The 44,251-nt window shown below is 62.8% G+C and carries 40 protein-coding genes; 14 read left to right on the top strand and 26 right to left on the bottom strand.

Annotated features, from left to right (window positions below; all coding sequences use genetic code 11):
- Window positions 1–176: 176 nt before the first annotated feature.
- From FHK92_RS12760 to FHK92_RS12695, 14 genes are all read right to left on the bottom strand, one after another.
- On the bottom strand, window positions 177–1,094 hold the full coding sequence (locus FHK92_RS12760; protein WP_181288388.1) for a dihydrodipicolinate synthase family protein: 918 nt from the start codon (window positions 1,092–1,094) through the stop codon (window positions 177–179).
- 191 nt (window positions 1,095–1,285) lie between these two features.
- Window positions 1,286–2,314 (bottom strand): trans-3-hydroxy-L-proline dehydratase, encoded by a 1,029-nt coding sequence (locus tag FHK92_RS12755; protein ID WP_181288387.1) that lies wholly within the window; start codon window positions 2,312–2,314, stop codon window positions 1,286–1,288.
- A 138-nt stretch (window positions 2,315–2,452) separates the two neighbouring features.
- Window positions 2,453–3,175 (bottom strand): amino acid ABC transporter ATP-binding protein, encoded by a 723-nt coding sequence (locus FHK92_RS12750; RefSeq protein ID WP_181288386.1) that lies wholly within the window; start codon window positions 3,173–3,175, stop codon window positions 2,453–2,455.
- Entirely contained in the window at window positions 3,168–3,818 is a 651-nt protein-coding gene (locus FHK92_RS12745) for an amino acid ABC transporter permease (protein ID WP_181288385.1), read from the bottom strand. Before FHK92_RS12745 ends, FHK92_RS12750 begins: the two co-directional genes overlap by 8 nt.
- Window positions 3,819–3,830: 12 nt before the next feature.
- Window positions 3,831–4,496: an amino acid ABC transporter permease gene (locus FHK92_RS12740; protein WP_181288384.1), complete on the bottom strand. Its 666-nt coding sequence runs from the start codon at window positions 4,494–4,496 to the stop codon at window positions 3,831–3,833.
- Window positions 4,489–6,267, bottom strand: coding sequence for a cis-3-hydroxy-L-proline dehydratase (gene lhpI / locus FHK92_RS12735; RefSeq protein WP_181288383.1), 1,779 nt, complete (start codon window positions 6,265–6,267; stop codon window positions 4,489–4,491). Before lhpI ends, FHK92_RS12740 begins: the two co-directional genes overlap by 8 nt.
- Before the next feature lie 10 nt (window positions 6,268–6,277).
- The gene (locus FHK92_RS12730) at window positions 6,278–7,096 is read right to left on the bottom strand and encodes an ABC transporter substrate-binding protein (RefSeq protein ID WP_181288382.1); all 819 of its coding nucleotides are present in this window, start codon (window positions 7,094–7,096) and stop codon (window positions 6,278–6,280) included.
- Between the two features lie 229 nt (window positions 7,097–7,325).
- A complete protein-coding gene (locus FHK92_RS12725) occupies window positions 7,326–8,075 on the bottom strand; it encodes an AraC family transcriptional regulator (protein ID WP_181288381.1) in 750 nt (249 codons plus the stop codon).
- A gap of 306 nt (window positions 8,076–8,381) precedes the next feature.
- Window positions 8,382–9,638: an NAD(P)/FAD-dependent oxidoreductase gene (locus tag FHK92_RS12720; protein ID WP_181288380.1), complete on the bottom strand. Its 1,257-nt coding sequence runs from the start codon at window positions 9,636–9,638 to the stop codon at window positions 8,382–8,384.
- Window positions 9,635–9,871, bottom strand: coding sequence for a 2Fe-2S iron-sulfur cluster-binding protein (locus tag FHK92_RS12715; protein ID WP_181288379.1), 237 nt, complete (start codon window positions 9,869–9,871; stop codon window positions 9,635–9,637). The genes FHK92_RS12720 and FHK92_RS12715 overlap by 4 nt, the downstream gene beginning before the upstream one ends.
- A gap of 158 nt (window positions 9,872–10,029) precedes the next feature.
- Window positions 10,030–11,145 carry an NAD(P)/FAD-dependent oxidoreductase gene (locus FHK92_RS12710; protein ID WP_181288378.1) on the bottom strand — a complete coding sequence of 372 codons (1,116 nt, stop codon included), beginning with the start codon at window positions 11,143–11,145 and terminating at the stop codon, window positions 10,030–10,032.
- The gene (locus FHK92_RS12705; protein WP_181288377.1) at window positions 11,142–12,074 is read right to left on the bottom strand and encodes a 4-hydroxyproline epimerase; all 933 of its coding nucleotides are present in this window, start codon (window positions 12,072–12,074) and stop codon (window positions 11,142–11,144) included. Before FHK92_RS12705 ends, FHK92_RS12710 begins: the two co-directional genes overlap by 4 nt.
- Window positions 12,075–12,182: 108 nt before the next feature.
- Complete coding sequence (locus tag FHK92_RS12700; RefSeq protein ID WP_181288376.1) at window positions 12,183–12,854, bottom strand: GntR family transcriptional regulator; 672 nt, start codon at window positions 12,852–12,854, stop codon at window positions 12,183–12,185.
- A 207-nt stretch (window positions 12,855–13,061) separates the two neighbouring features.
- On the bottom strand, window positions 13,062–14,228 hold the full coding sequence (locus FHK92_RS12695) for an MFS transporter (RefSeq protein ID WP_181288375.1): 1,167 nt from the start codon (window positions 14,226–14,228) through the stop codon (window positions 13,062–13,064).
- Between the two features lie 128 nt (window positions 14,229–14,356).
- On the opposite strand from FHK92_RS12695, the gene FHK92_RS12690 reads away from it, so the two are divergent.
- A complete protein-coding gene (locus FHK92_RS12690; RefSeq protein ID WP_181288374.1) occupies window positions 14,357–15,769 on the top strand; it encodes an aminotransferase-like domain-containing protein in 1,413 nt (470 codons plus the stop codon).
- Window positions 15,770–15,851: 82 nt separating this feature from the next.
- The gene (locus FHK92_RS12685; RefSeq protein ID WP_181288373.1) at window positions 15,852–17,981 is read left to right on the top strand and encodes a TonB-dependent siderophore receptor; all 2,130 of its coding nucleotides are present in this window, start codon (window positions 15,852–15,854) and stop codon (window positions 17,979–17,981) included.
- A 51-nt stretch (window positions 17,982–18,032) separates the two neighbouring features.
- Here the strand turns inward: FHK92_RS12685 and FHK92_RS12680 are convergent, their stop codons facing one another.
- Both FHK92_RS12680 and FHK92_RS12675 read right to left on the bottom strand, forming a co-directional pair.
- Window positions 18,033–18,767, bottom strand: a complete 735-nt coding sequence (locus tag FHK92_RS12680) for an SDR family NAD(P)-dependent oxidoreductase (protein WP_181288372.1) — start codon at window positions 18,765–18,767, stop codon at window positions 18,033–18,035.
- Window positions 18,768–19,070: 303 nt separating this feature from the next.
- Entirely contained in the window at window positions 19,071–19,277 is a 207-nt protein-coding gene (locus tag FHK92_RS12675; protein ID WP_030140737.1) for a tautomerase family protein, read from the bottom strand.
- Between the two features lie 125 nt (window positions 19,278–19,402).
- Between FHK92_RS12675 and FHK92_RS12670 the strand changes: the two genes are divergently transcribed.
- Window positions 19,403–20,326 carry a LysR family transcriptional regulator gene (locus FHK92_RS12670; RefSeq protein ID WP_181288371.1) on the top strand — a complete coding sequence of 308 codons (924 nt, stop codon included), beginning with the start codon at window positions 19,403–19,405 and terminating at the stop codon, window positions 20,324–20,326.
- 139 nt (window positions 20,327–20,465) lie between these two features.
- Here FHK92_RS12670 and FHK92_RS12665 read toward each other — a convergent pair whose 3' ends face one another.
- Both FHK92_RS12665 and FHK92_RS12660 read right to left on the bottom strand, forming a co-directional pair.
- On the bottom strand, window positions 20,466–20,900 hold the full coding sequence (locus FHK92_RS12665) for a nuclear transport factor 2 family protein (RefSeq protein ID WP_030140739.1): 435 nt from the start codon (window positions 20,898–20,900) through the stop codon (window positions 20,466–20,468).
- A 231-nt stretch (window positions 20,901–21,131) separates the two neighbouring features.
- On the bottom strand, window positions 21,132–22,028 hold the full coding sequence (locus FHK92_RS12660) for a LysR substrate-binding domain-containing protein (protein WP_181288370.1): 897 nt from the start codon (window positions 22,026–22,028) through the stop codon (window positions 21,132–21,134).
- 122 nt (window positions 22,029–22,150) lie between these two features.
- Here FHK92_RS12660 and FHK92_RS12655 point away from each other — a divergent pair, with 122 nt between their 5' ends.
- The 5 genes from FHK92_RS12655 to nahK all read left to right on the top strand — a co-directional run bounded on the left by FHK92_RS12655 (window position 22,151) and on the right by nahK (window position 30,402).
- On the top strand, window positions 22,151–23,509 hold the full coding sequence (locus tag FHK92_RS12655; RefSeq protein WP_181288369.1) for an MFS transporter: 1,359 nt from the start codon (window positions 22,151–22,153) through the stop codon (window positions 23,507–23,509).
- The gene (locus tag FHK92_RS12650) at window positions 23,506–24,780 is read left to right on the top strand and encodes a glucarate dehydratase family protein (RefSeq protein WP_181288368.1); all 1,275 of its coding nucleotides are present in this window, start codon (window positions 23,506–23,508) and stop codon (window positions 24,778–24,780) included. The genes FHK92_RS12655 and FHK92_RS12650 overlap by 4 nt, the downstream gene beginning before the upstream one ends.
- Window positions 24,781–25,149: 369 nt before the next feature.
- Window positions 25,150–26,334 carry a porin gene (locus tag FHK92_RS12645; RefSeq protein ID WP_181288367.1) on the top strand — a complete coding sequence of 395 codons (1,185 nt, stop codon included), beginning with the start codon at window positions 25,150–25,152 and terminating at the stop codon, window positions 26,332–26,334.
- A gap of 332 nt (window positions 26,335–26,666) precedes the next feature.
- The gene (gene nosP / locus FHK92_RS12640; RefSeq protein WP_181288366.1) at window positions 26,667–27,830 is read left to right on the top strand and encodes a nitric oxide-sensing protein NosP; all 1,164 of its coding nucleotides are present in this window, start codon (window positions 26,667–26,669) and stop codon (window positions 27,828–27,830) included.
- On the top strand, window positions 27,760–30,402 hold the full coding sequence (gene nahK / locus FHK92_RS12635; RefSeq protein WP_258232660.1) for a hybrid sensor histidine kinase/response regulator NahK/ErcS': 2,643 nt from the start codon (window positions 27,760–27,762) through the stop codon (window positions 30,400–30,402). Before nosP ends, nahK begins: the two co-directional genes overlap by 71 nt.
- Before the next feature lie 173 nt (window positions 30,403–30,575).
- Here nahK and FHK92_RS12630 read toward each other — a convergent pair whose 3' ends face one another.
- The 6 genes from FHK92_RS12630 to FHK92_RS12605 form a co-directional block, all read right to left on the bottom strand.
- Window positions 30,576–31,241 (bottom strand): response regulator transcription factor, encoded by a 666-nt coding sequence (locus tag FHK92_RS12630; RefSeq protein ID WP_039588789.1) that lies wholly within the window; start codon window positions 31,239–31,241, stop codon window positions 30,576–30,578.
- A gap of 54 nt (window positions 31,242–31,295) precedes the next feature.
- Window positions 31,296–31,829 (bottom strand): PQQ-dependent catabolism-associated CXXCW motif protein, encoded by a 534-nt coding sequence (locus FHK92_RS12625; RefSeq protein WP_181288365.1) that lies wholly within the window; start codon window positions 31,827–31,829, stop codon window positions 31,296–31,298.
- 263 nt (window positions 31,830–32,092) lie between these two features.
- Window positions 32,093–32,884: an ABC transporter permease gene (locus FHK92_RS12620; protein ID WP_181288364.1), complete on the bottom strand. Its 792-nt coding sequence runs from the start codon at window positions 32,882–32,884 to the stop codon at window positions 32,093–32,095.
- The gene (locus FHK92_RS12615) at window positions 32,881–33,612 is read right to left on the bottom strand and encodes an ABC transporter ATP-binding protein (protein WP_181288363.1); all 732 of its coding nucleotides are present in this window, start codon (window positions 33,610–33,612) and stop codon (window positions 32,881–32,883) included. Before FHK92_RS12615 ends, FHK92_RS12620 begins: the two co-directional genes overlap by 4 nt.
- Window positions 33,609–34,598: a YVTN family beta-propeller repeat protein gene (locus tag FHK92_RS12610; protein ID WP_181288362.1), complete on the bottom strand. Its 990-nt coding sequence runs from the start codon at window positions 34,596–34,598 to the stop codon at window positions 33,609–33,611. Before FHK92_RS12610 ends, FHK92_RS12615 begins: the two co-directional genes overlap by 4 nt.
- 26 nt (window positions 34,599–34,624) lie before the next feature.
- Complete coding sequence (locus tag FHK92_RS12605) at window positions 34,625–35,791, bottom strand: ABC transporter substrate-binding protein (protein WP_181288361.1); 1,167 nt, start codon at window positions 35,789–35,791, stop codon at window positions 34,625–34,627.
- Window positions 35,792–36,154: 363 nt separating this feature from the next.
- Here FHK92_RS12605 and FHK92_RS12600 point away from each other — a divergent pair, with 363 nt between their 5' ends.
- Window positions 36,155–37,411, top strand: coding sequence for a HAMP domain-containing sensor histidine kinase (locus FHK92_RS12600; RefSeq protein WP_181288360.1), 1,257 nt, complete (start codon window positions 36,155–36,157; stop codon window positions 37,409–37,411).
- Complete coding sequence (locus FHK92_RS12595; RefSeq protein WP_181288359.1) at window positions 37,408–38,046, top strand: response regulator; 639 nt, start codon at window positions 37,408–37,410, stop codon at window positions 38,044–38,046. Before FHK92_RS12600 ends, FHK92_RS12595 begins: the two co-directional genes overlap by 4 nt.
- A gap of 162 nt (window positions 38,047–38,208) precedes the next feature.
- On the opposite strand, the gene FHK92_RS12590 is transcribed toward FHK92_RS12595, so the two are convergent.
- Both FHK92_RS12590 and exaA read right to left on the bottom strand, forming a co-directional pair.
- Complete coding sequence (locus tag FHK92_RS12590) at window positions 38,209–38,847, bottom strand: pentapeptide repeat-containing protein (RefSeq protein WP_181288358.1); 639 nt, start codon at window positions 38,845–38,847, stop codon at window positions 38,209–38,211.
- Window positions 38,848–38,979: 132 nt separating this feature from the next.
- Window positions 38,980–40,836, bottom strand: a complete 1,857-nt coding sequence (exaA, locus tag FHK92_RS12585; protein ID WP_181288357.1) for a quinoprotein ethanol dehydrogenase — start codon at window positions 40,834–40,836, stop codon at window positions 38,980–38,982.
- A gap of 252 nt (window positions 40,837–41,088) precedes the next feature.
- Here exaA and pedF point away from each other — a divergent pair, with 252 nt between their 5' ends.
- From pedF to FHK92_RS12565, 4 genes are read left to right on the top strand one after another with little or no spacing between them, the layout of a single operon-like run.
- Window positions 41,089–41,550 (top strand): cytochrome c-550 PedF, encoded by a 462-nt coding sequence (gene pedF, locus FHK92_RS12580; protein ID WP_181288356.1) that lies wholly within the window; start codon window positions 41,089–41,091, stop codon window positions 41,548–41,550.
- A 5-nt stretch (window positions 41,551–41,555) separates the two neighbouring features.
- Window positions 41,556–42,431 carry a substrate-binding periplasmic protein gene (locus FHK92_RS12575; protein WP_181288355.1) on the top strand — a complete coding sequence of 292 codons (876 nt, stop codon included), beginning with the start codon at window positions 41,556–41,558 and terminating at the stop codon, window positions 42,429–42,431.
- A gap of 9 nt (window positions 42,432–42,440) precedes the next feature.
- Complete coding sequence (locus FHK92_RS12570; protein ID WP_181288354.1) at window positions 42,441–43,196, top strand: quinoprotein dehydrogenase-associated SoxYZ-like carrier; 756 nt, start codon at window positions 42,441–42,443, stop codon at window positions 43,194–43,196.
- 15 nt (window positions 43,197–43,211) lie between these two features.
- Entirely contained in the window at window positions 43,212–44,150 is a 939-nt protein-coding gene (locus tag FHK92_RS12565; protein ID WP_181288353.1) for a quinoprotein relay system zinc metallohydrolase 1, read from the top strand.
- The last annotated feature ends 101 nt before the right edge of the window (window positions 44,151–44,251 follow it).

Genomic DNA, 44,251 nt, shown 5'->3' with positions numbered 1-44,251 from the left:
ACCTCCAAGTTGGCGAAATCATATCGCCCTTAAGAGGTGTCCGGAATTATTAGGCCAGTTCAGCTTGCTCGCGATAGCGGTTGTCCAGCTTGCATCCCTCTTGGATGTGCCGACGCTATCGCGAGCAAGCTCGCTCCCACAGGGTTTCCCAAATGCCTGAGCCTCTGCGTGGGTGCTTAAAGCCCCACATCCGGCAGCACGGGCCGGTTAGCCAGCGCCTTGGCCATGATCTGCTCCACATACACCCGGTCTTCTTCCGGCAGGGCCAGGCGCGGTGGGCGGGTGAGGGCGCTGCCGCGGCCGGCGATGGCTTCGCACAGCTTGATGCATTGCACCAGGTCGGCCCGGGCGTCGAGGTGCAGGATCGGCATCAGCCATTCGTAGATCGGCATGGCTTCGGCGAAGCGTCCGGCGCGGGCCAGGCGGAAAATGGTTTCGCCTTCCTTTGGGAACACGTTGGACATGCCCGACACCCAACCTTCGGCGCCTACGGCGAGGCTTTCCAGCACCACGTCGTCGAGGCCGGCGAACAAGACGAAACGATCGCCGACTTCGTTGCGTACGTCGATAAAGCGGCGGGTGTCGCCGGAAGAATCCTTGAAACACACCACGTTATCGCAGTCGGCCAGCGAGATGAGAATGTCCGGGGTGACGTCGTTTTTGTAGATCGGTGGGTTGTTGTAGACCATCAGCGGCACGTCGGCATGCCGGGCCACGTAGCGAAAATGCTCGGCGGTCTCGAACGGCTTGGAGCCGTAGACCAACGCCGGCATCAGCATCACCCCATCGACACCGACCTTGCGCACGGCGTTGGCGACCTTGGCGGCCTGCACGCTGGTGAACTCGGCCACGCCGCAAATCACCGGCACCCGGCCCCGGGAGGCGTCCACCGCGACTTCGGTCACGGCGATTTTTTCCTCGGCGCTCAGTGAGGTGTTTTCCCCCACCGACCCGCAGACCACCAGGCCCGACACGCCATCGCGGATGACGTTGGAGATGACCTGATGGGTTTTTTCCAGGTTGATGGAAAAGTCATCGTTGAATTGGGTGGTGACGGCGGGGAATACGCCGCTCCAGTTGATGCGTTTGCTCATGGGTGTCTCCTTTTGGTATTTCGTATACGGATCTAGGTGGTTGCTTTTGTGGCGAGGGAGCTTGCTCCCGCTGGACTGCGAAGCAGTCCCAAAACCTGCATGCTCGGTGTGTCAGTCAGAATCTGGGGGCCGCTTCGCGACCCAGCGGGAGCAAGCTCCCTCGCCACAGGGGGGTTGGGTGAATCTGAAAGTCATGCGCCGGGCCAGGTATCGGAGAGCCGGTAGCCCTGCGGCCATGGATCGGCCGGGTCGAGCAGCAATTGGTGCGTGCCGGTGATCCACGCTCGTCCGGCGATGCATGGGTAGATCGCCGAGCGTCCGGCGACGTCGGTCAGTGAGTCGATCCGGCAGTGGAATTCGGAGCCGATGATCGAGCGGCCGATAAAACGCTCGCCCACCTGCATCTGGCCCTTGGCGTGCAGCACCGCCATGCGTGCCGAGCAACCGGTGCCGGTGGGCGAACGGTCGATCTTGCCGGGTTGGATGACGACGGCATTGGCACCGGTGGCGATGCCGTTTTCCCGTTCAATGGGCGCGGCAATCTGGCAGAACGAGATGTGCGACCAGTCGGGATTCAACGGGTGTACGAAGCCCAGTTGCTCATTGGCGGCCCGGGTGATTTTCAAGCCCACGGCCACCAGATCGGCCGCTTCGTCAGGGCGGATGGCGAAACCCAGGCGTTGGGCATCGACGATGGCAAAACTGTCGCCGCCATAGGCGGTGTCCACCTGCATAGAGCCCAGGCCCTCGACTTCGATCCAGGCATCGAGGCGGTCGGCAAACGACGGTACGTTCTTAATCTCGACCCGTTGCACCTTGCCGTCGCGGCAATCAGCCACGGCTTCGATCAAGCCGCCCGGCGCTTCCAGCACCAATCGCGTCTGGGGTTCGGTCATCGGCAGGATGCCGCTGTCCAGCAGCACGGTGGCGACGCACAGCGAGTTGGAGCCGGACATCGGTGGGGTGTCGGCCGGCTCCATGATGATCCAGGCCATTTGTGCCCGAGGGTCCTTGGCCGGTACCAGCAGGTTGACGTGGCGGAACACTCCGCCACGGGGCTCGTTGAGGACGAAGTTGCGCAGGGTCTGGTCCTGGGCGATCCAGCGTGATTGTTCCCAGACCGTGGCGCCGGGTGGCGGGGCGACGCCGCCGACGATGACATCGCCGACTTCGCCTTCGGCGTGGCAGCTGACTATGTGGATGATTTTTGATGAGCGCATCAGTCAAATCCTTGTGTTGTCTAGTCGGGCCTCATCGCGAGCAAGCTCGCTCCCACAGGGTTCTGTGGTGACTGGCAGGTCATTGCGACCTACACAAAACCAGTGTGGGAGCGAGCTTGCTCGCGAAGAGGCCATCCGCTATTTCACCGATTTCAGGAACGCCGCCGTCTCCGGCTGCACCGGATTGCCGATCACCTGGTCCGGCGGCCCGATCTCATGGACCCGCCCGTTGCAGAAGAACGCCACCCGGTCGGACACGTCCCGGGCGAAGCGGATCTCGTGGGTCACCAGCACCATGGTCATGCCGTCTTCGGCGAGCATGCGCATGGTGTCCAGCACTTCGCCGACCAGTTGCGGGTCGAGGGCCGAGGTGGCCTCGTCGAACAGCATGTAGTCCGGCGACATTGCCAGGGCGCGGGCGATCGCCATGCGCTGCTGCTGTCCGCCGGAGAGCTTGCCGGGAAAGGCCTTGAGCTTGTCCCCCAGGCCCACGTGTTCAAGTTGCCGCACCGCCAGCGCTTCGGCGTCCTGCTTGCTCTTGCCCAGCACCTTGCGCGGCGCCAGCATCACGTTTTCCAGCACGGTCAGGTGGGGAAAGGCGTTCCATTGCTGGAAGACGATGCCGATCTTCTGCCGCAGCCGGTTGAGGTCGGTGGCGCTGTCGTGAACCTCCACGCCGTCCACGCGAATACTGCCTTTCTGGATCGGCTCCAGGCCGTTGATGCACATCAGCAACGTCGATTTTCCGGAGCCGGAGCCACCGATGATCGACACGACTTCGCCCTTGTCCACCGTCAGGCTGACGCCCTTGACCACCTCCAGGTTGCCAAAGGATTTGTGCACGTTTTCGATCTCAATCATTTTCCTGCCACCTTCTTTCCAGGCGTGCGCCGAGGCGGGCGACCACCAGGCTCATGACGTAGTAGATGAGGCCCGCGATGCACAGCACCAGCAGGGGTTCCTGAATCCGCGTGACGATGGTTTGCGAAGCCCGCAGCAGCTCGACGATGCCGATCCACATCACCAGTGCAGTGTCTTTCATGACCCCGAGGACCAGGTTCAGCCAACCGGGGAACGCCACGCGAGTGGCAATCGGCAGGACGATGAAACGCAGGTCCTGCAAATAGCTCAGGCCCAATGACCGGCTGGCCCGCCGGGTACTCAGCGGCACCGCCAGCACGCCACCCCGGACGATCTCGGTGAAATACGCAGCGGCATAGACCCCGAGCACGATGCAACCGACGGCAAAGGCGCTGAGGTCCAGGCCGACGATGCTCTTGAGCGAGTTGAACAGAACGAACTGGATCAGCAGCGGCACGCTGCGAAACGCATCCAGCACCCAGGCGAGTGGCAGGCTCACCCGAGGCAACAGCGCTCGCAGCAAACCGAACAGTAGCCCGGCCAAGGTGCCGAGCAGGATCGACCAGGCGGTCAATTGCACCGTGACCCAGGCACCCTCGAGCAGATACAACAGGTCGTTGACGGTAAGGCTTGTAGAAAACATGACCAGCCCTCCTCAATAACGAAACAGGCGCCAGGACAACAGTCGGGCCAGCCCGACGATCAACTTGGCGATCAGGTAATAGAGCAGCGCCGCAAGGGCGAAATATTCGAAGGTGCGGAACGTCTTGACGTTGTATTCCTGTGTGACTCCGGTGAGGTCGTTGTTCAGGCCGACCACCACGCCCAGGGACGTCATCAGCACCGCCCAGACCATTTGGTTGGTCAGCGGGTAGAAAACGATGCGCAGCAGTTGCGGGACGATGATCATCCGGTAGGCCTGGAACGCGCTCATGCCCAGGGAACGAGCGGCGCGCATCTGCGTGCCTGGCACGGCCTTGAGGCCGCCGCGAAAGTTCTCCGCCAGGTAGCCGGCGTTGTTGAAGGTAATGCCCGCCAGCAGGGCGAACCACGAACTGACGTGCAACCCGAGGGAGCCGAGGCCGAAGTAGAGGATGTAGATCTGGAACAACGACGGCGTGTTGCGGGCGATCGATACCCAGCCGTTGCCGACACCCCGCAGCAGGGGATGACGCGCCTGGCGCATCACCGTCAGGACCAGGGCGATCAGCACGCCGAAGATCATCGACAGCGCGGCGGTCTCGAAGGTCACCCAGGCGCCGGCGAGCATATCGGGCAGGGCGCGCAACGCCGGGCGCCATTGGAAGCTGTAGTCAAACATGGCTTGGATTCCCCTTGGGGCCGGAGGGTTGCAGCCAGTTCGGCGGCTCGCCGCTGGCCGTGGCGGAGCAGGCGGCCTCGACGCACTCGGCCAAACTGGCGAAATGCACGCCACGTCCCACCAGGCCCGGTGCGTAGTGCGCGTATTTGCCGGAGTTGGTCATCAGCGTGGTGGCGGCCGGCGGGATCACCGGTTCGCCCAGCATGCACCAGCACGTGTCGGTCACCAGCGTTGCGCCGAAGGCCTGGATCGCCTCCAGATAACCGGCTTGGCGCGCCTGCTCCAGCACGGCCCGGCCGCAGGTGATCGCCAGGACCACGTCGGGGTGTTTGCACCGCCCCGCACAAAGGCGTGCCAACGCGGCGAATTCACTAAGAGAAAAATGCGGATTGCCCAGGGAAACCACGTCCACGTGCCTGTGCCGTGCGCTGTTGAGTTCGCGCCAACTGGCGAGCAATCCCGCAGCGTCCAAGGTTTCCACCGGTAATTGCGCCTGGCGGTCCTGAACCTGGGCCGGGTCCATGGCCTCTGGCGTCACCCCGGCGATGTGGAACAGCGGCGCCGCGCTGGTGGTGGCGAACGCGGCGCCAAAAGCCTTCAGGTCGTCGAGGTTGGGCGCGGCGTTTTCCAGCCCTCGAATCAGCGGAATACGTCGGCCCGTCAGACTGCCGATGTGATAACCCAACAGCGGGTAGAAGCTGTCATCCGTTGAGTCGAGCTTGGGGACTTCGATGATCAGCCCGGCCTTGCGCTGGTCATCGAGATGACAGCCGGCCAACGGCGCGCGGCCGCACAGTGCGATGCAGATATCGAGGAAGTCCGGGTATTTCTGCGTGCGAGCGCCGAGCACGCTGTTGGCATAGACCACCGCATTCGATTCGGCCCAAACGATTTGCTCGCCGACAACGGGCGCGGTGTCGAGCAGGTAGGGCGCGCAAGTGAAGCTCAACTGTGCGCCCATGGCCATATAAGCGTCGCCCAAGGCGCTGGCCGGTTCGCCCAACGCCGGGTCGACGCCCAGCTCGCGCCAGCGGCGTTGGTCCACGGAAATCGAGTTGAGTGTCGTGGGCACGCTCACTTTCGCTCCCCACTGCACCAACTGTTCGGCAAAACGCAGGCTGGCCGGGCCGGTATAGATGCAGCCGTCGATGTGCGCCTGGGTGATGTCCAGCAGCTCATCGGCGCCCTGGATCTCGGCCATGCGCAGGACAATTTGCATCGCCACTTGCGCAGCCTTGCCGTGTGCGCCGTCAAGCAACGCCTGGTCCCGCTCGGTCAAACGGACGGTGGAAGACACCAGCGGCTGCGAGGGAATATCCGCCGCGTACCATTGATCATTGGGCCGGCGCCCGGACAACGTCAGGGAACTGCCCTCGAGGCGCGCGAATCCTTGCCCCCGTAAACCCACGAACGCCTCGTGACCGATGCACAACACGGGAAGCGAGCGTTGGAAAATCACCTCGGCCACCCGCACACCCAAGACCAGGATTTCGTCGGCCTCGGCCAGCACCAGGGCGGCTGGCGCGTGGCCGTTGCTGATGAGTTCCATCAGCACGCTGCTGCCGGTGCAGGATCCACGTCCACTGGGAATCGCCAACACCCGACCCGCCAGGCATTCGCCGCTAAGGGGGTGATGCCGGTCGATTACCTCGCCGGTGGCGGCATCGACTCCGCCCCAGAAGCTCAAGCCAACGTCGGCGAACAGCAGGGTGCCCTGGGCGGCACCCTCCACCAGGCTGCGACCTTGCAAGCAGATAGGCGTGCTTGGCATGCCGCGCTCCTCAATAATAGACCTGAGGCACGGTCAGGTTGGCCGGCGGGATTTCCGTGCCGACCCATTTGACGAACAGCTCGTTGTACCGACCGGTGCGCACTTGCTGGTTGACGAACAGGTTGAGGTAGTTGATGAGCCCGTACTCGCTGCGCTTGGCGCCGAGGGACACGTAGTCGATGACGTAGGGCGCATTACCGGCGATTTTCAGACCCTTGTACTTGCCCGATTTGATGGTGGCGGCGGCCACGGTGTTGGTGACGACGGTGGCATCGATGTGTCCTTGGGCCACGGCCAGCAATGTGTCGTTCTGCGACTGATAGGCACGGAAACTGCCGCTGCCCCAACTCTTCTGGTCTTTCTCCAGGGCGATGGCTTCATAGGTGCTGCTGGTGTTGCCGAGTTTCTTGCCCTTGAGGTCGGCATAGCTGTTGATGCCAGTGTCGTCGCGGGTCAGCACGACCATTTGGAAGGCGAAGTAGGGCACGGTCAGGCCAACGGTCTTGGCCCGCTCCAGGGTATCGGACGTGGAGGCGACGATGACATCCGCGCGGCCTGAAATCAGTGCCGGGATTCGATCGGAGAACGGGGTTTCGACCACCTCGGCGTCTACGCCAAGGACTTTTGCCAGGTCGTTGCAATAGTCCACGTCGAATCCGGCCGGCTTGTTGCTTTCATCGCGAAAGCCCATCGGTGGAAAATCCAGTGTCACGGCGCAACGCAGCTTGCCCGAGCCGATGATGTCATCGAGCTTGTCGGCGTGGGCGGGAAGTGCAATCAGTGGAAAGAGGACAACGCTGAGGGCTGCGGCTAATGCACGGTTTTTCATAAAGGCCTCGCTGTCGAATAAATGCGGTGAGATATCGTATTGAGGATTTCGTATACGATATTAGATAAGCAATCGACGTGCCTGTTTTGCGTTGCCAGCTCGATTTTTATAAGCCTTTGATTATCCGTCGATTATTTGATCGGTAAGGATGGCAGCCGGTGGGAGAGAACGTTAGGCGGTGTTACAGATGGGAGCAGTGGATGGGAATACGCCCCGGAAAGGAACAATGTCAGCGCTGGTTTTCTCGGTACTGGCTGGGGGAAAGGCTTGTCAGCGCACGGAATTGACGGCTGAACGCACTGTGATCGGTGTAGCCACAGCGCAGGGCAATTTCGGTGATGGGCAAATCCTGTTCCAGTAACAGTCGCGAGGCCTCCTCCAGGCGCGCCTTGTGAATCATCTGCCGGGGCGTGAGTTGGAAGATGCGCTTGCAGTGTCGCTCCAATTGCGCCACCGACAAGCCGGCAATGGCGGTGAGTTCGGCCAGGCTGATGGGACGGGCGAAGTGCAGCTTGATATGCGCATCCACCGCCGCCAGTTTCTGAAAGGCCGGATGGCTTGATTGCGGCGATTGCAAATCACGGGAGATCCCCGCCAGGCCAACGATCCGGCCTGAGGGTTCGCGCAAGGCGAGCTTGTGGGTCAGGCACCACACCGGCTGGTTGCCGTAATAAAGGTGCAATTCGAGCTGGTCGGCCAGCTCGCGTCCGCTGGCGAGCACGCGTCGATCCTGTTCGGTGTACAGCGGGCCGAAGCGCTCCGGGAATACCTGTTCTGCGGTGAGGCCGAGCAGGCCATCGCATTGCTTGAAGCCGCAACGCCGGGCGAGGGTCTGGTTGACGAAGGCGTAGCGGGCCTGGTCGTCCTTAATGAAAAACACCGTGTCCGTGAGGGTATCGAGCAACGGCGCGATGGGTTGCAGGCTGCGTAGCAGGGTGTCCAGGTCGCACGGAGTGAAGGTGGTCAGCGAGGGATACATGGCGCTGCTTCGTCTTTATGTTCAGAGGTGGAGTCTTGATTGAAATGCGGTATTTGTCACGGCTTGTCGTGAGCGAGGCTTTCCAGACGTATATCCGTTTCTTCGGAAGCGCTTTTGCCCCAACCACTGCATGAATTTTGTGGCTGCTGAATAGATCCGTGTGGGAGCGAGCCTGCTCGCGAAGGCGGAGGCTCAGCCGATGAAAATTCTGGATGTAGCGGCCTCTTCGCGAGCAGGCTCGCTCCCACAGGGGAAGCGCGGTGCCTACCAGGGAGAGGTCGATGGAGCAATCGCAGACAACCGTTCTCAGCCAGACGACGCATCTTCCAGCCTGATCAACGTCTCAACCAGTGCCGGACTAAATGGAGGACGAGGAACCGGCGACTTCCAGCCAAACAAATGTTCCAGCGCCGCACCGCAAACCCGGCCCTGACAAGCCCCCATCCCGCAACGGCTGGCCAGCTTCGCTTCGCGCCAATCGGTATGGCCGCTCAGCGCCTCATAGGGGACATCCTCACAGCGACAGACCAACGTATCGCCCCGCGCCAAGCTTTTCAAACGGCCATCCAGAGCAAACGCCTGGTTCAATGCCCGGGCGAAACCCTGCCAGCGCACGCGCCGTGGCCATAGTTGCTGGGCGGCAGCGCTATTGCCGACCGCGGCGTAGCCGGCGATGGCTCCTTCGACCAGCGCCAGTTCGCTGCCGCCGAAACCAGTGCATTCGCCAGCGGCGTAATGGTCGTCGCGTGTGGTGGCCTGGAACTCATCAACCGCAAGCGCCTGTCCATCGAGCGCGCAACACAGCGCCTGGCCCAGCTGGGTATTGGGAATCAGCCCGAAGCCACAGGCCAAACGGTCGCAGGCCAACTCTACCGTCTTGCCTTGTTGCAGCAGACGCACGCCTTCGAGCTTGTCCCGCCCCAGGGCTTCCAGCACATGAGTGCCGGTGCGGTAGTGAGCATCGAACAGGCTGAACGACTGCCATAGCTTGCCCGGCCAACGGGGCAGTTTTGCGGCGAAACTCGCCACGGCCGCGCGGCTGGCCTGTTCGGCAATTCGAAGCACTTGCGCCCCGTGATGCCGGGCCGTGGCAGCGCTTGCCAACAACAGAGGACCGCTGCCGGCAATGACCAGTCGCTCGCTGCGCACGGGCAGACCGCCCTTGACCAGCGCTTGCAGCCCGCCAGCACCGGTGACACCAGGCAGCGTCCAGCCGGGGAAGGGCAGCAGCAATTCCCGGGCGCCGGTGCACAGGATCAAACGGTCGTAAGCGATCAACCAACCCTGCTCGGCATTTTCCACCAACAGGGTTTTCTCGGCAGCGTTGGCGATTACCCGGGTGTCCACGTGGCAGTGCACGTTGGCGTAGGCGCGCAAGCGCTCTCGCATTTGTCGCGCCTCGGCAGGCAAGTGGGCCTGGGGTCCGTCGCGCCAGATCTGTCCGCCAGGATTCGGGTTGTCGTCCAGCAGCACGATGCGTGCACCGCTACTCTCCGCAGCAAGGGCCGCGGCCATGCCGGCGGGGCCGGCGCCGATGATAAGGATGTCGGCGAATTCGGTCATGGTCGGGTGTCCACGTGCATGCCGTCGCGGCACAAGGTCTGGCAGGCCAGGCGCCGACGGCCGTCGATCATCACCCGGCATTCCTGGCAGATACCCATGCCGCACAAGGGCGCTCTGCGTTGGCCGCTGACCGAGGTGCGACTGCAACCGTCGGCACCCAACGCCAATGCTGCCGCGACGGTGGTGCCGTTGGCGACTGACAGCAGGCGGCCGTCCAGGAATAACTCAGGCATGGGGCCGATACTCCTTGGTGAAGCGGATCTCAAGAGGATGCACCGATCCCGTGGCGAGGGAGCTTGCTCCCGCTGGTCTGCGCAGCAGAGCCAAAACAGGGCCGCTTCGCGCCCCAGCGGGAGCAAGCTCCCTCGCCACAGGGAATATGTGATGGGCTTCAGGCATGGGCCGGTTCTCCCAAAAAGCGCTGCGGCAGGTAAGGTTGCGCGGCCAGCGGCGCGGTTTCGTTGAACAGCTGGGCAACCAGCAGGTCAGCGGTGGCCGGTGCGGTCGTGACACCGAGCCCTTCATGGCCTACCGCAAGCCAAAGGCCTGGGCGCTGCGGATGTTGTCCCACCAGCGGCAAGCCGTCGGGGCTCGCCGCGCGAAAACCGGTCCAGGCGCGGATGCCGTTGAGGTGCGCCAGCCCTGGCATGTAGTCAACGGCGCGTTTGAGCATCTTCGCCAGCATCCAGCCTTCCACCTCGGGATCGACGTTGCCGAACTGCCGCGAAGCGCCGATGAACAATTGTCCCGTCGGGCGCGGTTGGATGTTGCAGGCTACCGACGGTCCGCTGGCGTTGTGTGCGCTGGTGACGTAACCCAGCTCGACCAGGGTGTGGCTGACGGTGGCGGGGTAGCGATCGGTGATCAATAGGTGGCCTTTCTTGGGTTCGATCGGGAGTTCCGGGCACAGGGCGGTGGCCTGGATGCCGTTGGCAAGCACGACGGCTTCGGCGCTGAGCCAACGACCGTCGGCGAGGCGCACACGGTGGCCGTCCACTTCGCTGACCTCGGCGCGCTGCTGGCTGATATTGGCGTGATCGAGCATCCAGCGTGCGGCGGCGGGGGCGTAGAGAATGCCGTCGCCCTTGATCAGCAACCCACCCTCCAGGTCCGCCCGCAGTTCCGGTTCACGCTGGTGCAAGGTGGCGCGGCCAATCAGTTCGCAGGCCTCGCCATGGGCCATCAGGTTCAGGTATTTACGGTGGGCGACGGCCATTTCCTCGGCGTTGGCCGCCAGCCATAAAGTGCCGTTGTTGCGCCAGGCACAAGCGTCGGGCAGCGCAGGCGCCAACTCCCGCCAGCGTCGCAGGGAATATTGACTGAGGGCCAGCTCCGCCGTGTTGTCATCAAGCACCAGCAAGTGGCCCATGCCGGCCGCCGTTGCACCGTGCCAGCCGGCGTCCAGCACCAACACCTGCAAACCCCGCTGAGCCAGGCTTCGGGCGCAGGCCGCGCCGATGATGCCGGCGCCAATGACGATCACGTCTGCGACATGGCCTTCGCTCACGAACGAATGCCCCAGGCGAACGGATCGTCCGGCTCGATGATCAAGGTGCTTTCGGCGCTGATGTAGGCCCGGCCGCGAATGGTCGGCACGATGCGCTCGCCCGAGCGCTCATACGACCCTTCGAATTCGCTGCCGATGACACTGGCCTGGCGCCAGATCTGCCCGGGTTGCAATTTGCCGTCGGCCGCCAGGCACGCCAGTTTGGCGCTGGTGCCGGTGCCGCAGGGCGAGCGGTCGTAGGCTTTGCCAGGGCACAGCACGAAATTGCGACTGTCGGCCTGGGGATCGTCGGCGAACAGCTCGATATGGTCGATCAGGCCGCCGTCCTCACCGCGAAAACCTTGCTGTTCCAAAGCTTGCTGCACGGCGAAGGTGTAGGCGGTGAGTGCGTCGAGGTTGTCACCCGCCACGCGCTGGCCATGGTCGGCGATCAGGAAGAACCAATTGCCGCCCCACGCCACATCGCCGGTCACCGGCCCAATGCCCGGCACTTCGAGACGCAGGCCCTTGCGATAGCGATAGGAAGGCACGTTGCGCACGCTGACCGAGCGATCCTCATGCAAGGTCGCTTGCACCGTGCCCACGGGTGTCTCGATGCTGTGCACGCCGGGGCCGATCCGGCCCAGATGGGCCAATGACGCCACCAGGCCAATGGTGCCGTGGCCACACATGCCCAGGTAGCCGCTGTTGTTGAAGAAAATCACGCCGGCACAGGCGGCCGGGTCCACCGGTTCGCACAGCAACGCACCTACAAGCACATCGCTGCCGCGAGGTTCCAACACGCACGCGGTGCGCCAGGCGTCGTGCTGCTCGGCCAGGCGTTGTCGGCGTTCGGCCATGCTGCCCTGGCCCAGGTCGGGGAATCCGTCGGTCACCAGTCGGGTCGGTTCGCCGCCGGTGTGGGAGTCGATCACGGTGATGCGTTTCATGGCGCCACGTCCATTCAGATGAGTGGACACAAGCGTGGCGCGTGCCGGGGATAGCGGCTTGATGGTTTTAGTTGTCGGTGATGACGAAATCAGCACAGTGCCGAGAAATCATCGGCTCGACGGCAAGAACTCGAACAGGGTCTTGCAGACGCCGGCAATGTGCTCGTCCAGCAATTTCACCGCGCGCTCCACATCCCTGGCGCGGCAGGCGTCGAGAATCTCGCGGTGTTCATGGTCGGCGCGCTCCTTGCCGGCGGACAGGCTCATCTGCATGCGCAGGTAACGCTCGAGTTTGTCGTGGACCGAGCGGATCAGGCTCACCATGAACGGCCGTTGCGCCGGCTCATAGAGGCAGGCATGCAATTGCCAGTTCAGCTCGGCCCAGCGACCGACGTCATCCTCGCCGATGAACTCCTGGCAGATGCTTTCGGCGCGGGCGAACGTCGCTTCGGTCATGTTGGGAATCGCCAGGCGCAGTACCTTGTCCTCCAGCAGCATCCGCACCTCGAACATCTGCGCCAGTTCCGCCTCGGAAATCCGCGTGACCATCGCCCCGCGATTGCGCTGGAACATCACCAGGCCCTCGGCTTCAAGGCGCTTGAGCGCTTCGCGCACGGGGATCTTGCTGACGTTGAATTGGCGGGCGATGTCATCCTGGCGGATCGGCTCGTCCTCGGCGAAATGCCCGGCCACAATGGCGTCGCGCAGATGACGGGTAATGATTTCCGAAGTGGACGGGGTGTTGCCCAGGTCGGGCAGGTTGAACTTGGATAAGGTCACGGCGGCGGGTCGTTCGGCTTAGGTGGGGGATATGGTATACGACTTTGCTGGGTGCGGTGTCGAGGCTGCCCCAGGCTTCCCCCAATTCTTCAGCCAGACTCCTGTGGCGAGGGAGCTTGCTCCCGCTCGATTGCGCAGCAATCGCAGAATGTTGGGGTCGCTGCGCAACCCAGCGGGAGCAAGCTCCCTCGCCACAGGTTAGTGTGCTCAGCCTTGGGACAGCTGGCTCACACAAGCCTCTGTCCGGACGATGCGCCATCCGGTAACAGACGCCCCCGCCAGCAGCGCCAGGCCGAACACGATCAACGCCACGTCGGCGCCGAAATGGTCGACCAGCCACCCGGTCACCACGACCGGGAGACTGAACCCGACATACGCAAACAGGAAGAATCCCGCGCTGACCCGGGCTTTTTGCGCACCGGCCATGGCGGTGATGGCCGACAACCCGCCCAGGTAAAGAAAACCGTAACAGGCACTGCTGGCACCCAGCGCACCGAGCAACACGGCGGCCAGCGAACCCTGGCTAGCGCCCCAGGCAAGCAACGCGTAGCTCAACGGCAGGACCAACAGCCCCAATCCCGTGGCCCTGGCCGGTTGCATGCGTTTCACCCAAGGCTGGAAGATCAGCCCACAACTGATGACGGTAAAGGTCGACAGGCCGGACCAGCGCTGCAAGTCATGGGCGGCGAGCACCGAAGGCAGGATGGCGATCACCAGCCCGGACGTCGCCCAGGCCAGCAACATGGAAAAACTGTAGGGCAGGCTGCCAGTGGGAAACAACGGCAGGCGTAACAGCGCTGCGTGCCGGGTGCTCGGGGCGGGGTCCGGCAGCCGCGCAACCACGAAGATCGCCAGCGCCGCCAACACCAACTGCAACCAGAAACTGCCCGGCGTGACGCTGTGGTGGGCGAACAGGAAAAAACTGGTCAACGCCGCGCCCAGGCCAAAACCCAGGGAAGTGCTGGCCGTGACCCGATTGGCCGGCGATCGCGCATCGCTCGTCGGCATCAGCTCCACCATGTAGGCGGTGGACGTCGCCGAGGCCAAGCCGGTGCCGACGCCCATCATCAAGCGCGCCACGCCCAGTGCTATCAGGTTCGGCCAGATCACCGTGATCACCGTCGCCAACATCGACAGGCAAAGCGCCGTCACGATCAAGGGTTTTCGGCCCACCCGGTCGGCCAGTCCGCCGAACGCCAGCAGCACCGGCAACACGCCCAATACATAACCGGAAAATGCCACCGCCGTGGCGCCCGCGCCGTAACCCGAAAGCTGCGCATAGGTGGTATACAGCGGCGCCTGGAGGTTGACCGCGAGGGTGATCAGGCAAAGACCGAACGCCAATCCCCATGAGTGTCGTTGCTGTGTGTCCAAGCGTATTTCCTTGAAGTGTGGAGTCTGGATGGACTATCCCGGCCGGACCGCCCGCAAACAAGGAACAGCCGTGAGGCTTTTATGGTTAACTGTTCGCCGGAAATTCGAGAACACTTGGGGCCCCGCGCATGGACCTGAACATCGATCGCAACGCCACGGGTTCGTTGGTCCGGCAACTGATTGCCAGTCTTACGGAGTGGATAAACACCCATGGCATCCGCCCAGGTGCCCGCATGCCGTCGATCCGCCAATTGGCGACGGAAAACGGCTTGAGCCTGTCGAGCGTGATCAAGGCCTATGACCAATTGGTGGCCAGCGGTGTGTTGGAATCCCGGCATGGTTCGGGATTTTTCGTGGCGCAGCAGATGCCCCAGGCGTCGGCGCCGGATATGGAAGAGGCGGTTGGCTGGCGGCTGTTCGACAACGAATCCACCCAACTCAAGCTAGGGTGTGGCTGGCTACCAGACGCCTGGCGCGACGATACGGACCTCGGCCAGGCGATCCGCCAGGTGGTGCGCAGCGACAATCAGGCACTGTTCAACTACAGCACGCCGCTGGGCTCTGCTCATCTGCGCCTGCACATCCAGAAACGCTTGGGCCTGATCGACATTCACGTCGACCCGCAACAGATCCTCACCACCCAGGGCGCGAGCCACGGCCTGGACTTGTTGGTGCGCACGCTCCTCAAGCCTGGCGATTTGGTGCTGGTGGAAAGCCCCGGTTATTACAATTTGTTCAACCTGCTGAAGCTGCACGGGGTCAAGACCCTGGCGGTGCCCAGAACCGCCCAAGGCCCGGATATCGCCAGCCTGGAACGCTTGCTCGACGTCCATAAGCCTTCGTATTTCTTCATCAATAGCATGTACCAGAACCCCACCGGCACCAGCCTGGCGCCGAGCGTGGCGTATCGTTTGTTGCAGTTAGCGACGCTGCACGACTTTCGCCTCATCGAAGACGACATCTACGCCGATTTCCAGAACGGTCCGACGTCGCGGCTGGCATCCCTCGACGCCTTGGACCGGGTGATTTACCTGGCGAGTTTTTCCAAGACGCTGTCCAGCTCGTTGCGCATCGGCTATGTGGTCGCGCAGCCCGAAGTCATCAAGCGCCTCGCCGAGGTAAAGATGGTGACCGGCATCGGCTGTTCATTGCTGGCGGAAAACGTCGTGGCGACGCTGCTGGCCAACGGTGCTTACCGCAAGCTGCTCCAGCGTTTGCGTGTGCGCTTGAACAAGCAGATGGCGAACACATTGCGCTTGCTTGATCCGGCTCACTGGGAGGTGTTTGCCGAGCCGAGTGGGGGATTGTTCGTCTGGGCCCGGCCCCGGCATGTGCAGGCTGATCGGGTGCGGCAAATTGCCGAGCAGTTGCAAATCCAACTGTCCCAAGGCTCGACGTTCTTGCCGCAAGGGCAGGCGTGTGACTGGCTGCGGCTCAACGTCGCGTTTACCCAGGACGTGCGGGCCCAGGCTTTTTTCAGGCAGATCGGGCAAGAGTCGGTTGTTGGAACGCCAGTGCTAATGGGAATAGATATCAAATAGGAATGAGTTACTGTATCTTTCGCGACACATTTCTTGCCGGCTCTTACGGGGGCCGGCGTTCTTTCGTCAGGATTGTGTGTCGATGCGTCGGATACTCGTTTCATTGTGTGTGCTCCAGGCTTATTCCATTTCCACCTGGGCAGAAGAACCCGGCATGGCGGCCAGGGCGCCGCTGGAGTTGCAGGCCACCGACATCGTCGGCACCTCGGATTTCGAAACTGCACAGGGCCCGGTAAAGGGCTATCACGCCACGCGTTCGGCCAGCGCCACGCGTACCGACACCGCCATCCATGAAACCCCGCAGTCCATATCGGTGGTGTCCCGCGACGTCGTCGAAGACCTCAGCGCCACGCGCCTGCAAGACGCCCTCGATTATGCCGGCGGCGTCGGCCGGGGTAACAATTTCGGCGGCCAGGGCCTGACCACGTTTACCGTGCGCGGCTTTACCACGGGTGAGTTCTACCGCAACGGTTTCCCGATCAACCGGGGTTACCCGAACATGCCCGACGCCAACACCATCGAGCGCCTGGAAGTGCTGCGTGGCCCGGCCACCATGCTTTATGGCCGTGGCGACCCGGGCGGCACGTTCAACGTGGTGTCCAAGCAACCGTTGTCCGAGCGCACGGTCACATTGGGCAGCCAGGTCAGCGACCAGGGCATGCGTCGCGGCACCCTGGATACGTCGGGCCCGCTGGATGACGAAGGTCGCCTGGCGTATCGCCTGAACGTGGTGGGCGAGGGAGGCGACACGTTCCGCGATCACGTCGAGACCGAGCGTTACGGCATTGCGCCGGTGGTGAGTTGGCAGGTCAACGACACCACGCGCCTGACGTTCGAAGGCGATTTCATGCGCAACAATGCGCCGTTGGACCGTGGCTTGACGCATTACGCCGGCCAACGTGGCACCGCGTCGCGGGATACTTTTTTCGGTGAAAAAGACGCCGGCAAGTTGCACAACGACAACAACATGCTGCAGGTGCGTTTCGAGCACATGCTCAACGACGACTGGACCTTGGCCGGCGGTACCCAATGGCTCGACGGCACCTTGCAGGGCAACGCGGTGGAGGGCAACGGCATCGCCGCCGATGGGCGCACCCTTGGGCGTAACTTCAATTATCGCAAGCTGGAATGGACCGACCGTGACACCCAGCTCAACCTCACCGGGCATTTTTCCACGGGTGGGTTTGAACATACGCTGCTGACCGGCGTTGAATACGAGGACTACAACTACGAGTCCATCATCCAGCGTTCTGCCGGCGGCTTCGGCGCCTATCCGATCGACATTTTTGATCCGGTGTATGGCCAGCCGCGTCCGGCATTGACCCGTACGCCGACCGATGACCAGGAAAACCTCAAGACCTTCGGTGTGTTTGTCCAGGATCAGGTGGCGCTGACCGAGCGGCTGAAGGTGCTGGCGGGGGCGCGTTTCGAGCGGTTCGAGCATGAGTACGAGACATTCGTGACCCAGACCGGAAACTGGAATGAAAGCCACAACGCGGTGACGCCACGCCTGGGCGTCATCTACGACCTAACCGACACAGTCGCGGTGTACGCCAATACTGCGCGTTCGTTCAAACCCAACACGGGACGCAGCAGTGCGGGCGCAGGCTTTAAACCGGAAGAGGGCAAGTCCTACGAAATGGGCGTCAAGTGGGAGGCCCTGGATCGTCAGTTGAGCGTCGATGCCGCGGTGTATCAGATCGAAAAACGCAACGTGTTGACCAATGACCCAGCCGATCCCGATTTCAAAGTGGCCGCCGGCGAAGTACGCAGCCGTGGCTTCGACTTGAACGTGGCGGGCAACCTGACGCCGGAATGGCGGATGATTGGTGGCTACGCCTACGTCGATGCCGAGGTGACCAAGGACACCAACATTCCCACCGGCACTCGCTTGCTAAACGTGCCGAAGAACAGCTTCACCCTGTTGAACGTCTATGAATTTCAAAATGGTGGTTTGAAGGGGCTCGGCCTGGGCCTTGGCGCAAGGTATGTCGATGAGCGAGCTGGCAACACGGCGGCGACGACCTTCACCATGGACGACTACACCGTCGTCGACCTGCTCGGTTACTACAAAGTCAACGAGCGTATCCGCCTCAACCTCGACCTGAAGAACCTGTTCGACGCCGATTACGAAGAAGGCGCGTTTGGTGGCGTCTATGCCTACCCGGGCGCACCGCGGACGGTGCAGGCGGGCATCTCCTACACGCTGTAGATCAAGGCTGCATGAAAAACCCCGGAGGTCCTGCCTCCGGGGTTTTGTTTTTTACCACTTGCCGGTGCTCATGCCACCGTCCACCGGCAGGACCGCGCCAGTCGTGAAGTCGGCGCCTGCCAGGTACAACACGGCTTCGGCGATCTCGTCGATGGTGCCTACTCGGCCAGCCGGGGCCAGGTTGTTGAGGAAGTCGCGGTGGGCCGGGTCATGCATCGGCGTGTCGATGATGCCGGGCGCCACGGCGTTGACCTTGATGTTGAACGGTGACAATTCCAGCGCCAGGGCGCGGGTCATCTGGTTGACGCCGCCCTTGATCAGCACGGGCAGCGCTGCCGGCACCTGGATATTCGGTTGCAGGGCCACCGACGCAGAGATGTTGATGATGAAGCCCTGCTGGCGGCTGATCATGTGCGCGGCAGCGGCCTGGCTGGCGTAGACGAGGCCCTTGAGGTTGGTGTCGAGCAGCGACTCCAGGTCCTGGGGGCTGTATTCGATGAAGGGTTTGGGCAGGAAGAAACCGGCGTTATTGACCAGCCCATCCACCGCGCCGAACGCCTCGATGGCTTTGCCGATAAGGGTGCTGGACGTCGCTGGATCGGCGATGTCACCGGCCACGCCGACGAAGCTCGCCGGATGACCGAGCTGGCTGGCCGCATCGTTCAGGCCGGACTGCGAGCGGGCATTGCCCACCACGTTATAACCGCGGGCCAGGAACGCCTTGACCAGGCCAAGGCCGATACCGCTGGAAGCGCCGGTGATGATGACGGTTTTCTGATTGCTCATGATGTTGACTCCTGATCACGTTGAGTTGGAACCGCTGCGCGTGTCTGGGCGTTGGTTGTGATCAGGTTATTGATGCGCTTGGGTTTGATAAATGGGGGTTCTGGTACTTGAGTTGATACTTGGTGTAATCAATCAATCGAACCTGCGCAGTCCCCTGTGGGAGCGAGCTTGCTCGCGATGGCATTTGATCAATCACATGTGAGCTGGCTGATCCGCCGCTTTCGCGAGCAGGCTCGCTCCCACAGGGTTATCAAGCGCAGAAAAAAGCCCGGTCATTCGGACCGGGCTCAGTAACGTGAAGCCTTATTCCTTGGGTTTACTTCGGTACTCGGTCGTCGTCATGCCCGCATACCCCCAGTTATCCGTGTCGACTTCCTCGATCACGATATGAGTCAGGTGCGGGTCCTTGCCCAGCACGCGCTGCAAGGTTTCGGTGATTTCGGAAATGACTTGGGCTTTCTGCTCGCGGGTGACGCCGTCGCGGGTGATACGAACATTGACGAAAGGCATGCTGTACTCCAGTTGATGAAATGTGCGCAGGAAGACCCCGCGCAATCGAGGACCACTGTATTTATACGCCACGGCCTGATAAACAGGCATCGGGAATCTTCAGTTGATACGCGGTGTAATGAATCATGAAGCGTCACTTCGAAGACTTGCAGTTAGGCAGCATAGAACTGTTCTGCCTGGCGGCCGAGGCGGGCAGTTTCACGGCGGCGGCCCAGGTGGCGGGCGTCACTCCGGGGGCGGTGAGCCGTTCGATCTTTCGCCTGGAGGAACGCCTGGGGTCGCGGCTTTTCGTGCGCACCACCCGCAGCATCCGCCTGACCGATGCCGGCAGGACCTTTTTCGAGCAATGCCGCCAGGCATTGACGCAACTGGTCGAAGCGCAGCAGGAAGTCATGGGCGCGCAATCGGTGCCGTCCGGGCAACTGCGCATCAGCGTGCCCACCACCTACGGCCATCACCGGATCCTGCCGTTGCTGCCAGCATTTCGCGCGCTTTATCCGCAGGTCAGCGTGGACGTTCACCTGAGCAACCGTAATATCGATTTCGTTGCCGAGGGCTATGACCTGGCGATTCGGGTGAGGGCCCAGCCGGATTCCTCGATGATCGCCCGTTTGCTGGAAGACGCGAAACTGGCGGTGGTCGCTTCCCCGGACTACCTGCGCAGGGTCGGCACGCCGCAAACGCTGGAAGACCTGGACCTGCACGAGTGCATCCAGTTCGAACTGCCCAGCAGTGGTCGTCGAATTTCCTGGTTGTTCAATGTCGAGGGCAAGGAGAAGGAAGTGTTCGGGCAGGGCGGGTATTGCTGCTCCGACGATGTGCTGGGCGGGGTGACGCTGGCCAAAAATGGCGCCGGGCTGTTCCAGACCTACCGATTTATCGTCGAACAGGAATTGGCGGACGGGCGACTGGTGGAAGTGCTCGCGCCGTTCGCAGGGCGCTCGCGGCCGTTCACATTGCTATATCCCCACGGCCGGTACGTGCCGCAGCGGGTGCGGGCGTTTGTGGATTTCCTGTTGGAGCACCGACAGCAGTGGGCAGCGGATTGAAGTAACGACCTGCCTCGACTGAATCCCCGTGGCGAGGGAGCTTGCTCCCGCTGGCCTGCGCAGCGGGCCCAAGTTTTTGCGGTTGCTGCGCAACCGAGCGGGAGCAAGCTCCCTCGCCACAGAGGTCTATGTCCGACTGTTAGAACCGAAACGCCTGCCGACCAATCAGCAGCCACTTGCCATTCTTCTGCTTCTGCCAGATCTGGAAGTTCTCGATTTCGGTCGGGACCACTTCGGTGCCCTTGAGTGCCTGGGCGGAGAAGTGGTTGCGAACCATGGCTACGTCGCCTGAAACGGTGATTTTCTGGTTCTGCATTTCCAAGGTCTTGAACGCGCTCTTGCCGGTTTCGATGTCGGCGATGAAAGCTTTCTTGTCCTGGATGTTGCCGCTGGAGTGGCCGTAGGTCAGGTTCTCGGCGGCCAAGGCCTGGAGCTGGGGGATGTCCTTGTGCAGCATGGCCTGGGTCAGGTGGTCGACAGCTTCGGCCACTTCCTTCTCAGCCGATGCGGGCGCGGCGGCTACGTAGCCGCTGAACAGGCAAACGAAACCGATCAGCAATGATGCTTTTTTCATGGGTCTTTCCTTGTTTTTGTAAGTATCAGGAGTTCGAGCACCTAGGCTCGTCGGTCATCGTACAACTTGTGGTGAAGGACGGGAATAGGGCTCGATCAATCTGGCGAGGCTGCGATCTTCCCAAGATCAAAAGATCGCAGCCTCGCTTCGCTCGGCAGCTCCTACGGTGCAGTTCAGCGGGCAGCGAGCTTGCTCGCCACAAGGGCAAACGGTGATAGATCCGCACGTTGCCTAAAGTCCCTCCCGAACCGCCCCGCGAATCCCTTCCAGCAACATCGAAAACGCCGGGTTGTCATTGTCCTGACGCCACACCAGGTGCAACTCGCTTTGCACCCCGTCACCCAAGTCGATCTCACGAAACACCACCTGCCTGAACACGACGCTGGTCGCGCAACGCGGCACCAGCGCTAGGCCCATGCCGGCATTGACCAGCGCCAGGATGGTCAGCGAGGAGCCGAGCCATTGCACGAACTGCGGGGCGACCCGGGCCGAGCGCAGCATGCCGGTGAGCAGTTCGTTGAAGGGCGGGTAGGCGGAGTGGGAGTACATCAGGAACGGCTGCCCGTCCAGGTCCTGCACGGTGACGGTCTCGGCGTCGGCCAGTGGATGGTCCGCAGGCACGGCCAGGACAAACGGTTCGCGCACCAGGCATTCGGTGGCGTAGCCGGTTTCCAGCAGGGGCGAGCGGACGATGCCCAGGTCGATGCGCCGGGCGCGCAGGGCTTCGTGTTGCTGGTAGGTGTTCATCTCCGACAGGACGATTTTCACCTGCGGTTGCTTGAGCCGCGCTTCGGCGATGACTTTGGGCAGGAACTCGTACACCGCGCTGCCGACGAAGCTGATGGTCACCGAGCCGATGTCGCCTTGGGCAAAGCGCTTGGCGGCCACGGCGGCCTGCTGCGCCTGTTGCAGCAGGTTCTGCGCCTCGATGAAAAATGCCCGCCCGGCGGCGGTGAGGGCGACGCTGCGGGTGCTGCGGGTGAATAGTTCGACACCCAGGTGATGTTCCAGCAATTGGATCTGCCGGCTCAAGGGTGGCTGGGTCATGTTGAGGCGTTCGGCGGCGCGACGGAAATTCAGTTCTGTCGCCACGGTGGTGAAGCAGCGCAGCTGGGCCAACTCAAACATTGATTCAATCCCGGTATCAATCAAGTGCCAAGTTAGATTAGACGGGAACAATCAGCGGCGTCCATCATCGGGCCGTTCCCTACCGGAACAATTCCCACAAAAACAAGATCGGGAGGCCCGCTGTGAATCACGTACCGGACTCGACCCTGGCCCTCGCGGCGGCCAAGGTCAAACGTCACGTCCTGCCGTTGGTGGTGGTGATGTTCATCGTCAACTACATCGACCGCGTCAACATCGGCTTCGTCCGCAGCCACCTGGAGACCGACTTGGGTATCGGCGCCGCCGCCTATGGCCTGGGTGCCGGGTTGTTCTTCGTCGGCTACGCGCTGTTCGAAGTGCCGTCGAACATGCTCCTGCAGCGCTACGGTGCCCGGGCCTGGCTGACCCGCATCATGTTCACCTGGGGCGCGGCCGCGATGGCCATGGCGTTCGTGCGCGGTGAAACCAGTTTCTACGTGCTGCGCTTCATTCTTGGCGCGGCGGAGGCGGGGTTCTTTCCCGGCGTCATCTACTACTTCACCCAATGGTTGCCGGCTAGCGAGCGCGGCAAGGCGATGGCAATTTTCCTCAGCGGCTCGGCCATCGCCTCGGTGATCTCCGGACCGGTGACCGGCGCCTTGCTGAATGTCAGCGGGCTGGGCCTGCATGGCTGGCAATGGATGTTCCTGATTGAAGGCGGCGCGTCCATCGTGTTGTGCGGGTTCGTCTGGTGCTGGTTGCAATCGCATCCCAGCCAGGCCAAGTGGCTCACAGCGGAAGAAAAAAACGTACTGATTGCGACCATCGCCGAAGAACAGCGAGCGCGCGAAGCCGCCCAGGTGATCAAGCCATCCATGTTCAAGTTGCTGGCCGACCGACAGATCGCGCTGTTCTGCTTCATCTATTTCTCCATCGCCCTGACCATTTATGGCGCCACGTTCTGGCTGCCGAGCATGATCAAGAAGATGGGCAACCTGGGGGATTTCCAGGTCGGCTTGCTCAATTCCATTCCGTGGATCATTTCCATCGTCGCGATGTATGGCTTCGCGGCCCTGGCGAGCAAATGGAAATTCCAGCAGGCCTGGGTCGCGGTCACGCTGGTGATCGCCGCGTTCGGTATGTTCATTTCCACAACGGGTGGGCCGATCTTCGCCTTCGTCGCCATCTGTTTCGCGGCGATCGGTTTCAAGGCCGCGTCGGCGCTGTTCTGGCCAATTCCCCAAGGCTACCTCGACGCCCGCATCGCGGCGGCGGTGATCGCCCTGATCAACTCCATCGGCAACCTCGGCGGTTTCGTCGCGCCGACGGCCTTCGGGTTCCTGGAACAGACCACCGGTTCCATCGAAGGCGGCTTGTATGGGTTGGCAATCACCTCCCTGGTCGCCGCCGTCGTGATCTTTTTTGCCCGCACCCAACCGGGGCGCGGCACACCGGATTCACCTTCCGGCCTGCCGGAAAAAAACCACACCTTGAACCCTGGCCCATCGGGAGCCGCTGCATGAAGATCAAACGCGTCACCGTGACCCCTATCGCTTTTCGCGATCCACCGCTGCTCAACGCCAGCGGCATTCATGAGCCCTTTGCGTTGCGCTCGATCATCGAGATCGAAAGCGACAACGGCTATATCGGCCTCGGCGAGAGCTACGGCGATGCGCCGGCCCTGGCGATCCAGCAGCAGGTTAAGGACCAATTGATCGGCATGGATCCGTTCAACCTCAACCAATTGCGGGCCATCGTCCAGGCTACTGTCGCGGCCCATAAGCCGGCCAGTGTTGCCGGGGCGGAATTGGCGCCGGGCTCACATGCGAGCAAAGCTGTCAGCAATGCCTATTCGGCATTCGAGGTGGCCTGCCTGGACCTGCAAGCGCATTACCTGAACGTGCCGCTGGTGGATCTGCTGGGCGGTGCGATTCGCGATGAGGTGCCGTTCAGTGCCTATCTGTTTTTCAAGTACGCCGAGCACATCGATTCGCCGTACCCGGCGGACAGTTGGGGGGAAGCGCTGAACGAGCAGCAGATCGTTGCCCAGGCGCGGCGGATGATCGAGGAATACGGGTTCAAGAGCATCAAGCTCAAGGCCGGCGCCCTGGAGCCGGAGCATGAAGTCGCCTGCATCAAGGCATTGAAGCGAGCATTCCCCGGGCTGCCACTGCGCATTGATCCCAACGGCAACTGGTCGTTGGAGACTTCGATCCGCATGGCCGAGTTGCTGGGGGATGACTTGCAGTATTACGAAGATCCGACGCCTGGGCTGGAGGGCATGGCCGAGCTGCACAGGCGCACGGGGCTGCCGCTGGCGACCAACATGGTGGTCACCGATTTCGACGAGTTCCGCCGCAGCGTGGCCCAGGACAGTGTGCAGATTGTCCTCGCCGACCACCATTATTGGGGCGGGCTGGGGGACACCCAGGTACTGGCGAAGATGTGCGACACCTTCGGCCTGGGCGTGTCGATGCACTCCAATTCGCACCTGGGCATCAGCCTCATGGCGATGGCCCACGTGGCGGCGTCGGTGCCAAACCTGGATTACGCCTGCGACACTCATTACCCGTGGCAGGAACCGGATGAAGAGGTGATCAAGGGCGGCAAGCTGCCGTTTGTCGACGGCTGCGTGAAGATCACCCGGGCGCCGGGCCTTGGTCTGGAATTGGATCGGGATCAACTGGGCAAGCTGCATGAACAGTTCCTCAGTTGCGGCATTCGCCAGCGTGATGATGTGCGGCAGATGCGGCGCTATCGGCCGGACTGGAAAACCGTCAAGCCGCGGTTCTGACCCCTTAGGCGAGGGGGCCTGCTGCGCAGGCCAGCGGGAGCAAGCTCCCTCGCCACGGGATCACCTCGTATTCGGGAACGAAGTCGTACTCTGCTTTTGTGGCGAGGGAGCTTGCTCCCGCTGGGCTGCGAAGCGGCCCCAAAACCAGACGACCCGGTACCCTTGGCCAACGGGTTGATCCTACCAACCCACCCACCGGCCCACACCCAAAGTACCGCGCCCGGCGGCATCGGGGTCTTACGCCAAAACTGCCGCGCCGGGCCTGCGCTGCCAAAGCAGCCGCCAATCACCTCCAAGGCAGCGTATGACGCGCCCTGGCGCCTTTCGATAATCGCCTCCGACATCCCGTCCCCTGTTGCGGAGCGCGCCATGCACAACAATAAAAATACCTGCCTGCGTTTTTTGCCTGCGGTCATCGCCGGCCTCTCGACCCTCGGCTCGATGCCCTGGGCCCACGCCGAAATCATGCTGTACGACAAGGATCAGACGACCTTTTCCACCGACGGCTATATCAACGCTTTCTACGTCAACAGCGACGTGGACCGCGCCGGGGACCAGTTTGACCGGCGTCAGGCGCGGGTCAAGATGGGCTTCCTGCCCAACTACCTGGGTTTCAACATGGGCAAGCAGGTCGACGACCTGAAGCTCGGCGCACGGGCTTCGTTCTGGGTGACCATCAACGACAGTGAAACCAACGGCACCGACACCGCCATCGACGTGCGGCAGTTCTATGGCACCGTCGCCAACCCGGAGTGGGGCGAGGTATTAATCGGCAAGGACTTTGGCTTGTTCGCCCGTTCCAACATCCTGCTCGACGAGCTCTTGGCTGGCTACGGTCAGGTCAGCGACACCCTGGGCCTGGTGGACGGTGGCGGCGTGTCGTTCGGCAATATCGGCAGCGGCTATCCGTACCCGTTCCCGACGTCACAGATCACCTATCGCACCCCGGTGATGGAAGGGCTGCGCGTGGCGGTGGGCATCATGGACCCGGTGGACACCAACGACAGCAGCGCCACCGGCAAGGCCTACCAGGAAAACCCGCGCACCGAGAGCGAGATCACCTACCAATTCGACTTGGCCGGGGCAAAGATCTACAGCTGGCTCAACGGTAGCTACCAGACCTCCGACAATACCGACTCCAATGTCGAGTCGGTGACGTCCAAGGGCCTGGGTTATGGCGTGCAGGCGAAGATGGGCGGGCTGTCGCTCACCGGTTCCGGGTTCCAGGCCAAGGGCATCAACCCGTTCTTCACCAACAATGCCGGCGAAGCCACGTTGCGCAACGTCGACAGCAAGGGCTATCTGTTGCAGGGCTCCTACAAACTGGGCAAGAACCGCCTGGCGCTGTCCTACGGCAAGACCGATGACGACGGCAACGGCGTGGTCGGTAGCGGCGCCGACTACGAGACGCGCGGTATCGCGTTGTTCCATGACATCAACGACAACCTCAAGCTCGTCGCTGAATACAACCAGTTCGAAATCAACGGTCATGACACCAGCGCGCAGGATGAAGATACCGATACGTTTGCGGTGGGGGCGGTGTTGACCTGGTAAGGACTACTCAACCCCGTGGCGAGGGAGCTTGCTCCCGCTGGGCCGGTCCGACGCTTCGGGCGTAGCAGCCCCTTGAATTAACACTGAGCTGTACGAGGTTCATTCATTCAGAGTTTTGGGGCTGCTTCGCAACCCAGCGGGAGCAAGCTCCCTCGCCACAGAAGCGATCCACGCCAACAAGGTTTTCGTGTCGGCCCCGACCGTGCGCATCGCGGCCGGGGCCGTCACGGTTCTCCTCCCATGGAAGCGTCCACCCGCTACCCAAGTAGCATTCGTGGGCCGGGCGCGGGTTCGTACACTCAAGGCTCTATCACGCACCGTCGGAGGCGCAGATGCAGCAGGCCCAGAGCGAGGGTGTGGTCAGCGCCATGTCCCAGGCAACGGACGTCGAGCAAGTGGCCCAGGAACTGGCGCGCCAGTTGCTGCACCCGTACCTGGGGTTCGTGCTGTTTTTCTGTTCCGCCGAATACGACTTGCCAGCCCTGGCCCAGGCGCTGTCCCGGAGCTTTGGCGGGATTCGCCTGGTGGGCTGCACCAGCGCCGGGGAAATCACCCCGCAGGGCTATGGCCGCAATTGCGTGACAGCGGTGGGGTTCGACCATCGACATTTTTCCATCGCCGCCGAGTTGATCGGCGAGATGGAGCACTTCAGCCTGATCGACGCCCAGCAGATGGTCGAGCGCCTGGCGAGCGGTTGTCGCAGCAACGCCTTGGCGCCGATCAAGGGCCACAGTTTCGCCTTGACCCTGCTGGATGGCCTGTCCAGTCGTGAGGAAATGGTGCTGGCAGCCCTGAGCGCCGCGCTGGGGGACATCCCGCATTTCGGCGGATCGGCCGGCGATGACAACTACCTGACCCACACCCACGTTTACTTCGAAGGCCAGTTTCACAGCGGCGCAGCGGTGGTGGTGCTGATCAACACCTGGCTGGAATTCGAAGTGTTCACCACCCACCACATCCTGCCCCGGCAAGAAAAACTGGTAGTGACCGGTGCCGACAGCGCCTTGCGCCGGGTCTACGAACTCAACGCCGAGCCCGCCGCCGAGGAGTACGCGCGGCACATTGGCGTACCCGTAAGTGCGCTGGACTATCGAGTATTCGCCGCGCACCCATTGGCGGTGCGGATCAACGACCAGTACTACGTCCGAGCGATCCAGCAGGTCCATCCAGACCTGAGCCTGAGTTTTTATTGTGCGGTGGAGAACGGCATCGTCCTGACCGCCATGGATCCGGGGCCTTTGCTGCACAACCTGCAAGACCTGTTCGACGGTTTGCAGGCGCGTCTCGGCGATCTGTTGCTGACCATCGGCTGTGACTGTTTCCTACGGCGCCTGGAGCTGGAAGGGCGCGACGGCCTGGAGCAGATCGGCCAATTTCTGCGTGAACATCGGGTGATGGGGTTCAACACCTATGGAGAACAGTTCAATGGCATGCACATCAACCAGACGTTCACCGGAGTTGCCATTGCCCGCCATCGCGTCCCCGGACATCGCTGAGCCGCAGGCGCAGCTCGCCGCCCTACAGCATGAAAACCACAAGCTGCGACGCATCAACGACGCGCTGATCGAACGGGTGGAATCCGGCGTGACCCGGGGCAGCGACCCGTACGCGGCCTTCCAGCATTCGGTGGTACTGGCCGAGCAGGTACGCGAGCGCACCGATGCCTTGAACCAGGCCATGGCCGAGCTCAAGGCGGGCAACCATTTGCTTGGCGAAGCTCGCTTGCGGGCGGAAACGGCGCATCGGCACTTGATCGATGCGATCGAAAGCATTTCCGATGCGTTCGTGCTGTTCGACGAGCAGCAACGCATCGTGCTGTTCAACAGCCGTTTCAAGGCGTTCTGGGCCCACAGCCGCGTACGGATCATCGCGGGGATGCGCCTTGCCGAGGTCAAGCGCCTGATGACCGCCAATGGTTTGTTCAGCGAAGAAACCCGCGGCCAGCCCGACGAACCGGTGTTGTACCGCTTGCAGAACGGGCGCTGGCTACAGGTCAGCGAGCGGCCGACCCAGGAAGGTGGGCGGGTGATTCTGTTCACCGACATCACCGACGTCAAACTCAGCGAAACCGTGCGCCGCGAACAAGCCGTCGCGCAGAAATCCCATCTGTTGCAGCGCGCCGTGGACAACCTGTCCCAGGGCGTCGCGATGGTCAACGCCCAAGGCGTGCTGGAGTTGTGGAATCGGCGCTTTCTGGAACTCAGTGGCCTGGCGCCGGTGGCGGCCCATCGGCCGTTCAACGAGGTGATCGCCGACAGCGAACTGCAACTGCTGACGCCGGCCAGTCGCGACGGCAATGGCCGGCTCATCCAGGAATGCGAGCAGCGCCTCTCGGATGGGCGGGTTCTGGAGATCCGCACCCATCCGCTGCCCACCGGTGGCTACGTCAACACCTTCACCGACATCACCGAGCGTTACCAGCACGCCGAGGCGTTGAGCGAGAGCGAGCGCTGGATCCGCCTGATCACCGACCAGGTACCGGCGCTGATCGCTTACCTCAATGCCGATCTGGTCTATGAGTTCACCAACAAGGTCTACGAGCAATGGTATTGCTGGCCCCGTGGCGTGATGCTCGGCCAGAGCCTGCGCGAAGCCCATAGCGAACAACATTACCAGCGCCTGGAAGCCTACGTGGCCCGGGCGTTGGCCGGCGAGAGCGTGACGTTCGAATTCGCCGAGACCAACATCAACAACCAGGAGCGCTACATGCTGCGCTCCTATGTGCCGAACCGGCTGGCCAACGGCGAGGTGGTGGGGATCTTTGTGCTGATCCGCGACATCACCGAGCGCCGTCGTACCGCCGAGGCGTTGCACCAGGCCTATCAGAACCTTGAGCAGCGCGTGCAGGAACGCACCGCCGAATTGACCACCCTCAACGACCAGTTGCTGCGCGAGATCGACGAGCGCAGCCGGGTGGAACTGCGTCTTCGGGAAGCCAAGCGCGAGGCCGAGCGGGCCAACCTGTCAAAAACCAAGTTCCTCGCGGCGGTCAGCCATGACCTGCTGCAACCGTTGAACGCAGCGCGGCTGTTCACCAGCGCCTTGCTCGAACGCCGCGAGCCGGTGGCGAACGCGCAATTGGTGCGCAACGTGAGTAATTCGCTGCAGGACGTGGAGAATCTGTTGGGCACCTTGGTGGATATTTCCAAGCTGGATGCCGGCGTGATCAAGGCCGATGTCGCGCCATTCGCCTTGTGTGAACTGCTCGACAACTTGGCGGCCGAGTACCGCCAAGTGGCGCGCAGCGAGGGCCTTGAGTTGCGTTTCGTGCCTTGCTCGGTGCTGGTACGCAGCGACATCCAGCTGTTGGCGCGGATCCTGCGCAACCTGCTGAGCAACGCGCTGCGCTACACCCCTAAGGGACGCGTACTGCTCGGATGCCGCCGCCGGGGCAACCGTGCATCGATTGAGGTATGGGACTCTGGCATTGGTATCGCCCAGGATCGCCTGGAGGAGATTTTCCAGGAGTTCAAGCGTGGTGACGTCCAGCGCCCGGACCAGGACCGTGGCTTGGGCCTGGGGCTGGCGATTGTCGAGAAAATCGCCGGAATCCTCGGGCACCGGATCCACGTGCGTTCATGGCCGGGCAAAGGCTCGGTATTCGCCATCGAAGTGCCCCTCAGCGCCACCGCGCCCAAGCCGCTGCCGTGCCTGGACATGAGCGAGCCGATGCTCGAACGCCTGCGCGGGGCGCGGATCTGGGTTCTGGATAACGATGCGGCAATCTGCGCTGGCATGCGCACGTTGCTGGAAGGTTGGGGCTGCCGGGTGGTGACGGCATTGTCGGAACAGGACTTGGCACGGCAGGTGGACGATTATCGTGCCGACGCGGACCTGTTGATTGCCGACTACCACCTGGACCACGACCAGAACGGCGTCGATGCCGTGGCCCGGATCAACGCCTGCCGCACCTCACCGATCCCCGCGATGATGATCACCGCCAATTACAGCAACGAACTCAAGCAACAGATCCGCGAGCTTGGGCACACGCTGATGCACAAGCCGGTGCGGCCGATGAAGTTGAAGATTGCGATGAGTCATTTGTTGGGGCAGCCAGCCAGCGGTTGAGTCGAACCGCTTTTGTGGCGAGGGAGCTTGCTCCCGCTGGGCTGCGAAGCAGCCCCATCCTGAGCAAGCCTGACACACCGAGGTGCCTGGGTATGGGGCCGCTTCGCGCCCCAGCGGGAGCAAGCTCCCTCGCCACAGGGATGTTCTACCCAGTCCCTGTGGTGTTCAGTCGTTCAACGCCGCAAATAAGCCCCGAAATCAATATCCCCTGCACTGAGAATCGCCTGCACCCGGTTATGCACGTTGAGCTTGCGCAGGATCGCCGAGACGTGGGCCTTGACCGTGGTTTCGGCGATGTCCAGCGTGTAGGCGATCTGCTTGTTCGATTCGCCCTTGGTCATGCGTTCGAGCACCAGCAATTGCTTGCGCGTCAGGGCCTGGAGCAGTTCGGGCGGGAACGCCGGGGTTTCGTTCAGGCGCCGGCCCGTCGGGCTCTTCTGGGTGCGGATGATGTCCGGCGGCAGGTACACGTTGCCATTGAGGATCTGCTCGATGGCATCGGTCATCTGGGAGCGCGGCGAAGACTTGGTGATGAAACCCACCGCGCCATAAGTGATGGCCTGCAGGACGATCTGCTTGTCCTGCTCGGCGGAAACGATGACCACGGGAATGGTCGGCGCCTCGTTGCGCAAATTGATCAGGCCGTTGAGGCCGTGCATGCCGGGCATGTTCAAGTCCAGCAGGATCAGGTCCAGGTCGTCGTGTTCGCGGGTCAGCGCCAGGGCGCTGTCCAGGTCGGCGGTTTCCATCACCTCGCTGCCGGCAAAACCGTCGCTGATGACGTTGTGGATGGCTTCGCGAAACAGTGGGTGATCGTCGGCTATCAGGATTTTATACATGGCCATTCACCTCGTTATTGTCGTGTTGGGGCAGTTGCACGCAGGTCGCTCACATCAGGGAAAAGGTTCGGGGCGGGCGGCTTGCAGGGGCAGGTTGGCCGCCTCCCAGGCATCGAGGCCGTCGCGGTACCAATACAAGTGTTTATAGCCCATGGCCGCCGCGCGTTTTACCGCGTTCCAACTCAACCAGCAATCGGAGCGGCAGTAAAAGACCAGTGGTTGATCCAGGCGTCCGGCGGTTGCCTTGCTCAGGTGAAAAGTGAAGTAATCCTGCCAGGTCGTATCCAGCTCGCCATCGCCGGTGTTGGCCAGCCACAGGCTGCCGGGGAGGTTGGCGTGGGGTTCGGTGTCGATGAAACGTCCCTGGACCCAAGGACGACGGTACACGTCGATCAGCACCGGGGCGGGGGATTGGCCGAGCAGGTGCTGCAAGGCTTCGGTGTCGAGGGTTTGCGCGCCTTCGGCTGCGGCAGGCGTCGGGCTGCGATACTGGGTAATGCGATAGCCCTGCGGGGAAAACAGCGCAGTGTCAGCCTGCGCGACATTCAGCGACAGGCCCAGCAAGACGATCGCCAGCAAACGGGGCATGGTTTTTATCCTTTTTGTTATGCGCCCATTACATGACAGGGTCGAGGTCTTGTGAATGCGACCATAGACAGGAAAACCGGTACTAAAGTAGTAATTTTGGCCTTAAAAAAGGTGTGGTCCCAAAGTCATGCACAAGCCCTTGTGGGAGCGAGCTTGCTCGCGATAGCGGTCTTCCAGTCACATTTTTACTCGCTGAACCACCGCCATCGCGAGCAAGCTCGCTCCCACAGGGGATTCCACCCACAGGATTGGCGTGGGTGGGGTCAACTGGCCTTGCGCAACGCCGCATGCTGCGGATTGAACGTCCACACCGCCAGCAGTGCGAACAGCAGCGTCAGCCCCACGCACACGGCCATCGCCAGCACATTGAATTGCCCATACAAGGCGAACCGCACCAGTTCCACGCCGTGGGTGAAGGGGTTCACCGCGCACAGCCAGTACAACCAGGGGCTGGCCTCGAGCATTTTCCACAGCGGATACAGCGCCGAAGACAGGAAAAACATCGGGAAGATGACGAAATTCATCACCCCGGCGAAATTCTCCAGTTGCCGGATCGCATTGGACAACAACAGGCCCAGGGCGCTGAGCATCAGCGCCACCAGCAGCAGCGCCGGCAATGCCAGCAGCAGGCCCATCGCCGGCGGCTGGACGCCGTAGAGCCAGGCGATGGCGAGGAAGGCGTAGACCTGCAGCAACGAAATCAGCGAGGTCGCGAGCAACTTGCTCGCCAGCAGGAACGCCCGGGGCAGGGGGCTGGTCAGCAACACGCGCATGCTGCCCATTTCCCGGTCGTACACCATCGACAGCGAGCCTTGCATGCCGTTGAACAGCAGGATCATGCAGGCGAGCCCCGGCACGATGTACACCTCGTAGGGGATGTAGGTGTCGTAGGGCGCGATGATGGCGATGCCCAGCGCCGCCCGAAAACCGGCAGCGAACACCAGCAGCCACAACAACGGTCGCACCAGGGCGCTGAGCAACCGCGTGCGCTGCAAGACGAAACGCAGCCATTCGCGCATCACGATGCCGCTGAAACATTGCCAATACGCGCTCATGCGGCCACCCCCGAGGCGGTCAAACGATGGAAGGCCGAGCCGAGGCTGCCGCCGTGTTTCTCGCTCACGTCCTCGGCCCGACCGCTGGCGACGAGCCGGCCCTGATGCACGATCAGCAGGTCATCGCTGGGTTGCACTTCGTCGAGCAAGTGAGTGGTCCAGAGCACGCTGATGCCCTGTTCGTTGCACAACTGGCGAATATGCTGCCCCAAGGCCTGGCGACTGGCCGGATCGAGCCCGACGCTCGGCTCGTCCAGCAGCAACAGGCGCGGTTCGTGGAGCAGCGCCCGGGCGATTTCGACCCGGCGTCGGTGGCCGCCGTTGAGGTTGCGCACCCGCTCGTGGCGCCGCTCCGTCAGGTGTTGGCGGGCCAGCTCGGCGTCGATCCGCGCGCAGCCCTGGCGGCGTGACACACCGTGCAGCGCGAGGTGATAGCGCAGGTTCTGTTCGACGCTCAGGTCCAGGTCCAGCGTGCTTTGCTGGAACACCACGCCCAACTGGCGCAGGGCCTGGCGCGGTGACGTGCGCAGCGAATGGCCGCCGACCCGGATCTCGCCGCGCTGCACGTCATACAGGCGCGTCAGCAAGGCAATCAGCGTCGATTTCCCCGCACCGTTGGGCCCGAGGAGCGCGGCGAAGTGTCCGGCGGGCACGCTGAAATGGATCTGGCGCAGGGCTTCCCGGGCGCCGTAGGCGAAACTCAGGTCGCTGACCTCCAAGGCGTTCATGGCGTCACCACCACGCCCCAGGGATAGCGCCCGACTTTCACCGATTTGAGCACCTTGCGGCTTTCCACGTCGATCACCGAGACATCGCCGCTGACGCCGTTGGTCGCCAGCAATTGCTTCTGGTCCGGGGTGAACGCCAGTTGCCAGACGCGCCGGCCCACCAGCAGGTAATCCAGCACCTCGAAGGTCTTGGCGTCGATCACCGCCACATGGTTGGCCGGTCCCAGGGCGACGAACGCGAGCTTGCCGTCGGCGCTGAGCTTGATGCCCACCGGCTGCACCTTGTCCGGGTGCACGCCCTTGATCTGGAAGGTCAGGGTCTTGAGGACCTGGCGCGTCGCGACGTCGAGGATGGTCAAGGTGCCGCCGATTTCCGCCGAGGCCCAGAGCTGCGTGCCCTCGCGATTGAATTCGACAAAACGCGGACGCTGATCCACCAGCGTGCTGTCCGCCAACGTCTGGGTGCTCGTGTCGATCCAGTGCAGCATGTTGGTGGTCTCGCTGGTGTTGACCGCCCACTTGCCGTCGGGGCTGACAGCCATGCCTTCGGGCTCGACGCCCACGCCTATCTGGCCCAGCACTTCGGAGGTCTGGGTGTCGATCACCGTGACCAGCGCATCGTCTTCGTTGGAAACATAGAGCCAGCGATCATTGGGGTGCAGGGCGAATTGCTCCGGATCCTTGCCGGAAGGCAGTTCCTTGATGATCTTGCGGGTGGCGACGTCCATCACCTGGACACGGTCCGAATCGCTGGCGCAGATGTACAGCAGGCGATTGTCATGGGACAACAACAGGCCCCGGGGGCGTTGGCCCACCGGCAAGGTTTCGACGACTTCCAGGCGCTGCAGGTCGATCAGGCTGAGGCTGTTGTCTTTTTCATTGGAGACCCAGGCGATGCTGGCGGCAGCGGGACCGGCAAGGAGCAGCGAGGCGCCCAGGGCGAGGGCTTGGCGAAGCAGAGCCGGGTTGAGCAGGGGGCGGCGCATGGCGTTTTCCTTATTGTTGTGATCGATCAGGGGTAGCGACAGCTCACTTCGGGCCGGTCGAAGCCCAGGCTGTCCATTTCGTTGGAAGGGTGCAGGAAGCCGTCCTGGGGCGAGGTGCTGACCAGCGCTCGCGGCTGGACCAGGGGAATCGGTTGGCGCAACTGGCCATTCCAGGGTCGGTAGCTGAGCTTGCGGCCCTTGAAACCATCCAGCGGCAGCTCGTCGCCGAGGGCCAGTTGGCGGATGGCGAACGGGTCGTCCTGGCGCAACTTGCTGACGGCGGCGGCGATGCTGCGCACGGCGATCCAGGCGGCGAAGTCGCGGTCGTTCATCCAGCGACCGGCCAGGGCTTCGAAGCGTTTTTGCAGTTGCGCCGCGCCGTAGGTCTCGACGGTCTTGTGCCAGCCGGTGGGCGTCAGCCCCTGGGTGCCGGCCACCGGGCGCGGGAACCAGGTCTGGTAGGGCACGTATTCGCCGAAGTCGCCGCGCTCGTCGGCCACCAGCACCACGTCGTACTCGGCGGCCTGGGTGAACAGCGGCATGTCGGCCTGGGCGCTGCGGCGCTGGTCGTTGTCGAACTGCCAGGGCTTCTCGGCGACGATCTTCATGCCGAAGCGCTTCATGGCCCGGCGCAAGGCGGCGGCGTAGGCCTGGTCTTCGGGTGTCTGGCCGACGATCAGCAAGGCCCGCTGCCATTTGCGCACGACACTGAATTGGATCAGGGCATCGGCGAGGGTCGCGCGGTCGGGCAGGGTGTGCAGCACGTTACCCAGGCAGTCGGTTGTGCGCAGGTTGTCGTCGGGGCTGCCGGCGTTGAACAGCAGGCTGTCGGGGAGGGCCGCGCTGAGCTGGCGCAGGCTCTCGCCCGACGCATTCACCACGAACAGGCGCAGGCCTTGCGCATGCTGGGCACGGGCGGCCTCCAGGAGCGCTTCGGGGGTGTCGACGTTGGCGCTTTCGAGGCGGTAGTCGTGCTTGAGAAAACGTCCGGTGCTGTTGCTGTCGATGATCGCCAGTTCGGCGCCGCGCAGCCCGGCGTCGGTGGGTTCGGCGATAACGTTGGATAACAGGGGGCCCGGATCGGGCCGGTAGCCGAGGTAGCCGATGCGCACCTGCAACGGCACGGCATCGCCGGCTTGGGCGGCTGTCGCAGCAAACAGGCAGACCAGGGCGTAACTGACAAGCCGGCGCATGACGTCCTCCATTGCAGGTAGCGCCAGCATAGGAAGGCCGTGGTCCCGGGGAAATATGCAGAAAGTACCGCCGGGGCAGTACCAAGGTAGTAGCTCGCCCCAGGCGTCGGGGTTTTAGGATGCTTTCAATTGTCATTCATCAGGGAGCGGACAGACCGTGCGAATGTTCAAGACGCTGCTGTTGCCGTTGTTGTTGATCCTGAGTTTGATCGGAGTGGATTGGCGTGCCCCGACCCCTGTGGGAGCGAGCTTGCTCGCGATGATGGCGGCACATTCAATATTGAGGCCGGCTGACCCACCGCTATCGCGAGCAAGCTCGCTCCCACAAGGGATCGGTGTGAGTCAGGGGGCGGAGCGCTAGCCATGTCAGCCCTCTGGCGCATCAACCTCTGGGTCACGGCGTTCTTCGCCCTGGTCACCCTGGCCTGCGCAACGCTGCTGTTGCACCAGGCCACGGCGGATGTGCGGCGCGAATTGCAATCGGCCGAGTCGGTGGTGCATTACCTGCGCGAAACCGCCGAGCGCGACCCGGCTAGCCTTCAATCGCGGCTCACCGGCAGCCTGCGTCATGTGCGGGTGCGTTGGTTGGCACCCAGGGAAAACTCGCCGGCGCAAGAGCCTGGCTTGAACGCCTGGTTGGGGCATCGACTGTTGGCCGATGGTCCTGCCGCCCAGGTCGTTGAATTGCAGGACGGACGTCGGGCCTGGATCGCCGTTGACCCCGTGGATGAAATCGATGAGATCCTCGACTCGCTCATACAACTGCTCGGCGTCTGCGCGATGGCCTTGCTGCTCAGCCTGCTGGCGATTCGTTGGGCGGTGCGCCGGGGCATGCGCTTGCTGGACGAATTGCTACAGGCGCTGCATCAGGTATCCGCCGGGGATCTGCAGGTGAACCTGCGGGCAGCAGGCATTTCGGAGGCCCAGCAGTTGGCGGAGCATTTCAATCGCATGACTGCCGCCCTGGCCCAGACCCGGGCGGACAATGCTCGGCTGACCCAGGCATTGCTGGCTGTGCAAGAGCAGGAGCGCCGGTCCCTCGCGCAAACCCTGCACGACGATTTGGGCCAGTACGTGGCAGGCATTCGAGCGCGGGCCTGCCTGCTGCGGCTGGTGATCCACCAGCCGCCTGCGCTGGAGCAGACCGCCAGCGAACTGGAAGAACACTGCGATCATTTGCAGCAAGGCTTTCGCACTTTGGTCAACGATTTGTACCCCGTCGTGCTCCAGCATCTGCCGCTGGGCGAGGCCATCGAGCTGTTGGCCCGGCAATGGCAGGACAACCACGGCATCGCCTGTCAGTTGCGGGTCGATGGCGCGATACCGGCATTGGCCGGGCCGGACAAAGCCCACCTGTACCGCTTGTTGCAGGAAGCGCTGACCAACATCGCCCGGCATGCCGACGCCAGCCAGGTACGCATCCGCATGCAGCACCGCGCCGGTCGCCTGCGGCTATGGGTGCGCGATAACGGGCGCGGTGCCAAGCAGCCCGCTCGCGCCGGCGTCGGCCTGCATTCGATGTCGGAGCGGGCGCGCAGCCTCGGCGGTGAGCTGCGGATCCTGAGCCGCCCCGGCGCGGGGTGGGCCCTGGCCTTGAACATTCCCCTGGAGGCGCGATGAACATTTTGTTGGTGGACGACCACGCGGTGGTCCGGCAGGGCTACGCCAGCCTGTTGCGGGCGTTGATGCCGGAGCTGCAGGTTCGCGAAGCCGCTTCGGGCGAAGAGGCGTTGAGCCAGGTGCAGGAGCAGGTACCGAACCTGGTGATCATGGACTTCGGCCTGCCCGGCATCAGCGGGCTGGAAACCACCCGGCGCCTGCGGCAGCGCCTGCCGCAACTGCGGGTGTTGTTCTTCAGCATGCACGATGAATTGCCATTGGTTCGCCAGGCGCTTGAGGCCGGCGCGGCGGGTTACCTGACCAAGAATTCGGCACCGCAGGTATTGGTCGAAGCGGTGCGGCGGGTGTTGGCCGGTCATACCTATATCGAACAGGCCCTGGCGACGCAATTGGCCTGCGCGACCACCCGCCACGACAGCGATCCGCGCCTGCAATCGATGACCCAACGTGAGCTGGAGATTTTCGTCATGCTCGCCAAGGGCACCCCCGCGCGAACCATTGCCGAACAGCTGTGCATCAGCGCGAAGACCGTGTCCAACCACCTGACGTTGCTCAAGAGCAAATTGCAGGTCAGTTCCCATGCCGAGTTGGTGCATTTGGGGATAGATATGGGGGTGGTGCGGGTGGCGGGGTGAACCCTCTTAGGCGATGACCATCAACTGTGGCGAGGGAGCTTGCTCCCGCTGGGGTGCGAAGCGCCCCCAAGGCCGGCGCCTCGGTGTGTCAGGTTGATTGAGTCGTACAAATTGGGGCTGCTTCGCAGCCCAGCGGGAGCAAGCTCCCTCGCCACGGGGTGTTCAGCGCTCCCAAGAAGTCGGGCACCCGACACACCCCTGCATATTGGCATCCTGGAAATTCCCGTAATGCTGGCGCGAGCCCGTCAGGTTGGCCTGTTCCAGGTTGCTTTCACCCAACTTGACCTCTTGCAGGTTGGCATCGCGCAAATCAGCGCCCTTGAGGTCGGCCTTGCTCAGCCAGGCCATTTCCAGGTCGGCGGCTTGAAGGTTGGCGTCGTGCAGACGGGCGCCGGACAAGCGGGCGAACTGAAGATACGCCGCCGTCAAATCAGCGCGCTTAAATTGCGCACCCTGGGCAAACAGGCCCCAGCCCTGGATCGCCTTCAGCGTGGCACCGCTGAAGTCCGCCAGGCGCAGGTTGCTTTGTTGCAGGCTGGCTCGATTGAGATTGGCGCCCTGTAGCTGGGCCTTTTCCAGATTGGCCAGGTCCAGCCGCGCGTGACGCAGGTCGGCATCGCGCAGGTCCGCGCCGGCGAGGTTCATCTTGCGCAGATCCTGGTTGGCCAGGTTGGCGCCCCGCAGGTTGGCGCCGGGGCATTGGCTGGATTCGGCGATGATGCAGCCATTGAGAGTCAGTGGGATGTCGTCAGCGTTGGCAACCGCGCTGATGAACAGGAGCAGCAATGGAAAAAATCTCATGGTAGGAACTCGGTGTTAACTGTGGGAGCGAGCTTGCTCGCGATGACGGTGGTTGAGCCGACATTGATGTTGACTGACACTGCGCCATCGCGAGCAAGCTCGCTCCCACAGGGGTTGTGGTGTGGGTCAGGGTTATTTCTGCGCCGTGGCCTTATCCCAACTCGGAATCTTGAACACCCAGAACGAACCGCCCTGGGCCACTGGCTTGGTCAGTTCGGCCATGTCGCCGCCCCACAACGGCACGGCGCCGCCGTAGCCGACGGTCACGCCGATGTACTGCTCGCCGTCCTGCTCCCAGGTGATGGGCGGGGAGACGATGCCGCTGCCGGTCTGGAACTTCCACAGTTCCTTGCCGGTTTTCGCATCGAAGGCCTTGAAGAAACCGTCGCCGGTGCCGGTGAACACCAGGTTGCCCTTGGTTGCCAGCACGCCGGCCCACAGCGGCAGCGGCTCCTTGTGCTCCCACACCACCTTGCCGGTGGTGGGATTCATCGCACGCAGGCTGCCGACGTGATCGTCATACATGCGCTTGATGCGAAAGCCCATGCCCAGGTACGCCGAGCCTTTCTTGTAGCTGACTTCCTCGGTCCAATACTCCTCTTTCCATTGGTTGCCCGGTACGTAGAACAGACCGGTGTCCTGGCTGTAGGCCATGGGGTTCCAGTTCTTGCCACCGAGGAACGGAGGCGAGACTTCCACCGGTTTGCCCTTGGTTTCTCCGGGCAACGGCTTGGCCGGGCGCTGGCCGGGGTTTTCCACCGGCCGACCGGTCTTCAGGTCGATGTGGCTGGCCCAGGTGATGTTGTCAACGAAGGGGAAGGCGTTCTGCAACTTGCCGTTGTTGCGATCCACCACATAGAAGAAGCCGTTGCGGTCGGCGTGGGCGGTGGCCTTGACCACTTTGCCGTCCTTGTCCTTGTAGTCGAACAGCACCAGCTCGTTGTTGCCGGAGAAATCCCAGGCATCGTTCGGCGTGTGCTGGTAGAACCACTTCACTTCGCCGGTGCTTGGATCGACACCCACCTGGCCGGAGGTGTAGAGGCTGTCGTAGTCATGCGGATTGCCGTCCTTGGCCGTGCGCGCCCAGGTGTTCCAAGGGCCGGGGTTGCCCGCGCCGACGATGATGGTGTTGGTCTCGGCGTCGAAACTGGCGCTCTGCCAAGGTGCGCCGCCGCCGTGGCTCCAGGCTTCGACCTTGCCGGTCTCGGTGGTCTTGTCGTCAGGCCAGGACGGCGCCTTGACATCGCCGGTCGGGGTGCTGTCCTTGCCGTTGAGGCGGCCCATGTGGCCTTCGACAAACGGGCGCATCCAGACTTCCTCGCCGGTGTCCGGGTCACGGGCGAACAGTTGCCCGACCACGCCGAACTCATCGCCGGAGCTGCCGTGGATCAGCAGGACCTTGCCGCTGGTCTTGTCCTTGATCAGCACCGGGGCGCCGGTCATGGTGTAGCCGCCGGCGTGGTCGCCAAATTTCTTGTTCCACACCACTTTGCCGGTGTTTTTGTCCAGGGCGACGACGCGGGCGTCCAAGGTGCCGAAGTAGATCTTGTCGCCATAGATAGCGGCGCCGCGGTTGACCACGTCGCAGCAGGGGCGAATGTTGTCCGGCAGCCGGTGGTTGTAGGTCCACAGGCGCTTGCCGGTCTTGGCATCCAGCGCGAACACCCGCGAATACGAGCCGGTGACGTACACCACGCCGTCGCTGACGATGGCCTGGGATTCCTGGCCGCGCTGCTTCTCGTCGCCGAATGAATAGGACCAGGCCGGGGTCAGCTTGAACACGTTCTTGTCGTTGACCTGGGCCAGCGGGCTCCAGCGTTGGGCGTTGGTGCCCATGCCGTATTGCAGCACGTCCTTGGTGGTTAGGTGATCATTGGCGATGTCTTCCCAGGTCACGGCGGCATGCGCCTGGGTGCCCAGGGACAGGCCGCCGGCAAGCAGCAAGGCAATGGCCAGGGAGGAGAGGACGGGGCGGGTTTTTATTGTCATGGTGGGATTTCCCAGTGAGGTTTTGGCCTGACTAGGGTCGGGGCTCGCACGCCTCGTCCGATACGGAAAAAGTCCCGCCCTTGCCGGGAAAACTTCCCAGACCGCCTGTCTTTGCGACTTGCGTCGGACGACCTGCTACCAAGGAACTAGACCGCGACCACCAAAGCAGCATTCGGCTCTGGGCACGCGGTTCCTAAGATGACGGCACGGCCTCTGCAAAGAGGTCTTGCGTGCAATTTCGAGGGCATAACAATGACAACAAAACGCAACGCCATCATCGCTACCGCACTGCTGATGGGGCTGACCGGCGCTGGCTCCGCGTGGGCCCATGGCAACGTAGTGCCCCAGGCAGTGGAAACCAAGGGACTCACCCCGATCAAGGACACCAACCTGCCGGTGGACGCCGACGGTTGGGTCGCACAGAACCCGTATCGCAACTCTCCCGAGCGGGACAAAGCCGTGGAAATCGGCGCCTCGGCGTACAACCAGAACTGCGCGGCCTGCCATGGCCTGGAAGCCAAGTCCGGCGGGATCGCCCCGGATCTGCGCATGCTCGACGCCGCCGAAGCCGGCGATGAATGGTTCGTCGAACGCGTGCGCCACGGCGCGGTGCGCGACGGTCGGGTGTACATGCCGAAAATGGCCGATTACCTGAGTCAGGAAGCGCTGTGGGCGGTGCGGACCTATCTGGACAGCGTGCACGTCGAGGAGTGATTGCCATGCGCCTGTTCGCGTGGGTGATGTGCGCCCTGTTGCTGTGGGGCCCGGCGGTGCAGGCGCAGGTGCGCAGCTATGACCAGATGATCGCGGCCGGCGAATTGAAGGTCGCGGTCTACAAGGATTTTGCGCCCTACAGTTTCGAAGACCAGGGCCAGCCCCGGGGCGTCGATGTGGAATTGGCGCAGGCCCTGGCCAAGGCCATGGGCGTGCGGCTGAAACTGATCTGGGCGCCGCCCGGCGAGAAACTCGACGATGACCTACGCGACTACATCTGGCGCAGCAGTCCGCTGCACGACCGGCAACTGGCCGACCTGATGATGCGCGTGCCGTACGATCACGATTATGTGCAACGGCGCAACGACATCGGTGAGTTGGAAAATGCCCAGGTCGTCATGTTCGGGCCGTATCAGCAGGAATGCTGGCAGGTGGCGTATGACCGCCGCCGACTGGAGTCGGTAGGCAGTGTCGCGGTGTTCCAGCAACACCCGATTGGGGTGGAAGTCGACAGCGTGCCGTCGTTCTACCTGACCTCGGTGTTCAACGGCATGCTCAGCGCCAAGACTCGCCATTACCCCAGCGTTGCCAAAGCCTTCGGGGCCATGCAGGCCGGTGAAGTCGACGCGGTCATGGCGATGCGCGGGGAGATCGACTGGCAAGTTCACCAGGCCGCCGATCCGCAGTTGGCCCTCGCTGAAAACGCCTACCCGAACATGGGCAAGCAGCGTTGGGAGATCGGCATGGCGGTGCATGAAAGCAACCGTCAGTTGGCCTATGCGGTGGAAGAGGCGCTGGAAGGCCTGATTCGCGACGGCAGCGTCAAAGCGGTGTATGCCCGCTATGGCCTGCGCTACGAAGTACCCGAAATGTACCAATAGGAGCGCGAAATGAACTGGCGAGCGTTTGGCCTGCTGTTAGGGTGGCTGCCATTGATGGCGAGCGCGATCGAGCCGGGAAAGGACCCGGTGCCGTCGGTGATGTGGGCCTTCTATCACAAACAATTGCTGGCGGATGCGCCGTTCGTGTTCGACGAGCGGGTGCGGCTGCTGGCGCCGCCCTTTGCCGAAGATGCACGCCAGGTGCCCCTGGAAATCGACGCGCGAGCGTTCACGGGTGACGTCGTGCGGGTGCTGGCCTGGGCCGAGCTCAACCCGCTGCCTAGAATCGTCGATTTCCAGCCCTCGGAGCGGGTGCTGCCGTGGCTGTCGATCCGTATTCGTATCGAGCAGGCGACTCCGCTGCGTGCCGCCGTGCAGACCCGCGACGGCCTGTGGCACGTCGGCTCGACCCTGATCGATGCGGCGGGTGGCGGCTGCACTGCACCCAGTGTGGTGCGCACCCAACCGGGTTGGGAAGAGCACTTGGGCGAAGTGCTGGGCGGGCGCTATCCGCGCGGGGATTCGAATCGCCTGCGCTTGCAGATCGCCCATCCGATGGACAACGGCCTGGTGAGTGGCATCCCGGAGTTCTTCATCAACCAGGCGCAACTGCGGGACGCCGACGGCAAGCCGCTGGCGCGCCTGGAGTTGTTCCCGGCAGTCAGCGAAAACCCCAACCTGGGCTTCGATATCAAAGGCCCGGGCCAGACCCGCCTGGTGCTGCGCGACAACAGCGGCAACCAGTTCGAGGCGGCCATTCCCTGACCAAAGGAGCGCGCCATGCGCTGGTTGTTGCTGATCTGTCTTGGGCTGTGCCTGCCGGCATGGTCCGCCACCGATTATTCCCTCAAGCCGCGGCAGATCGCCGAGGGCACCTGGCTGCTGGAAGGCAGCACGGATAATTTCGCCAAGGCCAACGGTGGCAACATCGTCAACACCGGGTTCATCGTCACCGAGGCCGGGGTGGTGGTCATCGACACCGGACCGTCCAAGCGTTATGGCGAGGCGCTGCGCCAGGCCATTGCCGCGACGACGGACAAACCGGTGATCCAGGTGTTGCTGACGCATCATCATCCGGATCATGTGCTGGGCAACCAGGCCTTCGGCGATGTACCCATCGGTGCGCTGCCCGGCACCACCGACCTGCTGCGACAGCAGGGCGATGCGATGGCGGAAAACATGTACCGGCTGGTGGGCGACTGGATGCGCGGCACCGAGGTCGTGCTGCCAACCCAGGCGCTGAGCCCCGGTACGCTGAAAGTCGGCGATCATTCACTGCGCCTGCTCGCGTTGGCCGGGCACACCGGCGCGGACCTCGCGATCCTCGATGAAACCACTGGCGTGCTGTTTGCCGGCGACCTGGTGTTTTATGAGCGGGCCCTGACCACCCCGAACAGCCCCGGCCTGGAGGTCTGGCTCAAGGACCTCGACACCTTGCAGGCGCTGCCCTGGAAGCAAATCGTCCCTGGCCACGGCCCGGTGGCCAATGATGCCCGGCCCTTTACGCAAATGCGTGACTACCTGGGCTGGCTCGATCAACTGATGCGCGACGGCGCCGCTCGGGGCGACGACATGGCGGAGATGATCCGCAGCCCCATCCCCGAGCGCTTCGCCGGGATCAGCCTGAGCCGGTATGAGTTGATTCGCAGCGTCAGTCATCTTTATCCGCGTTATGAGCGGGCGGGGATGAAGCGGGTGGACACCCAAAACCCTGACTGAGCATTCATCCCGTGGCGAGGGAGCTTGCTCCCGCTGGGCTGCGCAGCGGCCCTTTTGTTGCCATCCTGGTTATCAATGTTGACTGGCTATTTTTAGGGCCT

This window comes from Pseudomonas brassicacearum subsp. neoaurantiaca (assembly GCF_013608025.1).
In the GTDB taxonomy this organism is placed as follows: Bacteria; Pseudomonadota; Gammaproteobacteria; order Pseudomonadales; family Pseudomonadaceae; genus Aquipseudomonas.
Note: the sequence above shows the minus strand (reverse complement) of the source record. Positions and strands in the feature narration are given on the sequence as shown.

Coding starts and splice junctions, on each gene's coding strand:
- FHK92_RS12760 (WP_181288388.1), bottom strand. CDS start 1,094: ATGAGCAAACGCATCAACTGGAGCGGCGTATTCCCCGCCGTCACCACC.
- FHK92_RS12755 (WP_181288387.1), bottom strand. CDS start 2,314: ATGCGCTCATCAAAAATCATCCACATAGTCAGCTGCCACGCCGAAGGC.
- FHK92_RS12750 (WP_181288386.1), bottom strand. CDS start 3,175: ATGATTGAGATCGAAAACGTGCACAAATCCTTTGGCAACCTGGAGGTG.
- FHK92_RS12745 (WP_181288385.1), bottom strand. CDS start 3,818: ATGTTTTCTACAAGCCTTACCGTCAACGACCTGTTGTATCTGCTCGAG.
- FHK92_RS12740 (WP_181288384.1), bottom strand. CDS start 4,496: ATGTTTGACTACAGCTTCCAATGGCGCCCGGCGTTGCGCGCCCTGCCC.
- lhpI (WP_181288383.1), bottom strand. CDS start 6,267: ATGCCAAGCACGCCTATCTGCTTGCAAGGTCGCAGCCTGGTGGAGGGT.
- FHK92_RS12730 (WP_181288382.1), bottom strand. CDS start 7,096: ATGAAAAACCGTGCATTAGCCGCAGCCCTCAGCGTTGTCCTCTTTCCA.
- FHK92_RS12725 (WP_181288381.1), bottom strand. CDS start 8,075: ATGTATCCCTCGCTGACCACCTTCACTCCGTGCGACCTGGACACCCTG.
- FHK92_RS12720 (WP_181288380.1), bottom strand. CDS start 9,638: ATGACCGAATTCGCCGACATCCTTATCATCGGCGCCGGCCCCGCCGGC.
- FHK92_RS12715 (WP_181288379.1), bottom strand. CDS start 9,871: ATGCCTGAGTTATTCCTGGACGGCCGCCTGCTGTCAGTCGCCAACGGC.
- FHK92_RS12705 (WP_181288377.1), bottom strand. CDS start 12,074: ATGAAACGCATCACCGTGATCGACTCCCACACCGGCGGCGAACCGACC.
- FHK92_RS12690 (WP_181288374.1), top strand. CDS start 14,357: ATGGACCTGAACATCGATCGCAACGCCACGGGTTCGTTGGTCCGGCAA.
- FHK92_RS12685 (WP_181288373.1), top strand. CDS start 15,852: ATGCGTCGGATACTCGTTTCATTGTGTGTGCTCCAGGCTTATTCCATT.
- FHK92_RS12680 (WP_181288372.1), bottom strand. CDS start 18,767: ATGAGCAATCAGAAAACCGTCATCATCACCGGCGCTTCCAGCGGTATC.
- FHK92_RS12675 (WP_030140737.1), bottom strand. CDS start 19,277: ATGCCTTTCGTCAATGTTCGTATCACCCGCGACGGCGTCACCCGCGAG.
- FHK92_RS12670 (WP_181288371.1), top strand. CDS start 19,403: ATGAAGCGTCACTTCGAAGACTTGCAGTTAGGCAGCATAGAACTGTTC.
- FHK92_RS12665 (WP_030140739.1), bottom strand. CDS start 20,900: ATGAAAAAAGCATCATTGCTGATCGGTTTCGTTTGCCTGTTCAGCGGC.
- FHK92_RS12660 (WP_181288370.1), bottom strand. CDS start 22,028: ATGTTTGAGTTGGCCCAGCTGCGCTGCTTCACCACCGTGGCGACAGAA.
- FHK92_RS12650 (WP_181288368.1), top strand. CDS start 23,506: ATGAAGATCAAACGCGTCACCGTGACCCCTATCGCTTTTCGCGATCCA.
- FHK92_RS12645 (WP_181288367.1), top strand. CDS start 25,150: ATGCACAACAATAAAAATACCTGCCTGCGTTTTTTGCCTGCGGTCATC.
- nosP (WP_181288366.1), top strand. CDS start 26,667: ATGCAGCAGGCCCAGAGCGAGGGTGTGGTCAGCGCCATGTCCCAGGCA.
- nahK (WP_258232660.1), top strand. CDS start 27,760: ATGGCATGCACATCAACCAGACGTTCACCGGAGTTGCCATTGCCCGCC.
- FHK92_RS12630 (WP_039588789.1), bottom strand. CDS start 31,241: ATGTATAAAATCCTGATAGCCGACGATCACCCACTGTTTCGCGAAGCC.
- FHK92_RS12625 (WP_181288365.1), bottom strand. CDS start 31,829: ATGCCCCGTTTGCTGGCGATCGTCTTGCTGGGCCTGTCGCTGAATGTC.
- FHK92_RS12620 (WP_181288364.1), bottom strand. CDS start 32,884: ATGAGCGCGTATTGGCAATGTTTCAGCGGCATCGTGATGCGCGAATGG.
- FHK92_RS12615 (WP_181288363.1), bottom strand. CDS start 33,612: ATGAACGCCTTGGAGGTCAGCGACCTGAGTTTCGCCTACGGCGCCCGG.
- FHK92_RS12610 (WP_181288362.1), bottom strand. CDS start 34,598: ATGCGCCGCCCCCTGCTCAACCCGGCTCTGCTTCGCCAAGCCCTCGCC.
- FHK92_RS12605 (WP_181288361.1), bottom strand. CDS start 35,791: ATGCGCCGGCTTGTCAGTTACGCCCTGGTCTGCCTGTTTGCTGCGACA.
- FHK92_RS12600 (WP_181288360.1), top strand. CDS start 36,155: ATGTCAGCCCTCTGGCGCATCAACCTCTGGGTCACGGCGTTCTTCGCC.
- FHK92_RS12595 (WP_181288359.1), top strand. CDS start 37,408: ATGAACATTTTGTTGGTGGACGACCACGCGGTGGTCCGGCAGGGCTAC.
- FHK92_RS12590 (WP_181288358.1), bottom strand. CDS start 38,847: ATGAGATTTTTTCCATTGCTGCTCCTGTTCATCAGCGCGGTTGCCAAC.
- exaA (WP_181288357.1), bottom strand. CDS start 40,836: ATGACAATAAAAACCCGCCCCGTCCTCTCCTCCCTGGCCATTGCCTTG.
- pedF (WP_181288356.1), top strand. CDS start 41,089: ATGACAACAAAACGCAACGCCATCATCGCTACCGCACTGCTGATGGGG.
- FHK92_RS12575 (WP_181288355.1), top strand. CDS start 41,556: ATGCGCCTGTTCGCGTGGGTGATGTGCGCCCTGTTGCTGTGGGGCCCG.
- FHK92_RS12570 (WP_181288354.1), top strand. CDS start 42,441: ATGAACTGGCGAGCGTTTGGCCTGCTGTTAGGGTGGCTGCCATTGATG.
- FHK92_RS12565 (WP_181288353.1), top strand. CDS start 43,212: ATGCGCTGGTTGTTGCTGATCTGTCTTGGGCTGTGCCTGCCGGCATGG.